Here is a 56,256-nt window from a genome sequence, read left to right as displayed (position 1 = left end):
TCGACGGTCGCCGAGGCCTATGACCGTCTTGCGGCCGATGGCGTCATTCGGTCCCGGCCGGGGTCTGGCTTCTACGTGGCCGGGGCCTTGCCGCCGTTGGTGCTTGCGGCGGTGGAGCCCCGCCAGGACCGGGCCATCGATCCGTTCTGGGTCTCGCGGCAGTCCCTCGATGCCGGCGCGGACTTCCTCAAGCCCGGCTGCGGCTGGCTGCCGGCTGACTGGATGCCCACCACCGCCCTGCGGCGCGCCCTGCGTGGCCTTGCCCGCGCGGACGATGCGGTGCTGACCGACTATGGCACCACCCGCGGATCGCTTGCCCTGCGCCAGATGCTCGCCCGCCAGTTCGCGGGCGAGGGAATCGATGTGGGGGTGGACCAGATCCAGCTGACCTCATCGGGGACCCGGGCCATCGATCTCGTCTGCCGCCTGTTCCTGCGACCCGGGGACACCGTGCTGGTGGATGATCCCTGCTATTTCAATTTCCAAGCGCTTCTGCGCGCCCATCAGGCGACCCTCGTGGGCGTGCCCTACACCCCAACGGGCCCCGATCCGGTTGCGTTTGCAGCGGCGCTGGCGAGCCATCGTCCCCGGCTCTACATCACCAATTCCGCGCTCCATAATCCCACCGGGGCAACGATGTCGCCGCAAACCGCCCATCGATTGCTGAATGCCGCGGCGGCGCATGATGTGACCATCATCGAGGACGATATCTTCGCGGATTTCGAGCCGGCGCCCTCGCCCCGTCTTGCGGCGCTCGATGGGCTGTCGCGGGTGATCCGGATCGGCAGCTTCTCCAAGGCACTTTCGGCGTCGGTGCGCTGCGGCTACATCGCCGCGCGTCCCGAGTGGATCGAGGGGTTGATCAACCTCCAGGTCGCCACCGAGTTCAGTGGCCCAAGCCCCATCGCCACCGAGCTGATCTCGTCCACCTTGCGCGATGGCGGCTATCGCAAGCATCTGGAGGCCCTGCGTCGGCGCTTGTCCGGGGCACGCCGGACCGCCGCGTCACGGCTGGACGCCTTGGGCATCCGGCCATGGATCCAACCGCGCGGCGGATTTTATCTGTGGTGCGCCTTGCCGGAGGGCTGTGACGCCGCCGCTGTGGCCCGTGCCGCGCTGCGCGAGAGCATCGTCCTGGCGCCCGGCAACGTGTTCAGCGTCTCGCAGACGGCGTCCGGCTTCATGCGCTTCAACGTGGCGCAGATGGAGGCTCCGATCGTCTTTACGGCTCTGGAGCGCGCGCTGACTGCGTCACGTTCGCTTTAAAGGCGGCATGCCTCATCCGAATGAGACACCGCCGGGCGCGGGGCGGTGTTCAAGGGCAGCGCATCCTGCGCCGCGCCCGCTCAGGACTGGGTGTTGGCGCTCCAGGTGGCGTGGTCCACGTCCGCATGGGCTTGCAGGCGCTCCACCACCGCGTCGAGATCGGCGCCCTCCACTTCGGTGCTGGTGAGGGTGGCGACGATTTCCACATGCTCCTCGCCCCGCTCCACCACCTCGATCTCGGCGATGGGATAGCTCGCCACCTCCAACTGAGCTTCCAGCAGGTCGCGCATCACGCCCGCATGCCCGACGGCGGTGGTGAGGCTGACCGCATAGGTCGCCTCCACGCTTTCCGCCTCGATGGGGATGCGGTTGATGGCATTGACCAGCGGCCGCAGCAGGGTGTTGCCGGCAATGACGAAGAAGGTAAGCAAGGCGGCTTCCGCCAGCCGGTCCACGCCCGCGCAGGCGCCTACGGCGGCCGAGCACCACAGGGTCGCGGCGGTGTTGAGGCCGCGGACGTTCAGCCCCTCCTTCATGATGACGCCGGCGCCGAGAAAGCCGATGCCGGAGACCACGTAGGAGATCACCCGCACCGCCTCCGCATCCCCGGCGAGGCCCTGGGCGAGATCGACGAAGCCCGCCGCACCCACCGCCACCAGGACGTTGGTGCGCAGGCCCGCGGTGCGCTGGCGATACTGCCGCTCGGCCCCGATCAGCGCGCCAAAGAGGAAGGCGGCCACATAACTGACGACGGTGTCGAGAAAGGGCAGGAGGTGGAAGGAAACGATGAACTTCATGCCGCCCGATAATCCCGCTGCGTGACCGGAAGATTACCGCCGGGCGCCGGCCTCCATGCCCCTTGCCGCGGCTTCTGGCAAGCGCGTGACCGTGGCCGCGAACAAAAAAGGGCGCCGCTTGCGCGACGCCCTTTCCTGCAAGCCCATTGTCATGAGCCTTTTCGACGTCGAAGAGACCTCAGAAGTCCATGCCGCCGCCCGGCATCTGGGGCGCAGAGCCGCCCTTCTTGGGCAGTTCGGCGATCAGGGCTTCGGTGGTGATCATGAGGCCGGCCACGGAGGCCGCATCCTGGAGCGCCGTGCGCACGACCTTGGTGGGGTCGATGATGCCCGAGGCAACCATGTCGACATATTCGCCGGTCTGGGCGTTGTAGCCGAAGTTGTAGACGTTGGACTCGAGGATCTTGCCGACCACCACGGAGCCGTCATCACCAGCGTTGGCGATGATCTGGCGGGCCGGGGTCTGGATGGCGCGACGGATGATCTCGATGCCGGTCTTCTGGTCGGGGTTTTCGGTCTTCAGGCCAACGAGCGCCTGGATCGAACGCAGCAGAGCCACGCCGCCGCCGGGGACGATGCCTTCTTCCACCGCAGCGCGGGTGGCATGGAGGGCGTCATCGACGCGATCCTTCTTTTCCTTGACTTCGATCTCGGTGGAGCCACCGACGCGGAGCACCGCGACGCCGCCGGCCAGCTTGGCCAGACGCTCCTGGAGCTTCTCGCGGTCGTAGTCCGAGGTGGTCTCCTCGATCTGCGCCTTGATCTGCGACACCCGCGCCTCGATATCGGCCTTTTCGCCCGAACCGTCGACGATGGTGGTGTTTTCCTTCTCGATGATCACCTTCTTGGCGCGGCCGAGCATGGACAGGTCCACGTTCTCGAGCTTGATGCCGAGGTCTTCCGAGATGGCCTGGCCGCCGGTCAGGATGGCGATATCCTGCAGCATCGCCTTGCGACGATCGCCGAAGCCGGGGGCCTTGACGGCTGCGACCTTGAGGCCGCCGCGCAGCTTATTGACCACCAGGGTGGCCAGAGCCTCGCCTTCCACGTCTTCGGCCACGATCACCAGGGGCTTGCCCGACTGGACGACCGCTTCGAGCACCGGCAGGAGTTCCTGCAGGTTCGAGAGCTTCTTCTCGTGGATGAGGATATAGGGGTCTTCGAACTCAACGCGCATCTTCTCGGCGTTGGTGACGAAGTAGGGCGACAGGTAGCCGCGGTCGAACTGCATGCCTTCGACCACTTCGAGCTCGGTCTCGGCGGTCTTGGCTTCCTCGACGGTGATGACACCCTCGTTGCCGACCCGCTCCATGGCTTCCGCCAGGAACTTGCCGATTTCGGCGTCGCCATTGGCGGAGATGGTGCCGACCTGGGCGATCTCGGCGTTCGAGGTCACCTTCTTGGACTTGGCGGCCAGGTCCTTGATGATGGCGTCCACGGCGAGGTCGATGCCGCGCTTCAGATCCATCGGGTTCATGCCGGCGGCAACCGCCTTGGAGCCTTCCTTGACGATCGCCTGGGCGAGCACGGTGGCGGTGGTGGTGCCATCGCCGGCCAGATCGTTGGTCTTGGAGGCAACTTCACGCACCAGCTGCGCGCCGAGGTTCTCGAACTTGTCTTCCAGTTCGATTTCCTTGGCGACGGTGACGCCGTCCTTGGTGATGCGCGGAGCGCCGAAGCTCTTCTCGATCACCACGTTGCGGCCCTTGGGGCCGAGAGTGACCTTTACGGCGTTGGCGAGAATGTCGACGCCGCGGAGCATCTTCTCACGCGCATCGCCGGCAAATTTAACTTCCTTGGCAGCCATGTGGCTCTTCCTTCAGTTATTTCGATGTTCACGAATGGAGCGCAGGGCGCGCGATCACGCGGCCTTCTTGGCTGCGGAAACGCCTTCGACAACGCCGAGGATGTCGCTCTCCTTCATGATGAGCAGATCCTGGCCGTCCACCTTCACTTCGGTGCCGGACCACTTGCCGAACAGCACGCGATCGCCAGCCTTCACGTCCAGAGCGACCAGATCGCCCTTGTCGTTCCGCACACCGGGGCCGACGGCGACGACTTCGCCTTCCTGCGGCTTTTCCTTGACGGTGTCGGGGATGATGATGCCGCCGGCAGTCTTCTGCTCAGCTTCGATGCGCTTCACGACCACGCGGTCGTGCAGAGGGCGGAAACCCATCGGGAACCTCCATTTTTGCTTGATTGAGCACCAGTCCATGGTGTCGGAGCCCGGATCATCACCGCCGTATAGACGTGCGCCATCCAAGCCCCTCCTGCCATCTAAGGGTCCATGGGGCCGGTCACAAGGGGAGGGAGATAAAAAATTGGCACTCTCGATAAGGGAGTGCCAAAGCGCCGGAAACGCCGGGACGGGACCAGGGCAGGAGTTGTTAGCAGTCGCGATCCATCGCTGCTAACGATCTGAATTTACTCAGATAAACCATTCTTTAGGCTTGCTCCGCGCAAGCTTGGTAGCCGACAATCCTTTTGACCGTTCCAAGGCTCATACGGAGGTGTCACTCATGGTGTCGTCCGATTTTGCCAAGCAGATGGCCGGCTACGGGCTCGTCACAGCCCACATTCTGTATCGTTTGCCAGATCATCCCAGTTTTCTCCAGAGCTATATCTGGCAGGAATACGATATATCGCCGCGCTTTCCGCAGCTGAACAAGTTTCTGGAGTTCTGGCAGCGGGAACTGGACGGTCCCTTGCATGAAGTGACGGTGGTTCATCAGAGCCTGATCAAGCCGGCGGAACTGCGGCATGTGGGCGGGGTGTTCCTGCTTCACTGAAACGCCTTGCGCAGTGTCGGGGCGGACTGTCATGCACAGGGCGCCCTGACACCGCCGCTTTATCGATGTTAAAGAAGGGCCGTCATGATCGAGGCCCCGTTGGACCATCGCACTCCCCGCACGTCTGAACTACTCGCCGCCGTCCTTGCCGCCCATACCGAGCCACGCGTGGCGGTGGGCGATCTCATTGATGCGCTCCGCAATCGTGCATTCGGCATTACGTTCCTGCTGTTCGGCATCCCCAACTGTCTGCCGATGCCGCCTGGCATCCCAGTCATTTGCGGCATCATCCTCGGCCTGATCGGCCTGCAGATGGCCTTGGGGCGCCAGGAGCTTTGGCTACCGCAGTCCATCGCCAAGCGCACGTTCTCGCGCTCCATCCTGGAGACCATCGTCAGCCGCTCCAGTTCCTGGATCCAATGGTTCGAGCGCTGGTCGCGGCCGCGCCTGGAGGTGTTCGCCGGCCCCACGGCCCGCCGGGTGGTGGGCGCCATGGTGGTGTTGCTGGGCTTCGTGCTGCTGCTGCCGATTCCTTTTCTGGGCAATCTGCCGCCCGGTATCGCGGTCTGTATTTTCGGGCTTGGGCTGGTGGAGCGCGACGGCGCGGTGATCCTGGCGGGCTTCTTTGCCACCGCCCTGGGAACGCTGATCACCGCCGGCATGACCTGGGCCATCTGGCAGGGCGCGATCGCCATCTTCTGAACCGGCTTTGCATCAGGCTTCCCTGACGCCGCAATCGTCCTTAAGAGGCGGGCCGCCGCACGTGCGGTGACGTTGAGGTTCCATGCGCGTTGACGCTTTCGATTTCCATCTGCCACCGGAGCAGATCGCGCTGCGGCCCGCCCAGCCGCGCGAAAGCGCCCGGCTGTTGATTGTGCAGCCCGGGGCTGCCGTCGAGTTGCGGGACGCTCATGTGGCGGATCTGCCCGGGTTCCTGCGCCCCGGCGACGCTGTGGTGGTGAATGACACCAAAGTGATCCCCGCCCGCCTGAACGGCACCCGTGCCCGCACCGGCGGCGTCACCGTTGCTTTTGAGGCGACCCTGATCCGCCGCCTGAGCGCCGATAGCTGGGCGGCATTCGCCAAGCCGGCCAAACGCTTGGCCCCGGGGGACCGGGTGCGCTTTGCCGGAGGCGGGCAGGGGGAAGATGGCCTGGAGGCCACCGTCACGGCGAAAACCGAGAGCGGCGAGGTCCATTTCGCCTTCGACCTGGCGGGACGCGATCTAGACGCTGCGATCGATGCCATCGGCCACATGCCGCTGCCGCCCTATATCGCCGCCCGACGGCCCGAGGATGCGCAGGACAGGGCCGACTACCAGCCGGTGTTCGCCCGCGTGGAAGGCTCCGTCGCCGCTCCCACGGCCAGTCTGCACTTCACGCCGGAGCTGCTGGCCCGCATCGCAGCGGTTGGCGTCGCCATCCACACGGTCACCTTGCATGTGGGCGCCGGCACCTTCCTGCCGGTGAAGGCCGAGGACACCGCCGACCATCGCATGCATGGCGAATGGGGCGAAGTCACCGCTGAAACCGCCGAGGCGCTGAATGCGGTTCGTGCCCGCGGCGGCCGGATCATCACCATCGGTTCCACCGCGACCCGCCTGATCGAGAGCGCCGCCGCGCCGGACGGGCGGATCGGCCCGTTCCTGGGCGAGACCGACATCTTCATGACGCCCGGCTACGCCTTCCGCGCCGTGGACGCCATCCTCACCAATTTCCACCTGCCCAAATCGACGTTGGTGATGCTGGTGGCCGCCTTTGTGGGGCACGAGGTGCAGAAGCGCGCCTATGCCCATGCCATCGCAGCCGGCTATCGCTTCTATTCCTATGGCGACGCCTGCCTGCTATTGCCCCCTTCCAGATGACTGACACATTCTCATTCCAGCTCCACGCCACCGATGGCGCCGCCCGTACGGGCCTCATCTCCACCCCCCGCGGGGAGATCCGTACCCCCGCCTTCATGCCGGTGGGCACAGCCGCCACGGTGAAGGGCATGTATCCCGAGCAGGTGCGCGCCACCGGCGCCGATGTCCTGCTGGGAAACACCTACCATCTGATGCTGCGCCCCGGCGCCGAGCGGGTGGCGGAACTGGGCGGCCTGCATCGCTTCATGAATTGGGAACGGCCGATCCTCACGGATTCCGGCGGATTCCAGGTCATGTCCCTGTCCGGCCTGCGCAAGCTGGACGAAAGCGGTGTCACGTTCCGCTCCCATGTAGACGGGGCCATGCATGAGATGAGCCCGGAGCGCTCGGTGGAGATCCAGGGGCTCTTGGGCGCCGACATCCAGATGCAGTTGGATGAATGCGTGCGCCTGCCCTGCACCGATGAGGAGGCCGAGCGCGCCATGCGCCTGTCGCTGCGCTGGGCGGAGCGCTCCAAGCGCGCGTTCGAGGCGCAGCCGAAGGGGCGGGCGCTGTTCGGCATCGTCCAGGGCGGCGCGGTGCCGCGCTTGCGGGTGGCCTCTGCCCAGGGCCTCGCGGATCTGGATTTTCCCGGTTATTCCATCGGCGGCCTTGCGGTTGGCGAGCCGCAGGAGGTCATGTTGGCCATGATCGAGACGGTGGAGCCGCATTTGCCGGCGGCAAAGCCGCGCTATCTCATGGGGGTCGGCACGCCGGACGATCTGGTGGAGGCGGTGTCCCGTGGCATCGACATGTTCGATTGTGTCATGCCCACCCGCTCCGGCCGCCATGCCCTGGCCTTCACCCGGTTCGGCAAGATCAATCTGAAGAACGCGCGTCATCAGAATGACCCGCGCCCCCTGGACGAGACCAGCGACTGCCCCGCACTGCGCGACTATTCCCGCGCCTATCTGCACCATCTCATCCGCTGCGAGGAGATGCTGGGCTCGATGCTGCTTACCTGGGCCAACCTGCATTATTATCAGGATTTGATGCGCGGCATGCGCGCGGCGATTGCCGCCGGCACCTTCGCGGACTTCAAGGCCGCCACGAAGGAGGGCTGGGCGCAGGGCGATATTCCGGCTCGGCCCTGACCCTGGCCTCACCGCAGACAAAAAGTTTCTCTTGAAGAAACTTTTTGTCTCTGCAATTGATCTGAAAGCCGTCGCATCGTCGCATGCGGTCTATATGTCTTGCGCCGGTCCTCCGTGCTGCACAGAACACCGCCCATGCTCCGCCGCCCACTTCGAAGGATCTCTCCGTGATCGAAACCAAGCCCATTGACGGAAAAGCCTTTGCCGCGGGCCTGCGTGCCCGCATCGCCGAACAGGTTGCGACGCTGGTGCGCGACCATGGCGTGACGCCGGGACTGGCGGTGGTTCTGGTGGGCGAAGACCCCGCCAGCCAGGTCTATGTGCGCAACAAGGCCGCCCAGACCGCCGAGGCGGGCATGGCCTCCTTCGAGCACAAATTGCCGGTGGAGACATCGGAAGCCGATCTCCTGGCGCTGGTGGCGAAATTGAACGCCGATCCCGCCGTCCACGGCATCCTGGTGCAATTGCCGCTGCCGGCGCACATGGATGCGAACAAGGTGATTGCGGCGCTCGATCCCGCCAAGGACGTGGATGGGTTCCATGTGGTCAATGCTGGCCGGCTCGCGGTCGGCCTCGAAGCCCTGGTGCCGTGTACGCCGCTGGGGTGCGTGATGCTGCTGAAGCACCATCTGGGGACGCTGGCAGGGCTTAAGGCGGTGGTGGTGGGGCGCTCCAACATCGTCGGCAAGCCGGCTGCGCAATTGCTGCTGCGTGAGGATTGCACGGTGACCATCGCCCATTCCCGCACCCGCGACCTTCCGGGCACCTGCCGGGAGGCCGATATCCTGATTGCCGCCGTGGGCCGCCCGGAAATGGTGCGTGGCGACTGGATCAAGCCGGGCGCGACGGTGATCGACGTCGGCATTAACCGGATCGCCAAGCCGGACGGAAAGACACGTCTCGTGGGCGATGTGGCCTATGACGAGGCCCAGGGGATCGCCGGCCTGATCACACCCGTGCCCGGCGGCGTTGGCCCCATGACCATCGCCTGTCTGTTGCAAAACACGCTCACCGCGGCGCGCCGCCAGGCCGGTCTTTAGACGCCGAGTTGGACGCGGTGCCGCAGGACGCCGCGTCGCGGCGTCCTTTTGCCCCAAGGTTCAGCGCGGCCCCGCGCTTGGAAACGCTCCAGGGAAGCCCATATTCTGAGCTGGACCATCGATCTGCCGGAAAGTGCAGAACGGCCCAGAAGGACCCGCTCATGAAATACGTTATGCTTGCAGTTCTCGCTCTGGCTGCCTCCACGGTCGCAGCCTCCGCTGATCCCGATGTGGCCAAGGGCGAGCAGTCCTTCAAAAAATGCCTGATCTGCCATGCGGTTGGCCCTGACGCCAAGCCGAAGGTCGGTCCCCCGCTCAACGGCATCGTCGGTGCGAAATGGGCGCATTACGACGGCTATTCCTATTCCGAGGACATCAAGGCCGGCGCAGCGGCCGGGAAGGTGTGGGATGCCGCGGCGCTCGACAGCTACCTCACAAACCCGAAAGTTCTGGTTCCCAAGGGCAAAATGGCCTTCGCCGGCATCAAGAACGAGGCCGAGCGCGCCGACCTGATTGCGTATTTGTCGCAGTTCAATGCGGACGGATCCAAGAAGTAGCGCCCCCGAACCGGAGGCTTCACCCATTCGGGTGATGCGCCCCTGGGCGTTCTGTGCAAGCTGTAGGTGCCGGTCAGGCGCGAGACCGCTAGGGGGCGGTCTTCGGGGCGGTGCTTTTGAGTGCCGCCCCCAGCTCCGCAGCCATTCCATGAATGATCCCGCTTCGGCGTTCCCCGCACCGGCCGCCCGCCCCAGAGGCCACAGGGGTCTTGTCTTGCGTCGCCCGCCGTGGTGAGGCTCCCGCATGGGAGTAAGCGATGCCTGATCATGATTTTCGCAGCCAGCGGCTGTTTGTTCCGCAGGATCTGGCGGAGGGCCAAGTCCTGGTGTTGGCCGCGGAGCAGGCCCATTACATCGCCAATGTGATCCGACTGCCCGTGGGCGGGGCACTGCTCCTGTTCAACGGCCGGGATGGCGAGTGGCAGGCCCGCCGCGTCGATGGCGGCAAGCGCGAGGTGCGCCTGGAAATCGGCGCCCAGACCCGTACGCAACCCGCGCCATTGACGCTCACCTATGCCTTCGCCCCGCTCAAGCATGCCCGCCTCGACTACATGGTTCAGAAAGCCGTGGAGATGGGGGCAGGGGTGCTGGCACCGGTGCTGACCCAGCATACCCAGGTGTCGCGGATCAATGGCGAGCGCATGATGGCCAATGCCATCGAGGCCGCCGAGCAATGCGGGATTCTCAGCGTCGCCGAGGTTCGCCAGCCGATGGCCTTGGCGGCCTTCCTGACGGCGCTTCCCCCTGGACACGCACTGGTCTTTTGCGATGAGGCAGCGCCATTGGCAGATCCGCTTCAGGCGCTCGCGCCGCTTGCCGGGCAGCCAATCACCCTGCTGATTGGCCCGGAGGGTGGCTTCTCGTCCGACGAGCGCAAGCTTCTGCTGCGGGATCCCCGTGTGGTGGCGATCGCCCTCGGACCCCGCATTCTTCGCGCCGATACGGCGGCCGTGGCCGCATTGGCGGTGGTGCAGGCGGTATGTGGGGACTGGCGGCAATAGTGCGAAGAAACGCGCGCCGTGCGAAAATGTTCCGCGCCGGTGTCCGCTTGTCTCTAAATAAGTGTTGATGAAATCGGTCCGCCTGATTTTCGTCTGTTCTGCCAGAGAGATGCGGTTTTGATTGGCATTGGTGAAAGTCCATAGGGCTGTCCTTGCCCCATTGCTGACCGATTTCCGCTCATCCTCGCGCAACCCGGCAGCAGCCCTCAGCGTTACCTGAGCACGGGGTCGTCGTCGGTCGGGAGGGTGGACATGTCAGGACAATATCGCTTCGGCATCGAAGAGGAGTTTTTCGTTGTCGACGCTGCCACCCATGCGGTCCAGCGCCGGATGCCCGCGGGGTTTTTCGAGCATTTGCGCGAGCAGCTCGGCGAGTCGGTGACGGTCGAGTTGCTCCAGTCTCAACTGGAAATCGCTACCGCACCGGCAACCGAGGTGGGGGACGCGCTTCAGGAACTGCGCGACCTGCGCTATCGGGCTGGTCGGGTTGCTGCCTCCCATGGTCTTGGCTTCATCGCTGCCGGAACGCATCCGACCGCGAACTGGGACAGCGTGCGCGCCACCAAGGCCAACCGCTATGATGGTCTGATGCAGGACTTGCAGATGATCGGCGAACGCAACATGGTGTGCGGCCTGCATGTGCATGTGGAACTGCCCGATCCGGACCAGCGTGTGGACGTGATGCGGCGCATCCTGCCCTATCTGCCGCACTTCATTGCTTTGGCCACGTCGTCCCCGTTCTGGGGCTCCAAACAGACCGGGCTGATGGGCTATCGCCTTGCGGCCTATGACGAACTCCCGCGCACGGGCCTGCCGGAGCTGTTCGAGGACAATGCTGCATACCAGCAATATGTGGACGCGCTGGTCGGGGCCAGGGCCATCACCGATTCCAGCTATGTCTGGTGGGCGATCCGCCCGTCACAGAAGCACCCGACCCTGGAACTGCGGGCGCCAGACGCCTGCACCCGGGTGGAAGACGCCGTGGCGATCGCCGCTTTGTATCGGTCGTTGGTCCGCTATCTGGTGCGCAATCCCGGCCATAACGCTGCCGTGGGCGGCGTTCACCGCGCCATTGCCGTTGAGAACAAATGGCGCGCCCAGCGCTACGGCATCCACGGATCGTTCGTGGATCTCGAGTCGCAACAGGCCATATCCGTCCGCGATGCGGTCGAGGCGCTGATTTCCCTGGTGGCGGATGATGCGGATGCCTTGGGATGCCTCGATGCCCTTTTGCATCTGCGCACCATCGCCGATGCGGGCACCAGTGCGGACATGCAACTGGCGGTGTTTCAGGAGGCACACCACCGCACCGGGAACAAAGGCGAGGCCTTGCAGGCGGTCCAGAACTGGCTCGCCCACACCACGCTGCAATAACGGCGGCGACCCCCAAGGATCGCCGCCGGCCTGTCAGAGCTTGAACGGCACCACGGTCTGGCGCTGTTCGCCCATGCCGTCGATGCCAAGGCGCATCACGTCGCCCGCCTTCAGGAACCGGGGCGGCTTGAAGCCGAGGCCCACGCCGGGCGGGGTGCCGGTGGTGATGATGTCACCGGGATCCAGGACCATGAACTGGCTGATGTAGGACACCAGGACCGCGACGCCGAAGATCATGGTCTTGGTGGAGCCGTTCTGGACCTTCTCACCGTTCACTTCCAGCCACATCCCGAGGTTGGTGGTGTCAGGAATCTCGTCGGTCGTGACCAAATAGGGTCCGAGCGGCCCGAAGGTTTCGCTGCCCTTACCCTTGGTCCACTGGCCGGCGCGCTCGATCTGGAAATGCCGTTCGGAGACGTCATTGCAGATGGTGTAACCGGCCACATGCTTCAGCGCATCGGCCTCGTCCACATAGCGGGCGCGGGCGCCGATGACGATGACCAGTTCCACCTCCCAATCGAGCTTCAGCGAGCCCTTGGGAATCATCACGTCGTCGTTCGGCCCGACCACGCAATTGGGGGCCTTGTTGAACAGGACTGGCTCTTCGGGAATGGGATTGTTGGTTTCAGCCGCGTGGTCGGCATAGTTCAGCCCGACGGCGATGAAATTGCCCGGCCGCGCCACGCACGAACCCAGGCGCACCCCTTCGGGGGCGAGGGGCAGGCTGGTGGGATCGATGGCCGCAATGCGCGCCAGTCCCGCCGGGGTCAACACCTCTCCCGCAATGTCCGGGACATGAGCGGAGAGATCGCGAATCTTCCCGCTTGAATCGATTAGACCCGGCTTTTCGTGGCCGGCGGCGCCGAAGCGGACGAGCTTCATGGACTTCTCTCCCTGGGAATTATGCCGCAGTAGCCTTCGGCCCCTGCGGGTGGGGCAAGCTGGCGCGGGCGGGCGAAATGGTCAATGGTGCATGGGCTTGCCGTCGCGCCGGGCGCATCGCGGCAGGTGCGTTCGATCCTGCCGTTCGCAGTTGCGTCATAAAATGGATACACGACTCCGGCTAAGTCCGGCATCATGCTATCCGATAGCATATCCGGACGAGGCCATCCGCGTGAGCGACAGCCCTGAAGAACGCCGGTTCCGCGCTTTGTTCATCTCCGATGTCCATCTTGGGACAAAGGGATGTCAGGCGGATCTATTTATTGATTTTCTCAAGTACCATGATGCCGACACGATCTATCTGGTCGGCGACATCGTGGACGGGTGGCGGCTGCGCTCGTCGTGGTACTGGCCGCAGAAGCACAATGACGTGGTCCAGAAGCTGCTCCGCAAGGGCCGCAAGGGCGCGCGCATCGTGTATCTGCCGGGCAATCACGACGAGTTCCTGCGCGACTATTACGGCACGCATTTCGGCGGCATCGAGGTGGTGGAAACCGCCATCCATGAAGCTGCCGACGGCAAGAAATATCTCGTCATCCACGGCGACGTGTTCGACGTGGTGGTGCGACATGCCAAGTGGTTGGCATTCCTCGGGGATGGCGCTTATTCGCTGGCCCTGACGGTCAACACCTACGTCAACCTCGTGCGCCGCAAGCTTGGTCTCACCTATTGGTCGCTCAGCCAATGGGCCAAGCTGAAGGTGAAGAACGCCGTCAATTATATCGGCAAGTTCGAAGAAGCGGTGGCGGACGAAGCCAAGCGCCACAAGGTGGACGGTGTGGTTTGCGGCCATATCCACCATGCGGTGATCCACGATCAATTCGGTGTCCGCTACGTCAATTGTGGCGACTGGGTGGAAAGCTGTACCGCCGTGGCCGAGATGGACGACGGACGGCTTGAGATCATCTATTGGGCCAAGCAGGTGCGGGCGGCGGAGCAGGGCACGCCGGCCATCGAGGGAGCGCGCGCGGCGGCCTGATGCGGGTTTTGGTGGCGACGGATGCCTGGCATCCGCAAATCAATGGCGTCGTGCGCTCCCTGGAGCACACGGCGCGGGAAGCGGCCAATCTGGGCGCGGAGCTGGAATTCCTGACGCCGCAAGGCTTTAGGACCATTCCGCTGCCGTCCTATGGCGAGATCCGGCTGTCGCTGGCGACGCCGGGCATGATCATGCGGCGGATCGAAGCCATCAAGCCGGACTTCGTCCATGTGGCCACCGAGGGGCCCATCGGCATCCTGGTGCGGCGCGCCTGCATCGCGTCAAAACGCACGTTTACGACGTCATACCACACGAAGTTCCCCGAATATTTGTCCGCGCGGATGCCTGTTCCCGAGCGTGTGACATATGCGTGGCTGCGCAGCTTCCACAATGCCGGCGGCGGGGTGATGGTCTCCACCAATACCCTGGAGCGCGACCTCGACCAGCGCGGCTTCAAGCGCCTGATGCGCTGGACCCGGGGCGTGGACGCCGAGCTGTTCCGACCGCGCCCGGAGGCCAAGCTCGATCTTCCCGGCCCGATCTTCCTGTTCGTGGGGCGGGTGGCGGTGGAGAAGAATATCGAGGCCTTCCTGGCCCTGGACCTGCCGGGGTCCAAAGTGGTGGTGGGCGGCGGGCCGGCCCTGGCCAGCCTGAAGGCGCGCTACCCCGATGCCCATTTTCTCGGTCCCCTGGAGGGGGAGGCGCTGGCCACCGTCTATGCCGCCAGCAATGTGTTCGTCTTCCCCAGCCGCACCGACACCTATGGTATCGTGCTGCTGGAGGCGCTGGCCTCCGGGGTTCCCGTGGCGGCCTATCCGGTGACCGGTCCGCTGGATGTGATCGGCGAGGAGAATGGCGTGGTGGGGGTGCTCGACGAGGATCTGCGCACCGCCTGCCTCAAGGCGCTGGACCTCTCCCCCAAGGCGGCGCGGGACTTTGCGTTGCGCCACTCCTGGCGGGAAAGCGCGCGGCAGTTCCTGGACAATGTGCTGATCGCCCATGACATCGGCCCGATCGCGCGACGGTATCGCCTGTTGCGCCGGCCTCGGATAATGTCGCGGGCATGAACGCGCAGACCCCCTCGATTCCCACCGCCGCCGATGTGGATGCCGCTGCCGAACGCCTGAAGGGCGTGGCCGTGCGCACCCCGTTGGTATTCTCCCCCATCCTCAGCGAGCTGACCGGTGGGCGCATCTTCATCAAGCCGGAGACGCTTCAGCGCACCGGCTCGTTCAAGTTCCGCGGTGCCTATAACCGCATGGTGCAGATCGCGCCGGAGCAACGGGCGGCGGGCGTCGTGGCCTGCTCCTCGGGCAACCATGCCCAGGGGGTCGCCGCCGCGGCCAAGCTGCTGGGCATGCCTGCGATCATCGTCATGCCCAACGATGCGCCAGCCCTGAAGCGCGCGCGGACCATCGCCCTCGGCGCCGAAGTGGTGGGCTACGACCGGGTCACGGAAGACCGGGACGCCATAGCCGCCGCCATTGCCGCGCGCAACGGCGCCATCCTGGTGCCCCCTTATGACGATCCCCACGTGATCGCCGGGCAGGGCACCGTCGGCCGTGAGATCGTGGAAGACCTGGTGGCGCTCGGCCTGGATCTGGATGTGGTTTCCGCCAATGCCTCCGGCGGCGGCCTCATGGCCGGCATCTCGCTGGCGGTGAAAGCGCGCTTCCCCAACGCCCAGCCCATCGTCGCCGAGCCGGCGGACTTCGACGACCATGCCCGCTCGTTCGTCAGCGGCGTGCGCGAGCGCAATGCCGCCCCCTCCGGCTCGTTCTGCGATGCGCTGCTGGCACCGACTCCGGGGGCGATCACCTTCGAGGTCAACCGCCTGCTGACCGGCGGGGCCGTCTCCGCCAGCGATGCGGAAGTGGCCGCGGCGGTCGCGTTCGCCTTCCTGGAATTGAAGCTGGTGGTCGAGCCCGGCGGCGCGGTGGCGCTGGCGGCCCTGCTGCAGGGACGGATTGCGGCCAAGGACAAGACCGTGGTGATCGTCCTGTCCGGCGGCAATGTGGAGCCCGAGACCTATCTGGCCTGCCTGAAGACCCTGTGATCCGGCTTGTCGGCGGGGCGCTCGCGCCCCGCCCTGACGGACCACTGGCCCGTCCGGCGCCTTGAGGGGACGGTGCCGCCCGTTGAACCGGGCCGCACCGCGTACCTCAGCGGCCGATGGCCGGTCCCGCGGAAAAGTCCGTGGCCGAAATGATCTGTTTCAGCACGCTGAGCTCCTCGCCGCTGGTCGGCGTGGTTTGCGTGACGAAATCGAACACTTTCCCGTCCTTCAACCCGTAGTTGGCGATGCGGGTGACGCGGCGGTCCTTGCCGAAATAGACCGCAAGAACGCGCTGGTCCGTCACCTCGGGCTTGAGGAACGCCACCCGCTTTTCGGTCTGCGAGATGTAATAGAAGGTATCGCCGCTCACGGTGGAGACCGTGGAGGGGGTTCCCAGCACCAGAAGCGCCTGCTCCTGGCTGGAGCCGACCGGCACCTGTTCAAGGGCGCCTTCACTCAGCACATAGCCCCTCTGGTAGGTGCGCACGATGCCGCTGACGCTGGTGCCACTGCCACCGGGGATGTTTGCGCATCCCGCCAGCGTCGTCGCGGCCAAAGCCAGAGCCAAAGCTGCGCGGGGGCGGCGCGCCGCCCCGTGGCTGAAGGCAAACCTTTTTGCAGACCGTCCTGGTGCCACGCTGTTCCCCTCGGTTCCAGCCACTGCCCTGGAGCCTTATCCGATCAGGTGTACCAACCTGATCGGATAAGGCTCCATTGAATTGATAGAGAACGTTCGACCCATCCGGTTGCGACGCAATCCGATCGTAACGTGCCCTTGCGAATCGCCCTGGTGCTTCCCCCGGCGGCCCGCGCATCCGTCGTCCTTATCACGTCGCGCCAGCGAGGCACCCTTGCCAGGGCGCCCGTCGCAGGCTACGCCGCTGGTCGATCCCCGCGTCAGGTATCACGGCCGACGCACAGACCCGCAAAACATCATGCTGAAACTGTTCCGTCGATCAAAGACGCGCGAGACCATTGAGCGGCTGTATGGCGCGATCGTGGCGCAGGCGCGGCAGCCGGCGTTCTACACCGAGTTCTCCGTGCCGGATACGGTGGAAGGGCGGTTGGAATTGCTCATGCTGCACATCTTTCTGGTCTGCCGTCGCCTCAAGGGCGAGGCCGAGGAGGGGCGTGCCGTCTCCCAGGAGGTGTTCGACGCCTTCCTCGACGACATGGATCGCACCATGCGGGAGATGGGGATTGGCGACTTGTCCGTCCCCAAGAAGATGAAGAAGATCGGCCAGGGCTTCTATGATCGTACCGCCGCTTATGACGCGGCGCTGGCAAAGCCCGGCGAGGATTTGTCTGAGGCCTTGGCCCGGAACATCTTCGCCCGCTATGAAGGGGCATCTGCCCCGCAGGGGGCGCCCGTGGCGACCGACGCGCTGGCCGCCTATGTCAGGGCGACGGCGGCAGCCCTTGCTACAACACCTACCGCGGATTTCGCGCGCGGTGAGGTGACGTTTCCCGCGTTGTTCGCCGAGGAGAAGTGAGGCCGTGTCTGACCTGCCTTATTCCCATGTGATTTCCGTGGCGGATCTTCCCGCCCACGGGCTGGATCTGAAGTTCGCGCCGGGGCCCGAGATTTGGGCCGCGCTGGCGCGGCATTTGAATGTGCCCCAGGTTGATGCCCTGACCGCCCATCTGCATGTGGCGCCCGAGCGCTCCGATGGCGCCCATGTCACCGGGGAGGTACGCGGGCGCGTCAGCCAGATCTCCGTGGTGTCGCTGGAATCGTTCGAGACCGATGTGGTGGAGCCCGTGGACGTGCGATTCGCCTCGGCGGAGACCATCGCCCGCATCATCGCCAATGCCCCCGAGGACAGCGATATCGATCCGCCCGATCTCATTGTGGATGGTGGGATCGATCTTGGCCTGCTGATCACCGAATTCCTGGCGCTGGGCCTTGATCCCTATCCCCGCAAGCCGGGTGAGGTGTTCGAGCCCTACGAAGAGAGCGTGGAAACAGACGCGCCGGTGTCGCCTTTTGCCGCTCTGGCGCGGCTGAAGGATCCCACTTGAGACCCGTGCGCAGTTGCGATGGCGCGGTGAGCGGCTATTGTCCGGCGGCCGACGCGAACATCATCCCGCGCATGGCGTATCCGGGACCGAAGGGCTGATGACCGTACCTGTTCGTATTGCCATCGACGCCATGGGCGGAGACCACGGGCCGGAGACCATCCTGGCCGGCGTGGAAGTCGCGCGCGTGCGCCATCCGGACACGGCCTTCGTGCTGTTCGGCGACGAGGCCCGGCTGCGTCCGATCCTGGAGAAGTATCCCGCTTTGGCCGCGTCCGCCCGCATCGTCCACACAGATGTGGTGGTGGGCATGGACGACAAGCCCAGCCAGGCCCTGCGCCGTGGGCGCTATCGCTCGTCCATGTGGCGGGCCATCGATGCGGTGAAGGTCAACGAGGCCGACGCGGCGGTATCGGCGGGCAATACCGGCGCCCTGATGGCCATGGCCAAGGTCAACCTGCGCACCATGCCCGGCATCGGGCGTCCGGCCATTGCCGCCATCTGGCCGACGCTGCGGGGCGAGAGCATCGTCCTGGATGTGGGCGCGTCCATCGGCGCCACCGCGCAGAGCCTGATTGAAATGGCGATCATGGGATCGGCCATGGCGCGCACGGTGTTCGACATCGAGCACCCCACCGTCGGCCTGCTCAATGTGGGCGTGGAAGAGATCAAGGGCGTCGAAGAGGTCAAGGAAGCCGGGCGCATCCTGCGCGAGGAGGGCGTGCCGGACGTGCGCTACTTCGGCTTCGTGGAAGGCAACGACATCGGCGCCGGTACGGTGGACGTGGTTGTGACGGAGGGCTTCTCCGGCAATATCGCCCTCAAGACCGCGGAAGGCACCGCCAAGCAGCTTGCCGCCTACCTGCGCGCCGCCATGGGCCGGACGCTGCGGGCGAGGCTCGGATATCTGCTGGCGCGAGATGCGTTCGCGGTTCTGCGGCAGAAAATGGATCCGCGCCGGTCCAACGGCGGCGTCTTCCTCGGCCTCAACGGCGTGGTGATCAAAAGTCACGGCGGCGCCGATGCGGAGGGCTTCGCGGCGGCGGTGGATCTGGGCTACGACATGGTGCGCCACCGTCTCCTGGCGCGCATTCAAACCAGCATCGTCAGCCGGCCCGCGTCCGTTGCGACCATCGGGGCCGAGGCGGCGGAAGCGGAAGGGCAATCGTGAGCGGTATGAAGTCTGTGGTTCGAGGCGTGGGGTCTTATCTTCCGCAGAAGGTCCTCACCAATGCCGAACTGGCGCAATTGGTCGATACGTCGGACGAGTGGATCGTCCAGCGCACCGGCATCCGTGAGCGTCACATCGCGGCGGAGGGAGAGTTCACCTCGCACCTCGGGCTGAAGGCGGCCCAGGCGGCGCTGGCTGATGCCGGTCTCACCGCGGCCGACATCGATCTCATCGTGCTGGCCACTTCGACCCCGGACCAGACCTTTCCCGCCACTTCGGTGGTGATTCAGAACGAGCTGGGCATCACCCGCGGGGCGGCATTCGACCTTCAGGCGGTCTGCTCGGGCTTCGTGTTCGCGCTCTCTACCGCCGATGCCCATCTGAAGACCGGCAGCTTCAAGCGGGCCCTGGTGATCGGCGCGGAGACCTTCTCGCGCATCCTGGACTGGACCGACCGCGGGACCTGCGTGCTGTTCGGCGACGGCGCCGGCGCCGTGGTGCTGGAAGCGGTGCCTGAGGCCGAGGCGGGTGGGCGCGGCATATTGACCTCGCATCTGCGTTCCGACGGACGCCACCGCGCAAAATTGTTTGTGGATGGCGGTCCGTCCTCCACCCAGACCGTCGGCCATCTGCGGATGGAGGGGCGGGAGGTGTTCAAGCATGCGGTGGGCATGATCACCGACGTGATCACCGATGCCTTCGCCGCCACGGGCGAGTCCGCGGAAAGCATCGACTGGTTCGTTCCGCATCAGGCAAACCGACGCATTATCGACGCCAGCGCGCAGAAATTGGGCATTTCTCCCGCAAAAGTTGTGACAACCGTAGAGTTGCATGGCAATACCTCTGCCGCCTCAATTCCGCTGGCGCTGGATGTGGCGCGGCGGGATGGGCGGATCCAGCGCGGCGATCTGGTGCTGCTGGAGGCCATGGGCGGCGGCTTCACCTGGGGTTCCGCGCTTCTGCGTTGGTAAATAAAGCATAAAGGGCGTTGACCGTGCTGACCCCGAATGGCTAGGGTCACATATTGGTGTCCTCTAGGGGCCGGGAAGACACATGGCTGGACGGACCGTGACGCGTGCCGATCTGTGTGAGGCGGTCTACCAGCAGGTAGGCTTGTCGCGCACCGAGTCCGCAGCGCTGGTGGAAATGGTACTGCGCGAAATCGCCGATTGTCTGGCGACGGGTGAAACCGTCAAGCTGTCGTCATTCGGATCGTTTGTCGTCCGCAGCAAAGGTGAGCGGGTTGGGCGCAACCCCAAGACCGGCGAGGAGGTTCCCATCGAGCCCCGCCGGGTGATGGTGTTCAAGCCGTCCAGCATCTTGAAGAATCGCATCAACGGGCGCACAGGGAAGGTCGCAGAACGCGATTGAAGGAGCCGTAAGGCGTGGTTGACGCGAGGCATCTCGACAAGTCTCCAGACGCCTTCCGCACCATCAGCGAGGTGGCAGACGATCTTGAGCTGCCCCAGCACGTCCTGCGGTTCTGGGAAACCCGATTTACCCACATCCGCCCGGTCAAACGGGCCGGGGGCCGGCGCTATTACCGTCCCGACGACGTGGAACTGCTGCGCGGCATCCGCCATCTGCTGTACAGCGAAGGCTACACCATAAAGGGCGTGCAGAAGATCCTCAAGGATCAGGGCGTGCGCCATGTCCAGGCCATCGGCTATGACGATGGCGAGCCCGTCGCCGCCGCCCCCGAGCGACCCGCTGCGCCGCCGTCGCCGCCCGCGAGTGAAGACGGCGGGGGCTTCGGTGGGCTGCTCGGCCTGTTGCCCCGCCGCCGCCCTCGGGCGGAGAGCGACGATCACGCCCGCGCCCAGCCGGCCTTCGATGAGCCGCCGCTGCCGTTTCCCGATTTCGCCAGCTTCACGCCCCGCACCGAGGACGTGCCCGAGCCCCGCCGCCCGGCGCCGCGCGCGAGCGAGAGCCCGGGGCGCGCGGCCGCGGCCAAGCCGGCACCGTCCCGGCCCGCCGCCCCCGCCACACGGGCCGAGCCGGTGTTCCGAACCGCGGAGCGTGACGACGATCCCTACGCGCCGGAGGCGGCTCGGCACGATCCCTCGTTCGAGGCCATCCCGCGCCGTCCGGTCGCCGCGCCGCCGCAGCGGCCCAGCCGCGGCCCGGCGTCGCGCCTGCCGGAGCCCCCGGCGGCGCGCGAGCTGGAAGACCCGTTGCTGCCGTTCTTCGACGACGAATTGCCGCCCGCCGAGCAGATTTCCGAACCGCTGGATGCCCGCATCCGGCGCATGAAGGACGCCGCACCGCCCGCACCGCCGCCGCTGCCCGGTCCGCCGGAAGAATATATCCCAGCGCGCGCCCGCAAGCGTCCAGCCGCCGCGCCCGAGACGCCGCGCGCGCGCGATGATCTGGACGACGAACTGGCCGGTCAAGGCGACCTCTATGGGGATGACGATTCCATCTGGCAGCGGCCGGTGCGCGGCGCGCCGTCGGCCATGGACCATGATGACTTCCCCGATGACGACCGCTTCGCGCCGCCCCGTGCCCCCCGGCCGCGCAACACCGGAGATGACGACCCGTATCGGAGCCGCGAGGCCGAACCTTATATGGACGCTCCCCGCGCCGCGCCGCCGCGACCGGCGCGGGATGAGGGGGCGTTTTCGCCATCGCGTGAGCACAGCTCGTCGGGGCAGCCAGCGACATATGGCGCGGTTGCCGGTGCGGCCGGTCGTGCACGGCCGGAATGGTCCGCGCCCGAGCGCGGTTTCCCTGATCCGGCCCCCGTCCCGCCGGTGATGGGGCAGCGCACGGCGCGCGATCCCTTCTTTGACCCGCCGCCGCCGGTCCAGGCGCCCCTGGTGGCGCCGCCGCGGCTGGGCCCGTTTCTGGGGCCCATGGAGGAATACGATCCCGATGAGCCGGAGTCGCACGCCTCCTATCGCGCCGGCTTGGAAGACCGGCGCGCGGCCGAGCGCCGGTTGGCGCGGGAGACGGGGCAGGGTGGCCGGCAGTTTGATGACCGACCCGCGCCGCGCGAGCCGTGGAATGATGCCGGGCGCGCCGCAGATGAGCGGGCCTATGGGCGCGCGAGCCAGCGCGACCCTCGGTCCCGCGCCCGGGACACCTGGCCGGACGACGAGGGGGACGATCAGGGGGCACGCCGCATGTCGCGCGGTGCAAGCGAAGGCTGGCGCGAGCAGCCTGAGGATTATATGCCGCCGGAGCCGCATCGTCCGGGGCCGCCCGAGCAGTATCTCCCGCCGCATCTGCGCTCGGAACCGCGCATGACCGGCGCGCCGGTGCCGCCGGCGCCGCTTCTGTCGCGCGATGATATCAGCCGCCTTCAGGCAGCACTCTATGAACTCTCGGAATGCCGCCGTCTGATGGGGGCGGTGCTGGCGGAAGAGAGCGACGATTCCGGCGCGGACTGAGCCGTTTTCCGTTCCCTCAGAAAAGCGTCCCTCCCCCGTAGACATGGGTCCGCCGGGCAACGGGCTCGTGGGGCGCTTGACAGCGACTGTGCCGGCCTAGCGTCGGCGTGTTTGCCGCCAGGACGCTTTGCACTGTCTCGCCGCGCCCCCCGCGCCTGCTGACAGGGGTCATCACGCGGATGGCTATGTTCGCGGCCGGGCGCGGATCAGGGTCGGGCACCGATCTGGCGCGTTGCCATGGCCGGAAGGCGGCGGCGGAAGGGGAACCAACCGCCGCTCGCATCGTTGACGGGGTAGCGATGCCATGGACATCAGCAACGCCCCGGATCAGTGCTGGACCTCAGTCGACGACGGCCAGGGCGACCTTGGTCAGCCCGCTGCCGTGAAAGCCCAGTTCTGAGGCTGCGGCGCGGGAGACATCGATGATGCGTCCGCGGACAAACGGGCCACGGTCATTGATGCGGACGACGATTTCGCGTCCGTTCTTGAGGTTGGTGACGCGAACCTTCGTACCGAAGGGAAGCGAGCGATGGGCTGCCGTCAGGGCATTGGGGTTGAAACGCTCGCCACTGGCTGTGCCACGCCCCTGCCAATAGTAGGACGCGACGCCGGTCTGTTTGGGTTCCGCCGCAGCGGGTGTCCCGAGACCGGCCATTGTCAGTGCTAGCGAACCAAGCAGAAATCCCTTTCGGATCTCCATTCCCGCAACCTCCATGATTGTTGATGGAGATCGGCCAATGGCCACCTAATGCGGCGAGAATGTCACCCGCTAGGGGCGAGACAAGGATGAACTCAACCTGGGAGGTATGGTGCGACGGAATGGCCGCACTTATCCCCAGGCCTGTGACAGAAGTGTCACGCCTTTATCTTGACGGATTTTTGCGATTCTCGCGCCCGTGAGGCGGGGCTGTGGGCCTATTCCATTGGGCCGGCGATGCGGGTCGAAAGCAACTCGCCTTCACGCTCAAGCACCGGATAGGCGGTACCGCTGACCAAATGCGCATTGATGCGTTTCAGATCCCGCATGACGTCGAGATGCAAGGTGCTGGTCTCGGCCGACGCGACCTGCCCGGCGCGCATGCGGTCGAAATGGCTTTGCGTCGCTTTCGTCTCCAGGTCGCGGAACACCGCTTTTTCTGCGGCAAGCTGGCGGGCGGTTTCCGCATCATTGGTCATGAAGAGGGCGCCGGCTGTACGCAAATTGGCGATCACCCGATCGATCATGGTGGCGATGTCGGCCTGCCCGTCGGCGGAGAAGGCAAGGCCGCGCTTCAGACGCTTGGCCGCCAGCGGCAGCAGCGAATTATCCAGAACATCGCCCGCATGTTCCATGTTGGTGGCAAAGGCAAGGATCTCCGCCAGGCGGCGATGATCGTCGGCGCTGAGCGTCTCGGGGTCCAGCTGCATCAAATAGGCCTGGATGGCGGAGTTCAGCCGATCGAGCACGTCATCGAGGCGCTGGGCCTCGGTGACGCGGGCACGGTTGTCCTTCTCCAGCGCATCGCGGGTGCAGGAGAGCATGGTTTCCAGGATGTCCGCCAGCCGCAGCGCCTCCCGCGCGGCATTGCCGAGGGCGACCACGGGCGTGCTGGAGGCGAGGGAGTCCAGATAGAGGGGACGCGCCGGATCGCTTTCGAGAATTTTCACCGGGAACAGGGTGCGCAGCAGATCCGCGAACGGCTTCAGCACCGGCAGGAACAGGACCGCGAGCACGAGATTGAACAGGGTATGAAAGTCGGCGACGGCACGGGCCGCGTTCGGCTCGAACTCCAGCAGCAGCCGGGAGAGGGGATCGAGCAGCGCCAACGCCAGGACCGTGCCCACCAAGCGGTTCAAGACGTTGCCGAACGGCAGCCGGCGGGAGGCGGGATCGGCGGCGGAACTGGCTTCCAGCAGCGGGTTGAGCGCGCTGCCCAGATTGGCGCCGATGACCAAAGCGAGCGCGGCCTCCGGCGCAACCACCCCCTTGGCGGCCAGCGACATGGCCAGCAGCACGATGGCCACGCTGGAATGGGCAACCCAGGTGAGCACAGCCGCCACCGCGACCGCCACCAAGGGCTCCGTCGAGACCGCCCCCATGAGCATGCGCAGGCTCGGCGCGTCCTCATAGGGCGTAATGAGTTCGATCAGTTGGTGCAGCGACAGCAGCATCAGGCCGAGCCCGATGGCCACCTTGCCCACATCGCGCGGGGTGGGGCTGGCGGCGCGGCGGTACATCATGACGCCGATGAGGATCAGAGCGGGCGACAAAGGCGAGATGTCGAACGACAGCACCTGCACCACCAAAGTGGTACCCACATTGGCGCCCAGCATCACCGCCAGCGCTGGGACGAGGTCCACCAGCCCCGTGGCCGCGAATCCCGCCACCATCAGGCCGGTGGCGGTGCTGCTCTGAAGCACGGCGGTGACGCCGAGCCCGGCGAGAAAGGCGTGGAACCGGGTCTTCAGGGCGCCGGCGAGGAACGTCCGCAGGCGCGGGCCGAAGGCGCTTTGCACGCCGCTCTGCACCATATGGGTGCCCCATAAGAGCAGGGCGATGCAGCCGGCAAGGTCCAGGAGAGTCACAGGAAAGGTCACGCGCGCGCTCCCGGTGTCCGCCACCGGCGCGGAACATGGCATGGGGGCATGGCACGTCAAGCCAAAGCTGTGAGCCGGGGAAAAGTCGGATTATGGCTTGTCGGCTGAGAAGTGATGGTCTAACAGTCCGCCTCAAGTCGGAGCGTAGCGCAGCCCGGTTAGCGCACTAGTCTGGGGGACTAGGGGTCGGAGGTTCAAATCCTCTCGCTCCGACCATTTCTGCCCCACCGGCATTTCCCCACCATATCTCCATATCCCGCGGATCAGATGCCTTGAGCCGGGTGGTTGCCACCCCGTGCGGTCGGCGATTGATTGGGCGCGCTGTCGAACGTTCGCGCACCTAAGGCTGGGCCAGGTGTCCTCAGGGCTGCGGGCGACGCAGCCCGACCCGCCATCCCAATTCGGAACTGATGGCCGCGGTCACGGCTGTCACTCGCTCCGCCAGGGCCGCCATGCGCGCATCGTCCATGTAGTGCGAGGCGCTGGAGACGCTGATGGCGCCCACGGTCTGGCCGACCGCGTCGCGGATGGGCGCCGCCACGCAGCGCACCCGCGGCTCGTTCTCTTCCAGGTCGAAGGCGTAGCCCCACTGCGCATAGCCGCGCATGCGGCCGAGCCACGGGGCGCGCTCATGGTCGCGATTCGGCCCCAGAGCGGTGCCGATGGCGAAGAACCGCTCCCAGAGAGCTTCGTCTCCATCCAGAATCAGCGCCTTGCCGAGACCGGTGGACCAGACCGGGTGCCGCTCGCCCACCTTGGATGAAATCTCGAATCGGCGGCGGCCGGGGATCTTGTCGAGATAAAGCGCCCAGTCGCCCTCGAGCACGCCGAGATGCACCGTGTCCTCGGTCTCCAGCGCCAATTGGTCGAGATAGGGCCGGGCCACCCGCGTCAGCGGACGCTGGGTGCCGGCCTGCGCGCCCAGCTGGATCAGCTTCGGGCCGAGCGAATAGCCCTCGCCGGGCGCAAACCGCAGATAGCCGCGCGCCACCAGACCGCTGGCCAGACGATGGGCGGTGCTGCGGGTCAGGCCCACCGTTTTCGCCAAGCGCATCAGGTCTATGGGGCCGTCGCCCGCCGCTTCGATCACATCTAGCGCCCGCATCACCGCCTGGCTGCCGGCGGGCGGCGTCGCGGCGTCTTCGGGTGGCTCAACAGCCGTTTTGTTTGTCGAAGCTCCAAGCTCGGCCATGCGGATTGACTCCCCCCAAAGGCTTCAATATCAGATCATCCTACATAATAAGATGAAGTACCACAATATGGTACTCGCTCCTGCAGACTTCAAGCACCTGAGGAAATGCCATGGTGGACAATCCGACCCTTGACCGGGCGATCGCGCGCACGCGCCGGCGTCTCGTACCCTTCCTGCTGCTCATGTATGTGCTGTCGTTCCTCGACCGCGCCAACATCGGCTTTGCCAAGGACGCCTTCCAGGCGGCCACCGGTGTGTCCGCCGCCGCCTATGCCCTCGGGGCCGGCTTGTTCTTCCTGACCTATGCGGCGTTCGAGATCCCCAGCAACCTGATCATGCATCGGGTCGGGGCCAAGATCTGGATGTGCCGGATCATGGTCACCTGGGGCCTGGTCTCCGCCGCCACGATGTTCGTGACCGGCGAGAATTCCTTCTACGCCATCCGCCTGCTGCTCGGCGCGGCGGAGGCCGGCTTCTTCCCCGGCGTGATCTTGTACGTGACCTATTGGTTCCCTCAGGCCAAGCGCGGCCAGATCCTCGGTCTGTTCTATTTCGGCGCGCCCTTGTCCTTCATTCTCGGCGCCCCGCTCAGCGGCCTGCTGCTGGAATTCCACGGCGCGTTCGGCCTTGAGGGCTGGCAGTGGATGTTCCTGATCGAAGGCCTCCTGGCCAGCGTGGTCGGCATCTGGGCCTATTGGTATCTGGACGACAAGCCGCAGGATGCCCGCTGGATGCCCGCCGACGAGCGCAAGGCCCTGGCCGATGCCATCGCCGCCGAGCAGAAGGCCAAGGAAGGCGCGGGCCACGTCGGCCTCAAGGCAGCCTTCGCCAATCCGCGCATCCTGCATTTCGTGCTGATCTATTTCCTGATCCAGATGAGCGTCTATGGCGTCATCTTCTACCTGCCGACGCAGGTGGCCGCCCTCCTGGGCAAGAAGGTCGGGCTGGAAGTGGGCCTCGTCACTGCGATCCCGTGGATCTGCGCCATGGCCGCCACATTCTTCCTGCCGCGCCTGGCGGACCAGACCGGCGCGCACCGCATGCTTGCGGCGGCTACCCTGGCGGTATCCGGCCTCGGCATCGCCGTGTCTGCCGGCAGCGGCCCGGCCATCGCCCTGGTGGCGCTGTGCTTCGCGGCCGCCGGCTTCATCGCCGTGCAGCCCATGTTCTGGACCTTCCCCACCCGCTATCTGGGTGGCGTCGCGGCGGCGGCGGGCATCGCCTTCATCAATGCGCTGGGCGCATTGGGCGGCTTCGTCGCCCCGAACGTCAAGAACTGGGCCGACGCTTCCTTCGGCGCCCCCACCGGCCTTTATGTGCTGGCCGGCACCACCTTCATCGGCGTGATCGCCATCATCGCGCTCGGCAAGGCGCGTAACCCTGCGGCTAGCGTCCCAACCGGCGCCGCATCGACCCCCAAAGCGCGAGGAGCCCGTTCATGACTGTCCCTACCATTCGTGAAGTCCGCGCCTTCGTGGTGCGCGGCGGCGGCGGCGATTATCACGACCAGACCGGCACCCACTGGATCGACGATCACATCGCCACCCCCATGTCCAGGTATCCGGCCTATCGCGAGAGCCGCCGCACCTTCGGCATCAACGTGCTCGGCACGCTGGTGGTGGAAGTGGAGGCCTCCGACGGCACCGTCGGCTTTGCCGTGACCACCGGCGGCGAGCCCGCCGCCTGGATCGTGGAGAACCATCTCGCCCGCTTCATCGAGGGCGCCAAGGTCACCGACATCGAATTGATGTGGGACCAGATGTATCGCTCCACCCTGTTCTATGGCCGCAAGGGCCTGGTGGTGAACACCATCTCCGGCGTCGATCTGGCGCTATGGGACCTCCTGGCCAAGTGGCGCAAGGAGCCGGTGTTCCATTTGCTGGGCGGCGCGGTGCGCGACGAACTCCAGTTCTATGCCACCGGCGCCCGGCCGGACCTGGCCAAGGAAATGGGCTTCATCGGCGGCAAGATGGCCCTGCACCATGGCCCGGCGGAAGGCGAGGAGGGGCTGAACAAGAACCTCCAGATCCTCGCCGACATGCGCGACAAGGTCGGCCCCGACTTCTGGCTGATGCAGGATTGCTGGATGGCGCTGGACGTCAACTACGCCACCCGCTTCGCCACCGAAGCCTGGCATGAGATGGGCCTGAAGTGGATCGAGGAGGCGTTGCCGCCGGACGATTACTGGGGCTATGCCGAGCTCAAGCGCGACGTGCCCAAGGGCATGCTTGTGACCACCGGCGAACATGAGGCCACCCGCTGGGGCTTCAAGATGCTGCTGGAGATGGAATGCTGCGACATCATCCAGCCGGACGTGGGTTGGTGCGGCGGCATCACCGAGCTGATCAAGATCTCGGCGCTCGCCGACGCCAAGGGCGCGCTGGTGGTGCCCCATGGTTCCAGCGTCTACAGCTACCACTTCGTCATCACCCGGCATAACAGCCCGTTCGCCGAATTCCTGATGATGCATCCGGTGCCCGACCAGGTGGTGCCGATGTTCACGCCGCTGCTGCTGGACGAGCCGGTGCCGGTCAATGGCCGCCTCAAGCTGCCCGAGACTCCCGGTTTCGGCGTGCGCCTGAACCCGGAGTGCAAGCTCCACCGTCCCTATACGCACTGACCGGAAGGCACTGTCATGAAACTCCTGCGCTTTGGCCCTGCGGGCCAGGAACGCCCCGGCCTGCTGGCCGATGACGGCACCATCCGCGATCTGTCCGGCGTCATCTCCGACATCACCGGTGCCGTGCTTGCCCCCGAAAGCCTCGCCAAGCTGGCGGCGCTCGATGTGGCCAGCCTGCCGGTGGTGGAAGGCACCCCGCGCTATGGCGCGCCGGTGGCCGGCGTGCCGAAGTTCATCGCCATCGGCCTGAACTTTTCCGACCATGCGGCGGAATCCAACCTGCCGATCCCGGCCGAGCCCGTCGTGTTCATGAAGGCCACCTCCTGCATCCAGGGGCCGAATGACGACGTGGTCATTCCGAAGGGCTCCACCAAGACCGACTGGGAAGTGGAGCTGGGCATCGTCATCGGAACCCGCGCCTCCTACGTGGAAGAGGCGGACGCCCTCGATCATGTGGCCGGCTACGTCTGCATCAACGACGTGTCGGAGCGCGAGTATCAGATCGAGCGCGGCGGCACCTGGGACAAGGGCAAGGGCTGCGACACCTTCGGCCCCATCGGCCCCTGGCTGGTGACCAAGGACGAAGTGGGCGACGTGCAGCAACTCGGCATGTGGCTCGACGTCAATGGCAAGCGCATGCAGACCGGCAGCACCGCCACCATGATCTTCGATGTGAAGGTCATCGTCAGCTACCTGTCGCGCTTCATGACCCTGATGCCCGGCGACATCATCACCACCGGCACCCCTCCGGGCGTCAGCCTGGGCATGAAGCCGGTGCCGGTCTATCTCAAAGCCGGCGACGTCATGACGCTGGGCATCGACAAGCTCGGCCAGCAGAAGCAGACCTGCGTCGCCTGGGAGAAGAAGTGATGGTTGATACGACACGCTTTTCCGGCCGCGTCGCGGTCGTCACCGGCGGCGCGGCGGGCATCGGCCTCTCCGTTGCCACCCGCATCGTCGCCGAAGGCGGCAAGGTGGCGATCTGGGATCGCGATCCCGCCGCCATCGCTGCCGCCACCACCACACTGGGCGCCAACAGCCTCGGCGTGCCGCTGGACGTGTCCGATTGGGACTCGGTCGACGCGGCGGCCAAGGCCACGGTCGCAGCCTTCGGCGGCATCGACATTCTGGTAGCCAGCGCCGGCATCACCGGCCCCAACACCAACACCTGGTCCTACCCGGTGGAGGAGTGGCGCAAGGTGATCGACGTGAACCTGAACGGCGTCTTCTACTGCGACAAGGCCGTGGTGCCTTACATGCTGGAGAAGGACTACGGGCGCATCGTCAACATCGCCTCCATCGCCGGCAAGGAAGGCAACCCCAATGCCCCGGCCTATAGCGCCTCGAAGGCCGGCGTGATCGGCCTCACCAAGTCGCTCGGCAAGGAACTGGCCAAGAACAAGATCACCGTGAACTGCGTCACCCCCGCGGCGGTGCGCACGGCGATCTTCGATCAGATGACCCAGGCCCATATCGACTTCATGCTGTCCAAGATCCCCATGGGGCGCTTCGGCCAGATCGAGGAAGTGGGCGCGCTGATCTGCTGGCTGGCCTCGGAGGAATGTTCCTTCACCACCGGCGGCGTGTTCGACGTGTCCGGCGGCCGCGCCACCTACTGAGCATTTGGCTCTCCCACCGGTGCTGCTCCGCGGCACCGGTCCTCATGTATCGCGCCCGACGCCGCGGTGGCGTGCAGAATTCTTCTCACCATGCGCGCACCCCCATATCCCGTGCTTGCCTTCAGTGGGGGGAGGGTCGAAAAGCCGGGCGAGATGGTGGCGGCTCGGCTGCTTCCTGCCCCAAAACTCCCCTGTTTCATGGAAGGGCCAGTCGATGGCGCCCGTCACCTCAATTGCGGACCTGCGCAGCATCGCGCAGCGGCGGATTCCCCGGGCGATCTTCGAGTATGCGGATCGCGGTTCCTATAGCGAGAGCACCCTGCGCGACAACAGCGCCGCTTTGGCCGCGCTCAAGCTGCGCCAGCGGGTGATGATCGATGTGTCCGAGCGCAATCTGGCCACCACCATGATCGGCCAGCCGGTGACCATGCCGGTGGCCATCGCCCCCACCGGACTGACCGGCCTGTTTCACGCCGACGGGGAAATTCTCGGCGCCCGCGCCGCCCAGGCGTTCGGTGTGCCGTTCACGCTCAGCACCATGTCCATCTGCTCCATTGAGGACGTGGCGGGCGCGGTGGGCAAGCCGTTCTGGTTCCAGCTCTACGTGATGCGCGACCGCGGCTTCTCCAAATCGCTGGTGGAGCGCGCCATCGCCGCCAAGTGCTCGGCGCTGGTGCTCACCCTCGACCTTCAGATCCAGGGGCAGCGTCACCGCGACATCAAGAATGGGCTCAGCGTGCCGCCGAAGCTCACCCTCGCCAACATGCTCGACGTGGCGACCAAGCCCGCCTGGGCGCTCAAGGTGCTGCGCGGCAAGCGCCGCACCTTCGGCAATCTGGCCGAGCGCGTGCCGGGGGCGGACAGCCTCTCCACCTTGTCGCAATGGATCGCCGGGCAGTTCGACCCATCGCTGTCGTGGAATGATGTGGCCTGGATCCGCAGCCTGTGGCCCGGCAAGCTCATCCTCAAGGGCATTTTGGACCTTGAGGACGCCAAGATCGCCGCCGACACCGGCGCCGATGCCATCGTGGTCTCGAACCATGGCGGCCGGCAATTGGATGGCGCGCCGGCGTCCATCACCGTGCTGCCGGCCATTGCCGAGGCGGTGGGCCACAAGACCGAGATCATGTTCGACGGCGGCATCCGCTCGGGCCAGGACGTGCTCAAGGCCATCGCTCTCGGCGCCAAGAGCTGCATGATCGGCAAATCCTGGCTTTACGGCCTCGCGGCGGGCGGGGAGGAGGGGGTGCTCCAGACCCTCGACATCATCCGCCGCGAGATGGATGTGAGCATGGCGCTCACCGGCACGCGCGACATCCGCGCCGTGGATCGCTCGATCCTCTACCCGAGCGCGTGATCGGCGGCGGCTGGGGTGATCTCAGCCGGGCTCGCATCCCGCGCCGCCGCGGTTCCGGCTGCTTCGCGCCGATCGGACCGGGCCATGGCGAGCGCCGCCGCCAGGGCTTCCTCAATGGAGGTGGCGCCGGCATCGCCGGCCTCCTCCAGGGCGCTGCGCGCGACGCGATCCTCCGAAAGGCCCCAGGCCCCCAGGAGGATCGGCACATTCGGCAGGCGCCGCCGCAGCCGGCGCGCCGAATAGCGCAGGTGTGCCGCGCTGCCCCCATCCAGCGAGGACACCACGATCAAGGCCAACTCCGGATGGTCGAGGGTCGCCAGATTGGTGCGCTGAAGCCGCTCGGGCCCCTCCACCCGGGTGGTCAATCCGTATGCAGTGAACACCAGCGAAAGCAGCAATGCGGCTGCCTCGTCTAGGCCCGAACTTGCGCTGATGCACAGGACCGGCGTCGGTGCGGCCCAGGCGGCGGGCAGGGTGCTGCGATCCAGCCGCGCGTAGGTTCGGCGCTGCGGTGCGGTGGTCGCCGGCTCCATGTCGCCGGAACCTTGGCGGGTTGCGGGGGGCACCGCCTCGTCGCCGGGCGCGAGATTGTCCACCAATTCGCCAACGCTGACGCGGATCCGTTCGATGCGCTCCACATCCAGCGCCCCGCGCGTGGCATCGCGCTGTGCCAGCCGCAAGGCGGGCAACGCCACCTCGTCCACATAGGCCAGCAACGGCTGCTGCTTGAGATATTCCTCCGCCTTGGTGGTGGCCTCGATGGGATCTCCCGCCAGCATGCGCTGGTAGAACAATTCCGGCGCGCTCAATGGCGGGCGATCACCGAACATGACGTCGAGGAATTCCAGCTGATCCACATGGCGGCCCAGCACCACCAGGCACAGGGTCAGTGGCGTGGCCAGCACGAGGCCGATGGGTCCCCACAGCCAGGTCCAGAAAGTGGCGGAAGCGATGACCGCCACCGGCGACAGCCCGGTGCTGCGGCCATAGAGCAAGGGCTCGATGATGTGGCCGACCAACGGCTCGATCACCACGAACAGCGCCACCGTGGAGACCACCATGGCCCAGCCGGGATCCACCGCCAGGGCCAAGGCCGAGGGCAGCACCGCGGCGATGATCGCGCCGATATAGGGCACAAAGCGCAGCACCGCCGCGAGCAGGCCCCACAGGATCGCGCTGGGCACGCCGATGAGCCACAGGCCGAGACCGATCACCGCGCCAAAGCTGGCATTGAGCACCACCTGGGTCAGCAGGAAGCGCGAGAGCCGGCCGCCCGCGTCATCCAAGGCCGCCGTGGTGCGCTGGATGTCATGGGCACCGGCGAGGCGGATGAACCGGTTCCGCAGGTCTTCCCGCTGCAGCAGGATGAAGATCAGGAAGATGAAAATGATGCCCGTGGTGGCCAAAGGGTGGATCAGGGGCGAGATCACCGATCCCAGCATCCCCAGGGTGCCTGGCTCCGGCTGGCGGATTTCCACCGGGATCGGCTTCTGCACCGCAACGCCTGCCGGCAAGGCATTGGTCTGCGCCGGCTGTGGCCGGTCCAATTCCGTGGAGAGATCCTGGAGCATGTTGGCCACCCGCTCCATGCTGCCCGAGCCGGCGGTGGCGCCCTTGAAGGAGCGGATCTTCTCTTGCAGGTTGGCCTGATAGCGGGGCAGGTCGATGGCCAGTTCGGCAATCTGGCTGGCGACCACCGCGCCCAGCGTGGCGAGGCCGAGGAACGTTACCAGCACCACCGTCACCACGGAGAGCGTGCGCGGAAGCCGGATCCGGCGCAGCACCCGCAGCACCGGCGACAACACGAAACTCAGAAGGATGGCCAGGGCCACCGGCACGAACACCTCGCGACCGAAGAACAGCACCGCAATGATCGCAATGGCCGCGATCAGTTCCAGCACCCGTCCCTCCCGGGAGGCAGGTCTCGTCATGCGGGCGAGGCCCGGATCGTTGAACATAAGGGTGTCCTGGGCCAGCGGGGGAAGCGCGGATCGTGCCTGATCCCTGGCAGCACGGCAGCGCTCATGCCGGCACCAACGCTGCCGCGCCGCGAAGGTTGCGGGCCGTAAGAGGCAAAGTTTCCCCAGCGCCACGCCCGCGTGGGATGCCGGAGCCATCCCGCTGCGTCGCGGCTCTTGGTGAATCTGCCCTGCCCGCGCTAAGGGTCGATGCTGCGGTCGCCCGCGGCGCTATGCGAGTCTCCCCATGACCCTCACATTTACGATCCTTGGCTGTGGTTCTTCCGGCGGGGTGCCGCGGGTGGGGCAGGGGTGGGGCGACTGCGATCCGTCCGAGCCACGCAATCGCCGCCGCCGGTGCTCGCTGCTGGTGCAGCGGCATGGACCGGGCGGCACCACCACCGTCCTGGTGGACACCTCCCCGGACCTGCGCGAGCAGTTGCTCGATGCGGATGTGACCGACATCCAGGCCGTGCTGTTCACCCATTCCCATGCCGACCACACCCATGGGATCGATGATCTGCGCCCCCTGGCCATCCTCCACCGTCGGCGTCTGGACATCTATACGGACGAGGACACCTCCGCCGCCTTGCACGCCCGCTTCGGCTATTGTTTTGAAACGCCGCCGGGCAGCGGCTACCCCCCCATCTTGACGGAACACCGGTTCCGGGAGGGGAGGGAGGTCAGCATCTCGGGGCCGGGCGGGGAGATCGTCGCCCTGCCGTTCCGCCAGCACCATGGCGACATCGATGCCTTCGGATTCCGATTCGGCAACGTGGCCTATGCGAGCGATGTGAACGGATTTCCCGCCAATTCCCTGACATATCTCAAGAATCTGGACGTACTGATTCTTGATGCACTACGTGACAAACCGCATCCATCTCACTTCAGCCTGGCGGAAGCGCTGGCCCATATTGCGATCCTTCAGCCCCATCGTGCGGTATTGACAAACCTTCATACCGATCTCGACTACGGCCGCCTCGTCCGAGAGTTGCCGGACGGTATCATTCCGGCCTTTGACGGCATGACTTTTGATGCCTGAGGGCGATTCATCGGTTGCAAATCACCGCACAAGCCTATGATTAATAAAGATAATTAACCATATCTGAAGTGGCGCTTGAGGCTGGCATCCTCACCTGTTCCCTTATCGAACCCCTGACGCTGCTTATGCCTTAGCGGTGGCTTATTCCCTCAAACCTTGGCGTGGCATTGGCCACCAACGACTTCTCCGAGAGGGGTTGGCGCGGCTGCTCTGGCGGCCTAATCCAGCCAGTCAGACATGCCCAGTCGGATATGCTGAGCGGCCGCCTCCGGCTCCGGGCCGACGTTCCGCTGCTTGCTGCCGTGTCCACCGTTGTCTCGAGAACGCTGGCTTGGCCGCAGGCGGCCGGCGATCTCAGCCCGCAGACCATGCTGGCCTTCGCCAGCGACTCAATGCCATTCACGGTCTCGAAGCCGCGCTGGCGGCGGATGTTTGGTGTTCGGTGCGGGGATTTCAGGCCATCTCGGCGATGCAGTGGAGGTGAGCGTCCTCCGGCCAACGGCCCCCAACACCAATCAGAGCGCGGTCAACGGCACGTGGGCGTCGATCTCAGTTCCAGTCCCATCAAGTGCCGGGTTCCGGGTACCGCCACAAGTTGCGCTGAAATTAAGTTCCATAATATATCTTCTACGTATTATGGATTGGGCGCGAAAAGGCTGCCGGATGATTGGGCTTGGCATGTCCGCGAATTCACAATGCCGGCTGCGCTGGCAGTCGCCCTCGCCCCAAGTCGAGGTCTCGCCCCGCCCGGCCCTGGCGCTGCTCCGCGTCGGGGGACGGATCCTGGTTGAGATGCCGTGGCCGGGCTTAGTCTCAGCTCGGCTTCATAGGCCGTAGTAGCCGCGGTACCAGTCCACGAAGGCCGGGACGCCGATGCTGACCGGCGTGGCCGGCCGATAGTCCACCAGGGCTTCCAGCAGGGCTGACGAGGCGTAGGTGCGCGGCACGTCGCCCGGCTGCATCGGCAGCATGCGGCGGATGGCGGGCCGGCCGACGGCCGCCTCCACGGTATCGACGAAGTCCAGCAGGCCTACCGGCTCGCCACCGGCGATGTTGACAATGCGGAATGGCGCCACGGCGGAAAGGGAATCCAGGCCTTCCGGCCCAACGGCCTGTCCCTGGCATGGAATCACCGGGATCAGCCGCGTGACAGCCTCCACCAGATCATCCACATACGTGAAATCCCGCGACATCTGACCCTGGCCGTAAATGTCGATGGGCTGGCCCGCCAGGGTGCCGGCGACGAATTTGAACAGCGCCATGTCCGGCCGGCCCCAGGGACCGTAGACGGTGAAAAAGCGGAATGCCGTGGTCGGCACGCCGAACAAATGGGCATAGGAATGCGCCATGACTTCCATGGACTTCTTGGTGGCCGTGTAGAGCGTCATCGGCTCGTCGGTGCGGTCGTTTTCCGCAAACGGGATCTTGGTATTGGCCCCATAGACCGAACTGGTGGAGGCCAGCAGCAAATGCGTGGGCTTCAGGCGGCGTGCCAGTTCCAGCACGTTCCACGAGCCATTCAGATTGGCATCCACATAGGCCTTGGGGTTTTCCAGGCTGTAGCGCACGCCCGCCTGGGCGGCGAGGTGGATGATCACGTCCGGCTGGGCCAGGTCGGCGGCCTGGGCGAGGGCATCGGCATCCTCAAGCATGCCGATCACCGCGGTGAATTGATTCGACCGTTCCAGGATCGCGTGGCGCGCCCGCTTCAGCGAGACATCATAATAAGGCGTGAGGCCATCGAAGCCGACCACCACATGTCCCTCTTCCAGCAGGCGACGGGCCAAATGGAAGCCGATGAAGCCGGCCGTGCCGGTTACCAGGAAACGCATATTTCACCGCAAAGCGCCAAGAGAGCGGCTGTCGTGCCGCCCTGCCCCCAAAGATGTGACGCGAGATTGCGCAAGTTGTAAGGCATTCCGGTAGGGGGTGTCAGAGCCCGTGCCGATGTTGGCTGCCGCGATCAAACTCGCCCCGTCCAACGCTCTCATAGGCGAACCCCAGCGCCGCAATCTCATCGGGGCGATAGATGTTGCGCAGGTCCACCAGGATCGGCTGCGCCATCACCTCGCGGAGCCGCGTGAAATCCAGCGCGCGGAAGGCATCCCACTCGGTAATGATCACCAGGCAATCCGCCCCCTCGGCAGCCTCATAGGCCCCGGTTGCATAGTGAACGGCGGCGGGCAGCACCTTGCGCGCCTCCTCCATGCCTTCGGGGTCGTAGGCCTGGATCTTCATGCCCTTGTCCAGCAAGGCGTTGATGATGGAGATAGCCGGGCTTTCGCGCATGTCGTCGGTATTGGGTTTGAAGGTGAGGCCGAGCACCGCGGCGGTCTTGCCGCGCACGTCGCCGCCCAGCACGCTGGTCACCTTGCGGGCCATGGCCAGCTTGCGCACGTCGTTAACTGCGACCACGGTTTCCACGATGCGCAACGGCGTCCCGGCCTCCTGGGCGGTGCGGGTCAGCGCCAGCGTGTCTTTTGGGAAGCAGGAGCCGCCGTAACCGGGGCCGGCGTGCAGGAATTTCGAGCCGATGCGGTTGTCGAGGCCGATGCCGCGCGCCACGTCCTGCACGTTTGCGCCCACCTGCTCGCACAGGTCGGCAATCTCGTTGATGAAGGTGATCTTCACCGCCAGGAAGGCGTTGCCGGCATATTTGATCAGCTCAGATGTGCGTCGGCCGGTGAAGACCATGGGCAGGCTGTTCAGCGCCAGCGGGCGATAAAGCGCGGTCATCACGTCGCGCGCCTTGGGATCATCGGTGCCGACCACGATGCGGTCAGGCCGCTTGAAATCCTCGATGGCGGCGCCTTCGCGCAGGAATTCGGGGTTGGAGACCACGGAGATCTGCGCGTCCGGGCGGGCTTCGCGGATCACCCGTTCCACCTCGTCGCCGGTGCCCACCGGCACCGTGGATTTGGTGACGACCACCGTATAGCCCTCGGCGGCTGCGGCGATCTCGCGTGCGGCGGCATAGACATAGGACAGGTCCGCATGGCCGTCGCCGCGCCGCGACGGCGTGCCCACGGCGATGAACACGGCGTCGGCCTCGCGCACCGCCTGGGTCAGGTCGGTGGCGAAATCCAGCCGGCCGGCGGCGCGATTGCGCGCCACCAGATCGTCCAGGCCCGGCTCGAAGATCGGGATCTCGCCGCGCTCCAGCATGGCGATCTTGCCGGCGTCCTTGTCGACGCAGGTCACATGGTGCCCGAAGTCGGCGAAGCAGGCGCCGGACACCAGACCCACATACCCCGTGCCAATCATTGCGACGCGCATGGCGTTCCCACCCTCTTCGCCGGACCTCAGTCACCCGGAGGCGCTATCTCGCACTTCGACGTGAGAAAATGAAGACACTTCCGCCGCCGGGCGGTCCATGGCAGGAGGCTTTGCATTCGCTTTCGCTCCCAAGTCGCTCCAGACGCAGGGGCAGCCGCGTCACTTCTCCCAGTCCGAGGCCCCATGGCGTTCGATCTCACCTGCGTCGCATTGCTCGTGGAGGGCGGTGCCGGCTACCCGCCGCGCCTGTTCGCGGCGATTCGGCATCCGGTGGTGTGGGCCGGATGGCTGATTTCCGCCCTCGATCACCGGCTGAACCGGGACGCCCTGCCCGCCTCCCGCCGCCGGGCTTATGGCATCCTGGCCGTGGCGATCCTGCTGGCCTGCGCCATGGTGCCTGCCGGTCTGCTGGAGGGCGCATTGCGCGCCCTGCCCTTCGGCGTGGTGCTGGCCGGCATCGTCGGCAGCAGCCTCATTGCCCAACGCTCGCTTTATACCCACGTGGCCGCAGTGGCACAGGCGCTGGAACAGGATGGCCTGGAGGCCGGTCGGGTGGCGGTGTCCCATATCGTCGGGCGCGATCCCCAGAGCCTGGATGTGGCCGGCGTGACCCGTGGCGCCATCGAAAGCCTGGCGGAGAACTTCTCCGATGGCATCGTCGCGCCCACCTTCTGGATGCTGGTCGCAGGCCTCGCGGGTGGGGCCGGCTACAAGGCGCTGAATACCGCCGACAGCATGATCGGCCACCGCACCCCGCGCCACGAGGCGTTCGGCTGGGCCGCGGCGCGGCTGGATGATCTGGTCAATCTGCCGGCCTCGCGGCTGTCCGGACTGCTGATCGTGGTGGCCGCCGCCATGATGCCGGGGGCGTCGCCGCAGAATGCGTGGCGAGCCATTTGGCGGGATGCGCGGCATCACCGCTCGCCCAATGCGGGCTGGCCGGAAGCGGCCATGGCCGGGGCGCTGGGCATTTCCATCGCTGGCCCGCGCTCATACGGCGGCGTGCAGGCCAATGCCGCCTACATGGGCGACGGGCGCCGGGCGATCGATGCCGCCGACATCCGCGCCGCCTTGCGGCTCTATCTGTGGGCGGATGGGCTCATGGTGGCATTGATCCTGGCCGGTACGCTGGCGATCATCGCGCGAGGCTGAGCAGGCGGTCGAGATCGATGTGCGCGGCCAGATGGGCGGCGAGGGCATCCAGGGTCGCGTCCACCTGGTGCTCATAGGACACCTGCACCGGCCCGGCCCCGAGCAGTTCGAGCAAAGCGGCGCGCTGGGCATCGTCCGCGAACAGCCCATGGACATAAGTGCCCATGATGCGACTGTCCGCCGAGACGGCTCCCTCGCAGGTGCCATCGGAGAAGCGGGCGAACGGCCGCACCCGGTCCGGCCCCTCGGTGGCGCCGATATGCATCTCGTAGCCGGCAAATGACCTGCCGAGTTTCGATGTGCCAGCGACGGCCACCAACCGCTTGTCGCCGGTCATGACCGTGTCCACGCGCAGCAATCCGAGCCCCTCGACGGTGCCGGCTGGGCCTTCGGCGCCTTCGGGATCGGCGAGGGAATCGCCCAGCATCTGGTAGCCGCCGCAGACGCCGATCACCCGCCCGCCGCGGCGCGCAAAGGCAAGAATGTCGTGGTGCAGGCCGCCGCGCTTCAGGGCAGCCAGATCGGCGATGGTGGCCTTCGACCCCAGCAGCAACACGAGGTCGGTGTCAGGCGGCAGCGCATCGTCCGGCCGAAGGCGCCGGAGATCTAGAGCCGGCTCTGCATCCAGCGGATCCAGATCGTCGAAATTGGCGATGTGCGGCAGGATCGGCACGGCGATCCGCACCTTGGCGTCGGGCTTGGGGGCTTGTGGGCCGGCGAGGCCGAGGGCGTCTTCCGCCGGCAGCCGGCTGGCGGCCGCGAAATAGGGCACCAGCCCCAACGGTGCCCAGCCGGTATGTTGCGCAATCAAGCTCATTCCGTCAGCGAACAGGCTGGGGTCGCCGCGGAATTTGTTGACCAGGAAGCCCCGCACCATGGCCGCGTCCTGCGCCTCCAGCACCACCTTGGTGCCCACCAGGCTGGCGATGACGCCGCCGCGATCGATGTCGCCGATCAGCACCACCGGCACGCCCGCCGCACGGGCAAAGCCCATGTTGGCGATGTCGTTGGCGCGCAGATTGACTTCCGAGGCAGAGCCGGCACCTTCCACCAGGATCAGATCCGCTTCCGCTTTCAGATGCGCGAAGCTCTCCAGCACCGCCGGCATCAGCCCGGCCTTCATCTGCTGATAGGCGCTGGCCTTGGCGGTGCCCACCACCCAGCCCTGCACCACCACCTGCGCGCCGACCTCGCTTTGCGGCTTCAGCAGCACCGGGTTCATGTGCACGCTCAACGGCACCCGCGCCGCCCGCGCCTGAAGCGCCTGGGCACGGCCGATCTCGCCGCCATCCGCTGTGACGGCGGCATTGTTGGACATGTTCTGCGGCTTGAACGGACGCACCCGCAGGCCACGGTCGGCAAACGCCCGTGCCAGCCCCGCCACCAGCAGCGATTTGCCCACGTCGGAGCCGGTGCCCTGGAACATCAATGCGCGGGCGGGAGGCAACGCCATGAGCTAGAACTCGATTCCCGCCTGCGCCTTCACGCCGGCAGCGAAATGGTGCTTCACCAGGGTCATTTCCGTCACCAGATCGGCGGCGGCCAGCATCTGCGGCTTCGCATTGCGGCCCGTGACCACCACATGCAAGGCGGGACGACGGGCCTGCAGGGCGGCGACCACCTCGTCCAGATCCAGATATTCGTAGCGCAAAGCGATGTTCAATTCGTCCAGTACCACCAGCGACAGGCGCTCATCGGCCATCAGCTCTCGCGCCTTGTCGAAGGCGCGGCCGGCGGCGGCCATGTCGCGGGCCAGATCCTGGGTCTCCCAGGTGAAGCCCTCGCCCATGGTGTGCCATTGCACGCGCTCGCCGAATGCCGCGAAGGCATCCTTCTCACCGGTGTGCCAGGCGCCCTTGATGAATTGCACCACGCCGACGCTGCGGCCATAGCCCAGCATGCGCAAGGCGAGCCCGAATGCCGCCGTGCTCTTGCCCTTGCCGGGACCGGTGTGGACGATGAGCAGGCCCTTTTCCACGGTCTTGCCGGCCACCTCGGCATCCTGCACCACCTTCCGTTTGGCCATTTTGGCCCGGTGGCGATCGGCGGAGCGCGGGTCGATGGGCTCGCTCACATTGGGCTCGGTCATGGGGCGTCCTTCACAATCATGGGGAGCCCGGCCACCACGAACACCACCCGCTGCGCCTGCGCGGCGAGGGATTGGTTCAGGCGACCGGCCGCATCCCGGAACCGACGGGCCAGCGCATTGTCGGGGACAATGCCGAGCCCCACTTCATTGGCCACCAGCACCACCGGAGCAGCGCGGCGGGCCAGCGCGGCGCGAAGCTGCGCGCCTTCGGCGGCGAGATCATGGTCAGCCAGCAAATGGTTGGTGAGCCAGAGCGTCAGGCAATCTACCAGAATGGGCAGGTCCGCAGGCAGCTCATCCAGGGTCGCGGCGAGCGCCAGAGGCGCATCGAACGTCTGCCAGCCAGCGCCCCGCCGACTCCGGTGCAGGGCGATGCGCTCGGTCATCTCGTCATCGTACGCCTGGGCGGTGGCGATATAGCCCCAAGGGGCCGGCATCTGCTCCAGCAGCCCCTCCGCATAGGTGCTCTTGCCCGAGCGCGCGCCGCCCAACACCAAGGTCACGCCCATTGGGTGCTCCCCTCCCTAACGGGAGACATCCCGGCGCCTGTCGTGGCTGGCTGCAGCGTTCCGGTCATCGGCTGGCCCATTCCTCCCGGCCCGCCGGCACCGGCGCACGGGCGCCGCGGCGATGGAGACTGCGGCCCGTCATAGGACAGTGCCTGCCGCGCGGCAACGCACCGCGCCTTCGGTGGCACCACCAGTGGTGGCAGACGACGCCTCGGCGCGGAAATGCCCAAGAAAATCCCCCGCTGCGACAGAGCTCACGGCTGCGTCGGGCGGAAAGGCGGTATATGTGCATTGCGGTACAGCTGGCCCGACAGACTCGGCGCCACCCGCATCAGAATGAGTCCGGAGCCTGCGCCATGCCCAACGCCCTCACCCTCGACTGGCTTGCGCGCCTGGTCGCCTTCGACACCACCAGCCGCAACTCGAACCTGCCCCTCGTCGCAGCGGTGGAAGCGTTCCTGACCGCGCATGGCATCCCCTTCGACCATGTGGAAGATGTGGAGCAGGGCAAGGCCAGCATCCTGGCCACCATCGGCCCGCGCGACGTGCCGGGCATCGTCCTTTCCGGCCACACCGACACCGTGCCCGTGGACGGTCAGGACTGGACCTCCGACCCCTTCACCCTCACCGAGCGGGGGGACGGACGCCTGTTTGCCCGCGGCACCTGCGACATGAAGGGCTTCCTCGCCGTGTGCCTGGGCATGGTGGAGGAGATGCAGGCCCAGCCTCTCGCCAAGCCCATCCACCTTGCCTTCTCCTATGATGAGGAAGTGGGCTGCGTCGGCGTGCGGCCGCTGATCGACCATATGGTGGAACACGGCTATCGCCCCGAAGCCTGCATCGTCGGCGAACCCACGAGCATGCAGGTGGTGATCGGCCACAAGGGCAAGCGCAGCTGGGCCACCACGGTAACCGGCGTCGGCGGCCATTCCTCCCGCGCGCCGGAATTGGTCAATGCGGTTGAGGCGGGCGCCCGCCTTGCGGTCAAGGTGGCGGATCTCGGCGTGCGCCTGGCCCAGAGCGGCCGGCGGGACGATCTCTATGACGTGCCGCACAGCACTGCCCATGTGGGCGTGTTCCACGGCGGCACTGCGCTCAACATCGTGCCCGATCAGGCGAGCCTGGACTGGGAAATCCGCGGCCTGCCAGAGGACGACATCGACGCGCTGGTGGCCGAAGTCGTGGCCTATGCCCATGACGAGCTGGAGCCGGCCATGCAGGCCAAGGCCCCCGGCACCGGGTTCGAATTCAAGCTCAAGAGCGCCTTCCCCGGCCTCTCCACCGCCGCCGATGCGCCGGTGACGGCGCTGGCCAAGCATTTCGCCGGCCGCAACGATCACGCCAAGGTGGCCTATGGCACCGAGGCGGGATTGTTCGTGGAAATCGGCGGCATTCCCACCGTGGTGTGCGGGCCGGGCTCCATCGTCCAGGCGCATCAGGCCGACGAATATGTGGACATCAGCCAGCTGGAGGCCTGCGAAGCCTTCATCCGCCGCGTCATCGCCTACTGCGCCGCCTGAAGCTGCTGATTGCTGAGGTCCGGCAATCGCCGGACCTCAGATGGCTCAAGAGGAGCTGCGCGCCTTAGCTGCGGGCCTTGGCCACCAGGCTGGAGGTGGATTGCCCCGCCACCAGGGACACCAGCACCAGTTCGCCGCCATGGGCGGTGACCACGTCGGCCCCCACCACCTCGTGCGGCGCATAGTCCGCCCCCTTGACCAACACATCCGGCAGCAGCGCGGTGATGGTCTCCAGCGGGGTGTCCTCATCGAACAGCACCACCAGATCCACACAGCGCAGGGCGCCCATGACCCGCGCACGGGCAATTTCGTCCTGCAACGGGCGGGTCGGCCCCTTCAGGCGCTGCACCGAGGCATCGGTGTTCAGCGCCACCACCAGCCGGTCGCCATGCCGCGCCGCCTGCTCCAGCAGGCTCACATGGCCGGGATGCAGCAGATCAAAGCAACCATTGGTGAACACCACGCGGGTGCCGTTGGCCCGCCAGGCGGCGACGATCCGCGCCGCATCCGCGCGAGAGACCAAAGCGCCGGGATGCTCCACCCGCGCCGCCGAGCGCTCCAGCGCCGCACGCAGTTCCGCGCGGGTCACCACCGCCGTGCCGAGCTTGGCCACGGCCAACGCGGCGGCCGCGTTGGCGATGCCCACGCTCGCCTCCAGGCTCTGGCCGCCGGCCAGGGAGACGGCGAGCGCGGCGAGCGCGGTGTCGCCGGCGCCGGAGACATCGAACACCTCGCGGGCTTCGGCAGGCACATGCAGCACGTGCCCATTCTGCCGCCACAGGGTCATGCCTTTTTCCGCCCGCGTCACCAGCACATCGCCGCCGAACTGACGGCCCGCCGCTTCCGCCGCTTTGGCCGCATCCGCGTCGGTCTCGTCGGGCAGGCCGGTGGCTTCCGCCAGTTCGCGACGGTTTGGTGTCACCAGGCTGGCGCCCGCATAGGCTTCGAAGGTGCGGCGCTTGGGATCGACGATCACCGGCACACCTTTGGCCTTGGCCGCGGCCATGACCGCGGCGATCACCGCGTCACTGAGCACGCCCTTGGCATAATCGGACAGCACCACCACCGCGCTGCGGGCGATTGCGGCTTCGGCGGCGGCAATCAGCGCCACTTCTATATCGGCGCCGGGCGGGCGGGTCTGTTCCGCATCGATGCGGACGATCTGCTGCCGGCCGCTCATGACGCGGGTCTTAGTGATGGTCGGTCGCGCCGGATCGGTGACCACCGTATCAAGGGCAATGCCGGGGTAGAGGGCCAGTGCGCCGCTCAATTCCTCCGCAGCGGCATCCGCGCCCACCAAGCCGACCAGCACCACCGGGGCACCCAGCGCCGCCGCATTAGCCGCCACGTTGGCGGCGCCGCCCGGCACGATCCGGTCGGCGCCATGCACCAGAACCGGCACCGGAGCTTCGGGAGAGATGCGCGATACCGAACCGACGATATAGCGATCCACCATCAGGTCGCCGATGACGGCGATGGTTCCCGGCTGGGTTTCAGCAAGCATGAAGGTCTCCCGGTCCCGTGCTCACGCACCGGCCGTATTGCTGCCCCGCAGATGCTGCGTGACATATTGGGACACGCCCTCCTCCAGGGAGGTGAACGGGCGCGCATAGCCCGCGGCGCGCAGCTTGGTCATATCCGCCTCGGTGAAATACTGGTAGGCGCCGCGCAGCGTCTCAGGCATGTCCACATAGGTGATCTGCGGCGGCAGCCCAGCGGCGGCGAACACCGCGTTGGCGAGATCCTCGAAGCTGCGCGCCTCGCCGGTGCCCACATTGAAAATGCCCGACACCGTGGGCGTCTCCAGCAGCCAGCGCACCACGTTCACGCAGTCGGCCACATAGAGGAAGTCGCGCAGCTGCCCGCCATCGGTGTAGTCGGGGTGGTGCGACTTGAACAAGGTCACCGCCTCCCCCGCCGCGGCGATGGGATAGATCTTATGGATTACCGAGCGCATGTCGCCCTTGTGGGTCTCGCCGGGGCCATAAACGTTGAAGAAGCGAAGCCCCGCCCATTGCGGCGGGGTGGGCCGGCCGGCGGCCACATCCGCCACGAAGCGGCGGTCGGCCATCAGCTTGGACCAGCCATAGGCATTGAGCGGCGCGAGGCGGGCCAGGGCCTCGGGGGCCTCGTCATCGCGGAAGCCATGGCTGCCATCGCCATAGGTAGCGCCGGATGAGGCATAGATGAAGCGGATCCCCTTGCGGGCGCATTGCTCCCACAGATCCAGGGTCGGCCGCACGTTGCGGGCCAGGATCCTGTCGCCGTCGCGCTCGGTGGTGGCGGAAATGGCGCCCATGTGGATCACCGCGCCGATCCGCCCGCCTTCGCGCTCGACGAAATCCCCGATGGCTTCGGGGCGCAGCACATAGTCCAGCAGAATGTCGGAGATGTTGCGCCACTTCGGCCCGGTCTCCAGCCAATCGGCCACCACCACGCGCCACCCCTCGGCGGCGAACGCCCGCGCCATGTTGGAGCCGATGAAGCCCGCGCCCCCCGTCACCAGGAGTGTGTCGCGGGTAACAGGTGCGGACCGGGTCATCGTTACGACCTCTCAGAGAATCAGCGCTCCTTATCCATGCCGGCTCATAGCTTGTCCATGGCATCCGCATGGCCATATCGGATGAGACTGACGGCCCGCCAGGCATCGCGAGCCTTGAAGTCCAGCAGGCAGGGCGGCCCCTCGACCGTATCCGGGGCGATGCGGCAACGCTGACGCTCGCATGGCGCGCAGGGGCGCATGGATTTCAGCTCCAGCACCTTGGGGCCGAACAGGCCGGTCAGGTGGGGATTGGTCGGCCCATAGAGTCCGACGGTGGGCACGCCCAGTGCCGCCGCCAGATGCCCGAGCCCGGTATCCACCGTGACCACCGCCTCCGCGCCCGCCAGCAGCGGGGCAATGCGGTCGAGACCGAGGGGCGGCGCCAGTTCCACGCCGGGCAGGTCCGCCGCAATGGCCGCCGCCCGCGCCTCCTCCGCCGCGCCCTGGGCGAACACCAGCACCCGCCGCCCGGCCCTGTCCGCCCGCATCGCCAGTTCGCGCCAGTGCCGCACGGTCCAGGTCTTGGTGGGCCACGTGGTGCCGTGCAGGAACACCCAATAGGGCGGGCCCGGCGGAGCGGATCCGGTGGGCACCAGACCAGCATCCTCCGGCAGGCCGTCGAGGGAATATCCCAGCGCGGCGGCAAACAGGCGGCGAATGCGCACCGCCATATGCTCGGTCTCGGGCAGATGGTGGCGCGCACTATAGGCGAGGCTCGCCATGCCCTCCCGCGCGGTAGCGCGGTCGAAGCCGTGGCGCCGGCCCCGGGCGGTGAGCGCGACCACCGCGCTTTTCATCAGCCCCTGGGCATCGATCACCAGATCATAGGCTTCGCTGCGCAGCGCGGCGCGCACCGCGCCAGCCTCGCCGCTGCGCCACGCGGCGCGGGGCGCCTTCTTCAGGCGGCGCAGGGGCACGGGGATGACGCGGCGCACGCCGGGATGAAGCGCCACCAGCGGCACGAACGCCTCCTCCACCGCCCAGTCCAGGGTCAGGCCGGGGACGGCGCGCAGCGCATCGGTGACGGCGGGAAAGGTGTGCACCACATCCCCAAGGGATGAGAGCTTCACCACCAGAACCTTGGGGCCGGCTTCGGTCATGGGCGGCTCACGCGGCAGACGATGCTCATGCCTGCACGGCCATGGCGGCGGCCAGCACCTCTTGCGGCGGGATGGATTCCAGGCAGGCCAAGGTCCCCAGCGGGCATTCGCGCTTGTGGCAGGGCCGGCATGACAGCTCCCGCGACACCGTGGCCGAGCGCGGCCCGGTGGGCGGGGTCATCTTCTCGGAACTGGCGCCATAGAGCACCACCAGCGGGCGATCCAAAGCGCCGGCCACATGCATCAGGCCGGAATCGTTGGAGATGACCACATCACTGGTGGCGATGATGGCTGCGGCCTGCACCAGATTGGTGCGCCCCACCAGATTGTCCACCGGCACGCCGGACACGGCGACGATCTCGTCTGCCAGGGGCGCATCCTTCGGGCCGCCGAGCACCCGCACCCGATAGCCGGCCGCATGGGCCTGCGCCGCCAGCAGCGCAAACTTCCGCGCCGGCCAGCGCTTGGCGGGGCCATATTCGGCGCCGGGGCACAGGGCCATGATCGGCCCCTCCCCGGCCAAGGGAAAGGCCTGCGCCACGGCCAGGCGCTCCGCCTCGGGAAGCTGCAGGATGGGGCGGGCCGAAGGGGGCGCCTCCCCAAGAGGCGCCCCCAGCGCCACGAAGCGGTCAATGGTGCGTGCGGTCTTGCGCGCCGCGTCCGGGCGGGCATCGGTCAGCAGGATGCTGCGGCCCTCGGCGGCATAGCCCACCCGCTCGGGAATACCGGCGGCAAAGGGGGCGATGGCGGCCTTGAACGCCCGCGGCAAAATGATGGCCTTGCCATATCCCTCCCCGCGCAAGGCGCGCCCGGCGTGCCAGCGCGCCATCAGGCCCAGTTCGCCATGGCCGAGACCGAGGGGCAGTGTCCGGCGCACGCCAGGGATCAGTTTCGCGATGGGCAGCGCCGCGGGCGGCGCCAGGACGTCCACCGGACGACTGGGCTCGCGATCGCGCAAAGCGGCCACAAGGCTTGCCGCCATCACCATGTCGCCGACCCAGGACGGGCCGACCAGGAGAATGGGGGAATAGGTACCGATGGCACGCATGAACCACTCGCTGAGCACGGCCGCCGGGCAGAGCGCTGCCGGATCTCCGGCACCGAGCCGAAGCGCAGAACGGAAGGTCGTGCGGATGCAGGGTCTTCGCAAGAGCCGCTGGGCGCGTCAAGGCGGGCCGGACCGTGGCTGCGGGGCCGGCCATGAAAAAAGGGCTCCGGAAACCGGAGCCCTTTTTCCTGAAAGGAGAGGAAAGCGCGGAAATCAGGCCGCGGTGCGGAAGGTCTTCTCGACGCCGCTCTTGATCGGCTCGGAGGTCTCCGTGGCGATCTTCTGGGCCAGGGACGACAGTTCCTTGGCCTGCTCAGACAGCGTCTCGAACTGCGACTTCAGGTGGCTGCTGGACAGTTCCACCGCCTCGGCGGGGGTCTTGGCCGCAAGCACGGTCGCGAAGAATTCGAACGCGGTGTTCACATTGGTGCGCAGGATTTCCAGGGACTTCAGATTGTACTCGGCCACGCCCTTCGACGCGGTGGAGTAGCTGCCTTCCAGCAGATCGGAGGTCTGCTCGGCGGCGGTCTTCATCTTCTCGAAGTTGCCGCGATAGCCCTGCACGCTCTTTTCCGCCATCTCGCGGAACGCGGCCGGAACTTCCATGGACGAGAACGCGCTGGTGGCGGACTTGAACTGATCCTGGAACGCTTTGACGAACTGGTCAGACATGGAAATCCCTCGATGCGCTGGCGTGGACAAAAACATGTCGCGAAGCGTTGGGACACGCATCGCCCATGCCGCGACATTCGCCGCGGATTTCGAGACATTATAGCGCAGTGCAGTGCAATACGCAAAATTATTTTGCGCCGCACAATCGCCAGGCGATGCGCGACGCAATCGGATGCCGCACTGTGATCAGTAGGTGCGGTTGGAGTCGTAGGTATTCTCCGCCGCCTGCACGACGCTCTCTCCGGCCGCCTTGGCATCGGCCGCAGCGGTCTGCGCCTGCTGGGCCGCCAGGGTGCCGAGCGCCTTGACCCGTTCGGCCAGTGCGCGGGTATGCTCATCGAGGGTGCGCACCGTGGTTTCCCCCAGCGAGCGGGCATCGCTGCCCAGGGCCGCCGCCTGCTCGGACACCGACTGCATCTGGCGGGTGAGGAATTCCGTCTGCAGCGTCAGGACTTCCTGCGGGCTTTTGGCCTGCACCAGCTTGTTCATGAAATCGAAGCTGGCGTTGAAGTTCGACTCCACGAGACCCAGCGTCTTCTGCCGCAGGGTGCGAAGGCCGGTGCGGACCTCCTCCAGGCGACCTTCGGAGTCACCCACCGCATCGCGGGCGGTATCAAACAAGGTGTCGAAGGCCTGGCGGGCTTGGGCCACATTTTTTTCCGCGATGGCGCGCAACTCCGCGGGCAATTCCAGATCGGGACCGAATTTCGAGGTCATGCTGGCTACTCCTCGGGACAGGGGAAGGGCCAGAACGGCACCAACCCAAGGCAATTTAGGCCTTTTTGGCCTATGTTCCGCAATATGAAACATTTTCACGACGCGGATACGATTGGCGCCATGTTAATCTTTCTTCGGCACGTTGGCCGTGTAGAAATTGCCGCTCCACTCGGAGCGCGCATGTCGCGGACTTCCAGCGATCCATCGAGGCAATGACCGAGCCGACGCACCGTATGCCGCCGCACCAGGAGGCGCTGTTCGCGCCTCTGCGGCGGGACGATCTGCCGTCCTTCCTGGTGGTCCTGCCCGATATGCTGATCCTGGCGGCCACCCCCGCCTGCACCGCACTGGGCATCGAGGCCGGTTCGCCCGCGCCGCTCGGAGTGAAGATCGTCGCCAAGCGTGTCGGCATGTCACTGCGCCATGCCCCGCGCCTGGAGCGGGTGCGCCTTCCCTACAGTTTCGTGCCGAAAGCCTTCGCCTGCATCGCCGTGCAGGCGCCCGCCGGCCATCTGGTGGTGTTTGCCGATCCGTTGGCCCTTGCCACCGGCGCCACGGCGGCGAAGGCCCTGCCGGGCCTGACGCGCCTTCCCACCGTTACCACGCCAGCCTCCAGCGCCCGCAGCGCGGCCCGGTCCGTGCGCTTCACCTGGGAAGCGGATGAGGCAGGGCGGCTTCAGCGCCTCTCCCCCCATGCGGTGGAGGTGCTGGGCAGCGCGCTGGATCAGTGGCTGGGTCGGGATTTTGATGAACTGGCCGAGGACGGCCTGCTGGTGGATGGCGCGCCCATGCGCGCTGCCTTGCGCAGCGGCGGGAGCTTCTTCGGCCTCACGCTTTTGAGCGGGGCGCGTCCGCCCCGCCGCATCGAATTCGGCGGCGTCCCTCTGTTTGACGCCGCTCGGCGCCGGCTTGGCACCCGCGGCTTCGGCTTGATCTGGGGCGATGGGGATGGCGCGGCTCGTCCCCGCCAGACCGCGGATCGGGCGCCAGCGCCTGCGGAGCCGGCAGAGACCCAGGGCTTTAATGTGGTTCCCCTGCGCGGCGGTGCGTTGAGCGCACGGGAACGCTCCGCATTTCACGAAATCGCCCGGACACTGACCGAGGCGATCGAGGAATGGCCCAAGCCTCCGGCCGCCTTGGCACCGCCCGAGGGCAGCCGAGACGAGGCTCCTGGCCAGATGGAGCCGCCTGCGTCCCCCATGACTGCCGCGTCCAACGCCGCCGCGAGCACCACTTCGGCTCCTGGAGGCGTTCCGATGCCGCAGCCCCAGCCAGAGGCTGCGGACAATGCGGCGGCTGCACCGTCTCCGTCCCCGTCGCCGGCGTCGGGCCAAGCCACCGACGGTCTGGGCGAGGAACATCTGCTGGACCGGCTGCCGATCGGCATCGTGGTGCAGCAGGGCGGCGTCACCGTGCGCGCGAACAAGACCCTGCTCGGCTGGCTGGGCCTCAAGGACACCGCGGACTTCATCGCCTCCGGCGGGCTGTCGCCGCGCCTGGTGCGGGACGGGCGAACCGGGGGCCTGGATCTGGAATCGCTGGACGGGGATCGCCTTCCCGTCGAGGTTCGGCTGGTGTCATCGCCCTGGAACGGCCGACCGGCGCTGGTGCATGTGATCCGCACCATCGAAGGGGCCGTGACGCCCTCGCAGCCCGCCGGCCCTGAGGTGGTCCCCGGCCCCGCCCCCGCTGCTCCGGCGCCCGTGCCATCCGTCTCGCCTCAGGCGGCAAAGGCGGAGACGGCGGCCCTGGTGCGCGCCGAACGCGTCGCAGCGCGAAGGCAGGCCCTGGACTTCATTCCCTTTCCGGTGCTGCTGCTGGATCGCAACGGCACGGTCGAGACTGCGAATGCCGCTGCCGTCGACGTGGCAGGCTTTGCCGCGGAGGATGTGGAGGATGAGCCCTTCACCCTTCTGTTGGGGCAGGACAGCCATCTGACCGCGGTGGCCATGCTGGACCGGGCGTGCGCCAGCCCTGAAATGGGGGTCCAGGAAGCTCACCTCACGTTGCGCCATCGCGCGGGCGCCCGCATTCCGGTGGAGGCCGCGCTGGCGCCGACGGGCGAGGCCGGCCGTCGCTTCTGCCTGGTGATGCGGCCGATCTCGGACCAGCCGGCCGCGGTCGATCCCGGCACCGACGGTCTCCCCGCCGCCTCCATTTCGGAGGAATCCGCAGCCCGGCTTGACGGTTTGGTGCGGCGGATCTCCCATGACTTGCGTGAGCCTCTGACCACCGTTCTCGCATTTGTCGACAGCGTGAAGCTCGGCATCTTCGGCCCGGTGGGCAATGCCCGCTACACCCGGCAGGCCGAGACCGCCGGCGCCGCCGGCGAGATCTTGCTGGCGGCGCTCAGTGATCTCGACGGCATGACACTGATGCCGTCCGCCACGCCCGACCGCATCCTGCTTGCGCCGGTCATCGAGGAAGCGCTCGGCCATTGCGCCGCGGCCGCCCAGCGGCGCCGGGTGCTGCTGCGCTCCTCCCTGGCCGAGCATCTGGCCGCCCCTTGCGATGCCGCAGGGCTCGCCCGCCTGTTGCGCCTGCTGCTCGAGGAAGCCCTGCGTGCGACCCCGGCGGATGGTCAGGTGATCGTCACCCTCGCCGCGGATGCCCAAGACGCATCCCGCGCGGTCGTCCAGATCCGCGACGGCGGCCCGGCGCTCGGGGAAGACGAGATCAACCAAGCGCTGGATCTCTCGCGGTCGGCGTCTACGTCGGATCGATTTAGCCGCGCCGGCCGGCCGTTCCGCATGGCGCACCTGGCGTTGCTGGCCCGTGCCCTGGGAGGCACGCTCTCGCTCGGGCGGGGCCTGGACGTCGGGATGCTGGCGCGGCTGGAACTGCCCCGCTAACCAGCAGCGGCGGACCCGTGCCGCGCGCCGGTGGCTTTACACCAGCAGGATTCGAAGCGTCCGTCGTCATCCGCCGTTGTTGTGCTCGATGCCATCCCGGGTCGCGATCGCCGCGGCGCCGTGTATTCACATGACCCGATGCCAACGCAGAATGGAACATATCAAAAGAAGCGGTTCCACTTCAAAAACGAACATTACGATGCCGTGTGCCACACCCGGCGCCATTGACGGGCACCGGCCCGATCTGCCAGAAATAGACAGTAATGAGGTTCTTTAGAAGCAATCTAATCTAGCGATCACCGGGCCACACCATGATTGTCTGCTCATGCAACGTCTTTTCCGACACCCAGGTGCGCGACGCCCTGGCGGCGACGGAAGGCGTGACCTCGCCGGGGCAGGTGTATCGGTGCCTGGGATGCTCGCCCCAGTGCGGGCGGTGCGCGCGGACCATCAAGGCCATTCTGGATCAGGTCCAGGCCAATGCCTGCGCCGCCTGTCCGGCGGTGTGCCCCGCCGCCAATCTATCCACACGCATGCTCGCAGCGGAGTGACCGAGGCCCTCGCGGGGCTCGCGGGGGGCGCTTGTGTTGCGATCAGTTTAGAACTAGTCTAAGTGCAGTTCCAGAGTTGGCGGATGGCGGCCACAGGCTGTCTCAGGGAGACCCACATGAAGGGCGATCAGAAAGTTATCGAGTACCTCAATCGGGGACTGCGCTCGGAGCTGACGGCGATCAATCAGTACTGGCTGCATTACCGCATGCTCGACAATTGGGGCTACAAGGTTCTCGCCAAGAAGTGGCGCGCCGAATCCATCGAGGAAATGGTGCACGCCGACAAGTTCGTTGATCGCATCATCTTCCTCGACGGTTTCCCCAATCTCCAGGTGCTGGACCCGCTGCGGATCGGCCAGGACGTGAAGGAAATCCTCGAAGCCGATCTGGCTGCCGAGCAGGAAGCGCGGTCGCTCTATCAGGAAGCTGCCGCTTATTGCCATTCGGTCAAGGACTTCCCCACCCGCGACCTGTTCGAAGAGCTGATGACCGACGAGGAAGGCCATATCGACTTCCTGGAGACTCAGCTCGATCTCGTGGACAAGCTGGGCGTGCAGCTCTATGCGCAGCACCACATCGGCGAGATGGACGAACACTGAGGCGTCTGCCTCCGGCACCCGAAAAGCCCGGCCGGTGCCGGGCTTTTTTTATGGCGCAGCCGCAGCTCTTTGTACTTGTTCCAACCTATTGAGATCACACCGTGTTTCGTTGACGCTGCCATTGCCTGCCGCTACGGGAATGCCACACGCTGAGGCTGCATGCCGAGGCTGAAGCTTCCAGGGAGACGCCAATGTCCCGTTCAACGAGCCGCCGGCTCTTCCTTGCGGCCTGCGCGGCCGCCACCGTTCTGTCGCTGCCGGCCTCCGCCGAGCAATTGGTGAATGTCTACACCACCCGTGAGCCGGCGCTGGCCGCTCCCCTGTTCGAGGCCTTCACCAAGGCCACGGGCATCACCGTCAACAGCGTGTTCGTCAAGGACGGCCTCGCCGAGCGCGTGAAGGCCGAGGGGGCAGCTTCCCCCGCCGACGTCCTCATGACCGTGGACGTGGGCAATCTGCTGGACGTGGTGGATGCGGGCGTGACCCAGCCGGTGGACAGTGCGGTGCTCTCCGCCGCCATCCCGGCCAATCTGCGCGATCCGGCCGGAAACTGGTTTGCGCTCTCCCTGCGCGCCCGACTGATCTACGCCGCCAAGGACCAGCCCAAGCTCACCAGCTTCCAATATGAGGAGCTTGCCGATCCCAAGTGGAAGGGCAAGATCTGCATCCGCTCGGGCCAGCACCCCTACAATATCGGCCTGACCGCCGCCTATCTCGTGCACTATGGCGACGCCAAGACCGAAGCCTGGCTGCGGGGCCTGAAGGCCAACCTCGCCCGCAAGGCCACCGGCGGCGACCGCGAAGGCGCCCGCGACGTGCTCGGCGGCATCTGCGACATCGCCGTGGGCAATTCCTATTATGTGGGCCTGATGCGTTCCGGCCAGGGCGGACCGGACCAGAAGAAGTGGGGCGATGGCATCGAGGTGCTTCTGCCCACCTTCGTCGGCGGCGGCACCCATGTGAACGTCTCCGGCGCCGCGGTGGCGAAGAATTCGCCGAACAAGGCCAATGCGGTGAAGCTGCTGGAGTTCGCGGTCTCGCCGGAGATGCAGGCGGTCTATGCCAAGCAGAACATGGAATATCCGGTGCTGGCCAGCGCCACTGTCGATCCCATCATCGCCGCGCTCGGCCCGCTGAAGGTTGACCCCATCTCGCTGGTGGATATTGCCAAGGCCCGCAAGAAGGCCAGCGAGCTGATGGACAAGGTCGGCTTCGATAACTGATCCATCCCGCGCGTGACCGATCTCGCCCTGCTGCCCACAGTGACCCGCCCCGCGCGTTCAACGCGGCGGCGGGGCGGGATCTTGTTGGCGGCAGCGGGGCTGGTGGCCGCCTTGGTGCTGCTGCCGATCGCGGCATTGATCGAGATTGCCGCGCAAGGCTCCGGCGATCTATGGCCGCATCTGCTGGAAAATGTCCTGCCCGTGGCCCTGCAGCAGACCTTGGTGCTGCTGCTGGGCGTGGGCGTGGTGACCACCGCCATTGCGGTGCCCTGCGCCTGGCTGGTGTCCACCTGCGCCTTCCCCGGACGGCGGCTGCTGGAATGGGCCTTGCTGCTGCCCCTGGCGGTGCCCAGCTATATTGTCGCTTATTGCTATCTGGATGTGCTGCATCCCCTGGGCCCGGTGCAGAGCGCCGTCCGCTTGCTGCTGGGCATTTCCAGCCCGCGCGGCCTGCAGTTTCCGGACCTGCGCTCCACCGGCGGCTGCATCTTCGTCCTCAGCGTCGTGCTCTACCCCTATGTCTATCTCTCGGCGCGGGCGAGCTTCCTGGTGCAGTCGGCGGCAGCGCTGGAAGTGGCGCGCACGCTGGGCGCCGGGCGGTGGCGGACCTTCGTGCAGATCGCCTTGCCCTTGGCCCGCCCGGCCATCGTCGCCGGCGTGACCCTGGCGCTGCTGGAGACCCTGGGCGATATCGGCGCCTCCGAGTTTCTCGGCATGCGCACCCTTACCGTCTCCATCTATACCACCTGGGTCAATCGCTCGAACCTGCCCGGCGCGGCGCAGATCGCGCTGGTCATGCTGATTCTGGTGCTGGTGCTCATTGTGGCGGAACGCGCCGCACGGCGGAGCCGGCGCTATGTGGCCACCGGCTCCACCCGGCCACAGGCGCCGTTGCAGCTCACGGGCGGCGCGGCCGCGGGGGCCATCGCGCTGTGCGCGGTGCCGGTTCTGCTGGGATTCGGGGTGCCGATGCTGCACCTCGCGTCGGCGGCGGTGCAGCGCATCCAATTCTCCGGCGTCTCCCTTTCCATCCTCACGGAGGCGCGCAACAGCGCGCTGCTGGCGCTGGCCGGCACCGCCGTTGCGCTGGGCCTGGGCCTGGTGGTGGCGGTGGCGCAGCGGTTGAACCGGGGACAATGGGCCACCGCCTTCGCCCGGGTGGGGAGCCTGGGCTATGCGGTGCCGGGCACCGTGCTCGCCATCGGCCTGCTCACGCCCCTGGCCGGCTTCGACAATCTGGTGGACCAACTGGCCCGGCAGACGGCGGGCATATCCACTGGCCTGTTGATTTCCGGCTCCGGCGGCGCGCTGGTGATTGCTTATGCCATCCGCTTCCTCACCATTCCCATCGGCGGGTTGGAGGCGGGCTATGCCAAGCTCTCCTCGCATCTGGACATGGCGTCCCGCAGCCTGGGCTGCTCCGAACCGGCCACGGTGCGGCGCATCCATCTGCCGCTGCTGCGCCCGGCCTTGGCCACGGCGGCGCTGATCGTGTTCGTGGACGGGATGAAGGAACTGCCCGCCACCTTGCTGCTGCGGCCGCTGGGGGTGGAAACGCTGTCCACCCACATCTATGCGGAAGCCGCGCGCAGCACCTATGAGGACGGCGCTCTGGCGGCGCTGCTCATCGTGCTGGTGGGTCTGTTGCCGGTGATCCTGCT

50 protein-coding genes, 1 tRNA gene and 1 pseudogene (1 of these 52 only partly in view) are annotated in these 56,256 nt (G+C 66.5%); 32 read left to right on the top strand and 20 right to left on the bottom strand.

Features of this window, described 5'->3' with window-relative positions; translation table 11 throughout:
- Positions 1 to 1,266 carry the 3' portion of a PLP-dependent aminotransferase family protein gene (locus AAG816_RS19005; protein ID WP_341991246.1) on the top strand. Its footprint begins 135 nt before the window's first position, so only the last 1,266 of its 1,401 coding nucleotides appear in the window; its start codon lies beyond the left edge, outside the window; its stop codon occupies positions 1,264 to 1,266.
- An 80-nt stretch (positions 1,267 to 1,346) separates the two neighbouring features.
- Here the strand turns inward: AAG816_RS19005 and AAG816_RS19000 are convergent, their stop codons facing one another.
- The 3 genes from AAG816_RS19000 to groES all read right to left on the bottom strand — a co-directional run bounded on the left by AAG816_RS19000 (position 1,347) and on the right by groES (position 4,239).
- Positions 1,347 to 2,063, bottom strand: a complete 717-nt coding sequence (locus tag AAG816_RS19000; RefSeq protein WP_341991245.1) for an MgtC/SapB family protein — start codon at positions 2,061 to 2,063, stop codon at positions 1,347 to 1,349.
- A 178-nt stretch (positions 2,064 to 2,241) separates the two neighbouring features.
- Positions 2,242 to 3,870: a chaperonin GroEL gene (groL, locus tag AAG816_RS18995; protein WP_341991244.1), complete on the bottom strand. Its 1,629-nt coding sequence runs from the start codon at positions 3,868 to 3,870 to the stop codon at positions 2,242 to 2,244.
- 54 nt (positions 3,871 to 3,924) lie between these two features.
- Positions 3,925 to 4,239 carry a co-chaperone GroES gene (groES, locus tag AAG816_RS18990; RefSeq protein ID WP_341991252.1) on the bottom strand — a complete coding sequence of 105 codons (315 nt, stop codon included), beginning with the start codon at positions 4,237 to 4,239 and terminating at the stop codon, positions 3,925 to 3,927.
- 343 nt (positions 4,240 to 4,582) lie between these two features.
- On the opposite strand from groES, the gene AAG816_RS18985 reads away from it, so the two are divergent.
- The 8 genes from AAG816_RS18985 (at position 4,583) to AAG816_RS18950 (ending at position 11,821) form a co-directional block, all read left to right on the top strand.
- The gene (locus tag AAG816_RS18985) at positions 4,583 to 4,852 is read left to right on the top strand and encodes an usg protein (protein ID WP_341991243.1); all 270 of its coding nucleotides are present in this window, start codon (positions 4,583 to 4,585) and stop codon (positions 4,850 to 4,852) included.
- Between the two features lie 84 nt (positions 4,853 to 4,936).
- A complete protein-coding gene (locus tag AAG816_RS18980) occupies positions 4,937 to 5,554 on the top strand; it encodes an exopolysaccharide biosynthesis protein (protein WP_341991242.1) in 618 nt (205 codons plus the stop codon).
- An 82-nt stretch (positions 5,555 to 5,636) separates the two neighbouring features.
- The gene (queA, locus tag AAG816_RS18975) at positions 5,637 to 6,716 is read left to right on the top strand and encodes a tRNA preQ1(34) S-adenosylmethionine ribosyltransferase-isomerase QueA (RefSeq protein WP_341991241.1); all 1,080 of its coding nucleotides are present in this window, start codon (positions 5,637 to 5,639) and stop codon (positions 6,714 to 6,716) included.
- Positions 6,713 to 7,849 (top strand): tRNA guanosine(34) transglycosylase Tgt, encoded by a 1,137-nt coding sequence (gene tgt, locus AAG816_RS18970; protein WP_341991240.1) that lies wholly within the window; start codon positions 6,713 to 6,715, stop codon positions 7,847 to 7,849. Before queA ends, tgt begins: the two co-directional genes overlap by 4 nt.
- 167 nt (positions 7,850 to 8,016) lie before the next feature.
- Positions 8,017 to 8,889 carry a bifunctional methylenetetrahydrofolate dehydrogenase/methenyltetrahydrofolate cyclohydrolase FolD gene (gene folD, locus AAG816_RS18965; protein WP_341991239.1) on the top strand — a complete coding sequence of 291 codons (873 nt, stop codon included), beginning with the start codon at positions 8,017 to 8,019 and terminating at the stop codon, positions 8,887 to 8,889.
- Positions 8,890 to 9,050: 161 nt separating this feature from the next.
- A complete protein-coding gene (locus AAG816_RS18960) occupies positions 9,051 to 9,446 on the top strand; it encodes a cytochrome c family protein (RefSeq protein ID WP_341991238.1) in 396 nt (131 codons plus the stop codon).
- 257 nt (positions 9,447 to 9,703) lie between these two features.
- A complete protein-coding gene (locus tag AAG816_RS18955) occupies positions 9,704 to 10,447 on the top strand; it encodes a 16S rRNA (uracil(1498)-N(3))-methyltransferase (RefSeq protein ID WP_341991237.1) in 744 nt (247 codons plus the stop codon).
- A gap of 252 nt (positions 10,448 to 10,699) precedes the next feature.
- Entirely contained in the window at positions 10,700 to 11,821 is a 1,122-nt protein-coding gene (locus tag AAG816_RS18950) for a carboxylate-amine ligase (RefSeq protein WP_341991236.1), read from the top strand.
- Positions 11,822 to 11,854: 33 nt separating this feature from the next.
- Here the strand turns inward: AAG816_RS18950 and AAG816_RS18945 are convergent, their stop codons facing one another.
- Positions 11,855 to 12,703, bottom strand: a complete 849-nt coding sequence (locus AAG816_RS18945; protein ID WP_341991235.1) for a fumarylacetoacetate hydrolase family protein — start codon at positions 12,701 to 12,703, stop codon at positions 11,855 to 11,857.
- Between the two features lie 232 nt (positions 12,704 to 12,935).
- Here AAG816_RS18945 and AAG816_RS18940 point away from each other — a divergent pair, with 232 nt between their 5' ends.
- The 3 genes from AAG816_RS18940 to AAG816_RS18930 are packed head-to-tail and all read left to right on the top strand — an operon-like array spanning position 12,936 to position 15,798.
- Positions 12,936 to 13,742, top strand: coding sequence for a UDP-2,3-diacylglucosamine diphosphatase (locus tag AAG816_RS18940; protein WP_341991234.1), 807 nt, complete (start codon positions 12,936 to 12,938; stop codon positions 13,740 to 13,742).
- Complete coding sequence (locus AAG816_RS18935) at positions 13,742 to 14,809, top strand: glycosyltransferase family 1 protein (protein ID WP_341991233.1); 1,068 nt, start codon at positions 13,742 to 13,744, stop codon at positions 14,807 to 14,809. Before AAG816_RS18940 ends, AAG816_RS18935 begins: the two co-directional genes overlap by 1 nt.
- Positions 14,806 to 15,798, top strand: a complete 993-nt coding sequence (locus AAG816_RS18930; RefSeq protein ID WP_341991232.1) for a threonine/serine dehydratase — start codon at positions 14,806 to 14,808, stop codon at positions 15,796 to 15,798. The genes AAG816_RS18935 and AAG816_RS18930 overlap by 4 nt, the downstream gene beginning before the upstream one ends.
- Positions 15,799 to 15,904: 106 nt before the next feature.
- Here AAG816_RS18930 and AAG816_RS18925 read toward each other — a convergent pair whose 3' ends face one another.
- Positions 15,905 to 16,321 (bottom strand): outer membrane protein assembly factor BamE, encoded by a 417-nt coding sequence (locus AAG816_RS18925; protein WP_341991251.1) that lies wholly within the window; start codon positions 16,319 to 16,321, stop codon positions 15,905 to 15,907.
- 412 nt (positions 16,322 to 16,733) lie between these two features.
- Between AAG816_RS18925 and AAG816_RS18920 the strand changes: the two genes are divergently transcribed.
- The 6 genes and pseudogenes from AAG816_RS18920 to AAG816_RS18895 all read left to right on the top strand — a co-directional run.
- Positions 16,734 to 17,291, top strand: a complete 558-nt coding sequence (locus AAG816_RS18920) for a ubiquinol-cytochrome C chaperone family protein (RefSeq protein ID WP_341991231.1) — start codon at positions 16,734 to 16,736, stop codon at positions 17,289 to 17,291.
- Between the two features lie 4 nt (positions 17,292 to 17,295).
- A complete protein-coding gene (locus AAG816_RS18915) occupies positions 17,296 to 17,820 on the top strand; it encodes a DUF177 domain-containing protein (RefSeq protein WP_341991230.1) in 525 nt (174 codons plus the stop codon).
- A gap of 97 nt (positions 17,821 to 17,917) precedes the next feature.
- Positions 17,918 to 18,988, top strand: coding sequence for a phosphate acyltransferase PlsX (gene plsX / locus AAG816_RS18910; RefSeq protein ID WP_341991229.1), 1,071 nt, complete (start codon positions 17,918 to 17,920; stop codon positions 18,986 to 18,988).
- Positions 18,985 to 19,959, top strand: coding sequence for a beta-ketoacyl-ACP synthase III (locus AAG816_RS18905; protein WP_341991228.1), 975 nt, complete (start codon positions 18,985 to 18,987; stop codon positions 19,957 to 19,959). Before plsX ends, AAG816_RS18905 begins: the two co-directional genes overlap by 4 nt.
- A gap of 82 nt (positions 19,960 to 20,041) precedes the next feature.
- A complete protein-coding gene (locus AAG816_RS18900) occupies positions 20,042 to 20,359 on the top strand; it encodes an integration host factor subunit alpha (protein WP_341991227.1) in 318 nt (105 codons plus the stop codon).
- 14 nt (positions 20,360 to 20,373) lie between these two features.
- Positions 20,374 to 20,646 (top strand): annotated as a pseudogene (locus tag AAG816_RS18895) (MerR family transcriptional regulator); the annotation flags it as partial.
- A 2,074-nt stretch (positions 20,647 to 22,720) separates the two neighbouring features.
- Here the strand turns inward: AAG816_RS18895 and AAG816_RS18890 are convergent.
- Together AAG816_RS18890 and AAG816_RS18885 are read right to left on the bottom strand one after the other, a co-directional pair.
- On the bottom strand, positions 22,721 to 23,080 hold the full coding sequence (locus AAG816_RS18890; RefSeq protein ID WP_341991226.1) for a septal ring lytic transglycosylase RlpA family protein: 360 nt from the start codon (positions 23,078 to 23,080) through the stop codon (positions 22,721 to 22,723).
- Positions 23,081 to 23,295: 215 nt separating this feature from the next.
- Positions 23,296 to 24,957, bottom strand: coding sequence for a Na/Pi cotransporter family protein (locus AAG816_RS18885; RefSeq protein ID WP_341991225.1), 1,662 nt, complete (start codon positions 24,955 to 24,957; stop codon positions 23,296 to 23,298).
- 138 nt (positions 24,958 to 25,095) lie between these two features.
- Here AAG816_RS18885 and AAG816_RS18880 point away from each other — a divergent pair.
- Positions 25,096 to 25,173 (top strand) — tRNA-Pro (locus tag AAG816_RS18880).
- A 145-nt stretch (positions 25,174 to 25,318) separates the two neighbouring features.
- Here AAG816_RS18880 and AAG816_RS18875 read toward each other — a convergent pair.
- Positions 25,319 to 26,149 (bottom strand): IclR family transcriptional regulator, encoded by an 831-nt coding sequence (locus AAG816_RS18875; protein WP_341991224.1) that lies wholly within the window; start codon positions 26,147 to 26,149, stop codon positions 25,319 to 25,321.
- Between the two features lie 110 nt (positions 26,150 to 26,259).
- Here AAG816_RS18875 and AAG816_RS18870 point away from each other — a divergent pair, with 110 nt between their 5' ends.
- The 5 genes from AAG816_RS18870 (at position 26,260) to AAG816_RS18850 (ending at position 31,745) form a co-directional block, all read left to right on the top strand.
- Positions 26,260 to 27,591, top strand: coding sequence for an MFS transporter (locus AAG816_RS18870; RefSeq protein WP_341991223.1), 1,332 nt, complete (start codon positions 26,260 to 26,262; stop codon positions 27,589 to 27,591).
- The gene (gene rhmD / locus AAG816_RS18865; protein WP_341991222.1) at positions 27,588 to 28,769 is read left to right on the top strand and encodes an L-rhamnonate dehydratase; all 1,182 of its coding nucleotides are present in this window, start codon (positions 27,588 to 27,590) and stop codon (positions 28,767 to 28,769) included. The genes AAG816_RS18870 and rhmD overlap by 4 nt, the downstream gene beginning before the upstream one ends.
- A gap of 15 nt (positions 28,770 to 28,784) precedes the next feature.
- The gene (locus tag AAG816_RS18860; RefSeq protein ID WP_341991221.1) at positions 28,785 to 29,639 is read left to right on the top strand and encodes a fumarylacetoacetate hydrolase family protein; all 855 of its coding nucleotides are present in this window, start codon (positions 28,785 to 28,787) and stop codon (positions 29,637 to 29,639) included.
- Positions 29,639 to 30,388, top strand: a complete 750-nt coding sequence (locus AAG816_RS18855; protein WP_341991220.1) for an SDR family NAD(P)-dependent oxidoreductase — start codon at positions 29,639 to 29,641, stop codon at positions 30,386 to 30,388. The genes AAG816_RS18860 and AAG816_RS18855 overlap by 1 nt, the downstream gene beginning before the upstream one ends.
- Positions 30,389 to 30,602: 214 nt before the next feature.
- Positions 30,603 to 31,745 carry an alpha-hydroxy acid oxidase gene (locus AAG816_RS18850; protein ID WP_341991219.1) on the top strand — a complete coding sequence of 381 codons (1,143 nt, stop codon included), beginning with the start codon at positions 30,603 to 30,605 and terminating at the stop codon, positions 31,743 to 31,745.
- On the opposite strand, the gene AAG816_RS18845 is transcribed toward AAG816_RS18850, so the two are convergent.
- Positions 31,730 to 33,703 carry an AI-2E family transporter gene (locus AAG816_RS18845; protein WP_341991218.1) on the bottom strand — a complete coding sequence of 658 codons (1,974 nt, stop codon included), beginning with the start codon at positions 33,701 to 33,703 and terminating at the stop codon, positions 31,730 to 31,732. The genes AAG816_RS18850 and AAG816_RS18845 overlap by 16 nt on opposite strands.
- A gap of 247 nt (positions 33,704 to 33,950) precedes the next feature.
- Here AAG816_RS18845 and AAG816_RS18840 point away from each other — a divergent pair, with 247 nt between their 5' ends.
- Complete coding sequence (locus AAG816_RS18840) at positions 33,951 to 34,745, top strand: MBL fold metallo-hydrolase (protein ID WP_341991217.1); 795 nt, start codon at positions 33,951 to 33,953, stop codon at positions 34,743 to 34,745.
- 824 nt (positions 34,746 to 35,569) lie between these two features.
- On the opposite strand, the gene AAG816_RS18835 is transcribed toward AAG816_RS18840, so the two are convergent.
- Positions 35,570 to 36,577 carry an NAD-dependent epimerase/dehydratase family protein gene (locus AAG816_RS18835; protein WP_341991216.1) on the bottom strand — a complete coding sequence of 336 codons (1,008 nt, stop codon included), beginning with the start codon at positions 36,575 to 36,577 and terminating at the stop codon, positions 35,570 to 35,572.
- Between the two features lie 100 nt (positions 36,578 to 36,677).
- Positions 36,678 to 38,021, bottom strand: a complete 1,344-nt coding sequence (locus tag AAG816_RS18830; RefSeq protein ID WP_341991215.1) for a UDP-glucose/GDP-mannose dehydrogenase family protein — start codon at positions 38,019 to 38,021, stop codon at positions 36,678 to 36,680.
- A 183-nt stretch (positions 38,022 to 38,204) separates the two neighbouring features.
- On the opposite strand from AAG816_RS18830, the gene cbiB reads away from it, so the two are divergent.
- Entirely contained in the window at positions 38,205 to 39,173 is a 969-nt protein-coding gene (cbiB, locus tag AAG816_RS18825; RefSeq protein WP_341991214.1) for an adenosylcobinamide-phosphate synthase CbiB, read from the top strand.
- Here cbiB and AAG816_RS18820 read toward each other — a convergent pair.
- Genes AAG816_RS18820 through cobU form a run of 3 tightly spaced genes read right to left on the bottom strand, consistent with a single transcriptional unit; the run spans position 39,157 to position 41,771 of the window.
- Positions 39,157 to 40,599 (bottom strand): cobyric acid synthase, encoded by a 1,443-nt coding sequence (locus AAG816_RS18820; RefSeq protein WP_341991250.1) that lies wholly within the window; start codon positions 40,597 to 40,599, stop codon positions 39,157 to 39,159. The genes cbiB and AAG816_RS18820 overlap by 17 nt on opposite strands.
- A gap of 30 nt (positions 40,600 to 40,629) precedes the next feature.
- Entirely contained in the window at positions 40,630 to 41,262 is a 633-nt protein-coding gene (gene cobO / locus AAG816_RS18815; protein WP_341991213.1) for a cob(I)yrinic acid a,c-diamide adenosyltransferase, read from the bottom strand.
- Entirely contained in the window at positions 41,259 to 41,771 is a 513-nt protein-coding gene (gene cobU / locus AAG816_RS18810; RefSeq protein ID WP_341991212.1) for a bifunctional adenosylcobinamide kinase/adenosylcobinamide-phosphate guanylyltransferase, read from the bottom strand. Before cobU ends, cobO begins: the two co-directional genes overlap by 4 nt.
- A 356-nt stretch (positions 41,772 to 42,127) precedes the next feature.
- On the opposite strand from cobU, the gene argE reads away from it, so the two are divergent.
- The gene (argE, locus tag AAG816_RS18805) at positions 42,128 to 43,291 is read left to right on the top strand and encodes an acetylornithine deacetylase (protein ID WP_341991211.1); all 1,164 of its coding nucleotides are present in this window, start codon (positions 42,128 to 42,130) and stop codon (positions 43,289 to 43,291) included.
- Between the two features lie 64 nt (positions 43,292 to 43,355).
- Here argE and rfaE1 read toward each other — a convergent pair whose 3' ends face one another.
- From rfaE1 to AAG816_RS18775, 6 genes are all read right to left on the bottom strand, one after another.
- Positions 43,356 to 44,795, bottom strand: a complete 1,440-nt coding sequence (rfaE1, locus tag AAG816_RS18800; protein WP_341991210.1) for a D-glycero-beta-D-manno-heptose-7-phosphate kinase — start codon at positions 44,793 to 44,795, stop codon at positions 43,356 to 43,358.
- A gap of 21 nt (positions 44,796 to 44,816) precedes the next feature.
- Entirely contained in the window at positions 44,817 to 45,833 is a 1,017-nt protein-coding gene (gene rfaD, locus AAG816_RS18795) for an ADP-glyceromanno-heptose 6-epimerase (RefSeq protein WP_341991209.1), read from the bottom strand.
- Between the two features lie 44 nt (positions 45,834 to 45,877).
- On the bottom strand, positions 45,878 to 46,933 hold the full coding sequence (gene waaC / locus AAG816_RS18790) for a lipopolysaccharide heptosyltransferase I (protein ID WP_341991208.1): 1,056 nt from the start codon (positions 46,931 to 46,933) through the stop codon (positions 45,878 to 45,880).
- A gap of 25 nt (positions 46,934 to 46,958) precedes the next feature.
- On the bottom strand, positions 46,959 to 47,981 hold the full coding sequence (gene waaF, locus AAG816_RS18785; RefSeq protein ID WP_341991207.1) for a lipopolysaccharide heptosyltransferase II: 1,023 nt from the start codon (positions 47,979 to 47,981) through the stop codon (positions 46,959 to 46,961).
- A 213-nt stretch (positions 47,982 to 48,194) separates the two neighbouring features.
- Positions 48,195 to 48,653 carry a phasin gene (locus tag AAG816_RS18780; RefSeq protein WP_341991206.1) on the bottom strand — a complete coding sequence of 153 codons (459 nt, stop codon included), beginning with the start codon at positions 48,651 to 48,653 and terminating at the stop codon, positions 48,195 to 48,197.
- Positions 48,654 to 48,839: 186 nt separating this feature from the next.
- Positions 48,840 to 49,370: a phasin family protein gene (locus tag AAG816_RS18775; protein WP_341991205.1), complete on the bottom strand. Its 531-nt coding sequence runs from the start codon at positions 49,368 to 49,370 to the stop codon at positions 48,840 to 48,842.
- Between the two features lie 212 nt (positions 49,371 to 49,582).
- Between AAG816_RS18775 and AAG816_RS18770 the strand changes: the two genes are divergently transcribed.
- The 5 genes from AAG816_RS18770 to AAG816_RS18750 form a co-directional block, all read left to right on the top strand.
- On the top strand, positions 49,583 to 52,222 hold the full coding sequence (locus AAG816_RS18770) for a PAS domain-containing protein (protein ID WP_341991204.1): 2,640 nt from the start codon (positions 49,583 to 49,585) through the stop codon (positions 52,220 to 52,222).
- Positions 52,223 to 52,533: 311 nt separating this feature from the next.
- Positions 52,534 to 52,773, top strand: a complete 240-nt coding sequence (locus AAG816_RS18765; protein WP_341991203.1) for a (2Fe-2S)-binding protein — start codon at positions 52,534 to 52,536, stop codon at positions 52,771 to 52,773.
- A gap of 116 nt (positions 52,774 to 52,889) precedes the next feature.
- Positions 52,890 to 53,372 carry a bacterioferritin gene (gene bfr / locus AAG816_RS18760; RefSeq protein WP_341991202.1) on the top strand — a complete coding sequence of 161 codons (483 nt, stop codon included), beginning with the start codon at positions 52,890 to 52,892 and terminating at the stop codon, positions 53,370 to 53,372.
- A 191-nt stretch (positions 53,373 to 53,563) separates the two neighbouring features.
- Complete coding sequence (locus AAG816_RS18755; protein WP_341991201.1) at positions 53,564 to 54,595, top strand: extracellular solute-binding protein; 1,032 nt, start codon at positions 53,564 to 53,566, stop codon at positions 54,593 to 54,595.
- 12 nt (positions 54,596 to 54,607) lie between these two features.
- A partial coding sequence (locus AAG816_RS18750; RefSeq protein WP_341991200.1) for an iron ABC transporter permease occupies positions 54,608 to 56,256 on the top strand: 1,649 nt, incomplete at its 3' end.

This window comes from Azorhizobium sp. AG788, from assembly GCF_943371865.1.
GTDB lineage: Bacteria > Pseudomonadota > Alphaproteobacteria > Rhizobiales > Xanthobacteraceae > Azorhizobium.
This window is presented reverse-complemented; position numbering and strand designations above follow the sequence as displayed.

What these genes read in the sequence shown, in the direction of transcription:
- AAG816_RS19000 (WP_341991245.1), bottom strand. Translation starts at nt 2,063, where the DNA reads ATGAAGTTCATCGTTTCCTTCCACCTCCTGCCCTTTCTCGACACCGTC.
- groL (WP_341991244.1), bottom strand. Translation starts at nt 3,870, where the DNA reads ATGGCTGCCAAGGAAGTTAAATTTGCCGGCGATGCGCGTGAGAAGATG.
- groES (WP_341991252.1), bottom strand. Translation starts at nt 4,239, where the DNA reads ATGGGTTTCCGCCCTCTGCACGACCGCGTGGTCGTGAAGCGCATCGAA.
- AAG816_RS18985 (WP_341991243.1), top strand. Translation starts at nt 4,583, where the DNA reads ATGGTGTCGTCCGATTTTGCCAAGCAGATGGCCGGCTACGGGCTCGTC.
- AAG816_RS18980 (WP_341991242.1), top strand. Translation starts at nt 4,937, where the DNA reads ATGATCGAGGCCCCGTTGGACCATCGCACTCCCCGCACGTCTGAACTA.
- queA (WP_341991241.1), top strand. Translation starts at nt 5,637, where the DNA reads ATGCGCGTTGACGCTTTCGATTTCCATCTGCCACCGGAGCAGATCGCG.
- tgt (WP_341991240.1), top strand. Translation starts at nt 6,713, where the DNA reads ATGACTGACACATTCTCATTCCAGCTCCACGCCACCGATGGCGCCGCC.
- AAG816_RS18960 (WP_341991238.1), top strand. Translation starts at nt 9,051, where the DNA reads ATGAAATACGTTATGCTTGCAGTTCTCGCTCTGGCTGCCTCCACGGTC.
- AAG816_RS18955 (WP_341991237.1), top strand. Translation starts at nt 9,704, where the DNA reads ATGCCTGATCATGATTTTCGCAGCCAGCGGCTGTTTGTTCCGCAGGAT.
- AAG816_RS18950 (WP_341991236.1), top strand. Translation starts at nt 10,700, where the DNA reads ATGTCAGGACAATATCGCTTCGGCATCGAAGAGGAGTTTTTCGTTGTC.
- AAG816_RS18945 (WP_341991235.1), bottom strand. Translation starts at nt 12,703, where the DNA reads ATGAAGCTCGTCCGCTTCGGCGCCGCCGGCCACGAAAAGCCGGGTCTA.
- AAG816_RS18935 (WP_341991233.1), top strand. Translation starts at nt 13,742, where the DNA reads ATGCGGGTTTTGGTGGCGACGGATGCCTGGCATCCGCAAATCAATGGC.
- AAG816_RS18930 (WP_341991232.1), top strand. Translation starts at nt 14,806, where the DNA reads ATGAACGCGCAGACCCCCTCGATTCCCACCGCCGCCGATGTGGATGCC.
- AAG816_RS18920 (WP_341991231.1), top strand. Translation starts at nt 16,734, where the DNA reads ATGCTGAAACTGTTCCGTCGATCAAAGACGCGCGAGACCATTGAGCGG.
- plsX (WP_341991229.1), top strand. Translation starts at nt 17,918, where the DNA reads ATGACCGTACCTGTTCGTATTGCCATCGACGCCATGGGCGGAGACCAC.
- AAG816_RS18900 (WP_341991227.1), top strand. Translation starts at nt 20,042, where the DNA reads ATGGCTGGACGGACCGTGACGCGTGCCGATCTGTGTGAGGCGGTCTAC.
- AAG816_RS18890 (WP_341991226.1), bottom strand. Translation starts at nt 23,080, where the DNA reads ATGGAGATCCGAAAGGGATTTCTGCTTGGTTCGCTAGCACTGACAATG.
- AAG816_RS18875 (WP_341991224.1), bottom strand. Translation starts at nt 26,149, where the DNA reads ATGGCCGAGCTTGGAGCTTCGACAAACAAAACGGCTGTTGAGCCACCC.
- AAG816_RS18870 (WP_341991223.1), top strand. Translation starts at nt 26,260, where the DNA reads ATGGTGGACAATCCGACCCTTGACCGGGCGATCGCGCGCACGCGCCGG.
- rhmD (WP_341991222.1), top strand. Translation starts at nt 27,588, where the DNA reads ATGACTGTCCCTACCATTCGTGAAGTCCGCGCCTTCGTGGTGCGCGGC.
- AAG816_RS18860 (WP_341991221.1), top strand. Translation starts at nt 28,785, where the DNA reads ATGAAACTCCTGCGCTTTGGCCCTGCGGGCCAGGAACGCCCCGGCCTG.
- AAG816_RS18855 (WP_341991220.1), top strand. Translation starts at nt 29,639, where the DNA reads ATGGTTGATACGACACGCTTTTCCGGCCGCGTCGCGGTCGTCACCGGC.
- AAG816_RS18850 (WP_341991219.1), top strand. Translation starts at nt 30,603, where the DNA reads ATGGCGCCCGTCACCTCAATTGCGGACCTGCGCAGCATCGCGCAGCGG.
- AAG816_RS18845 (WP_341991218.1), bottom strand. Translation starts at nt 33,703, where the DNA reads ATGTTCAACGATCCGGGCCTCGCCCGCATGACGAGACCTGCCTCCCGG.
- AAG816_RS18840 (WP_341991217.1), top strand. Translation starts at nt 33,951, where the DNA reads ATGACCCTCACATTTACGATCCTTGGCTGTGGTTCTTCCGGCGGGGTG.
- AAG816_RS18835 (WP_341991216.1), bottom strand. Translation starts at nt 36,577, where the DNA reads ATGCGTTTCCTGGTAACCGGCACGGCCGGCTTCATCGGCTTCCATTTG.
- AAG816_RS18830 (WP_341991215.1), bottom strand. Translation starts at nt 38,021, where the DNA reads ATGCGCGTCGCAATGATTGGCACGGGGTATGTGGGTCTGGTGTCCGGC.
- cbiB (WP_341991214.1), top strand. Translation starts at nt 38,205, where the DNA reads ATGGCGTTCGATCTCACCTGCGTCGCATTGCTCGTGGAGGGCGGTGCC.
- AAG816_RS18820 (WP_341991250.1), bottom strand. Translation starts at nt 40,599, where the DNA reads ATGTTCCAGGGCACCGGCTCCGACGTGGGCAAATCGCTGCTGGTGGCG.
- cobO (WP_341991213.1), bottom strand. Translation starts at nt 41,262, where the DNA reads ATGACCGAGCCCAATGTGAGCGAGCCCATCGACCCGCGCTCCGCCGAT.
- cobU (WP_341991212.1), bottom strand. Translation starts at nt 41,771, where the DNA reads ATGGGCGTGACCTTGGTGTTGGGCGGCGCGCGCTCGGGCAAGAGCACC.
- argE (WP_341991211.1), top strand. Translation starts at nt 42,128, where the DNA reads ATGCCCAACGCCCTCACCCTCGACTGGCTTGCGCGCCTGGTCGCCTTC.
- rfaE1 (WP_341991210.1), bottom strand. Translation starts at nt 44,795, where the DNA reads ATGCTTGCTGAAACCCAGCCGGGAACCATCGCCGTCATCGGCGACCTG.
- rfaD (WP_341991209.1), bottom strand. Translation starts at nt 45,833, where the DNA reads ATGACCCGGTCCGCACCTGTTACCCGCGACACACTCCTGGTGACGGGG.
- waaC (WP_341991208.1), bottom strand. Translation starts at nt 46,933, where the DNA reads ATGACCGAAGCCGGCCCCAAGGTTCTGGTGGTGAAGCTCTCATCCCTT.
- waaF (WP_341991207.1), bottom strand. Translation starts at nt 47,981, where the DNA reads ATGCGTGCCATCGGTACCTATTCCCCCATTCTCCTGGTCGGCCCGTCC.
- AAG816_RS18780 (WP_341991206.1), bottom strand. Translation starts at nt 48,653, where the DNA reads ATGTCTGACCAGTTCGTCAAAGCGTTCCAGGATCAGTTCAAGTCCGCC.
- AAG816_RS18775 (WP_341991205.1), bottom strand. Translation starts at nt 49,370, where the DNA reads ATGACCTCGAAATTCGGTCCCGATCTGGAATTGCCCGCGGAGTTGCGC.
- AAG816_RS18770 (WP_341991204.1), top strand. Translation starts at nt 49,583, where the DNA reads ATGACCGAGCCGACGCACCGTATGCCGCCGCACCAGGAGGCGCTGTTC.
- AAG816_RS18765 (WP_341991203.1), top strand. Translation starts at nt 52,534, where the DNA reads ATGATTGTCTGCTCATGCAACGTCTTTTCCGACACCCAGGTGCGCGAC.
- bfr (WP_341991202.1), top strand. Translation starts at nt 52,890, where the DNA reads ATGAAGGGCGATCAGAAAGTTATCGAGTACCTCAATCGGGGACTGCGC.
- AAG816_RS18755 (WP_341991201.1), top strand. Translation starts at nt 53,564, where the DNA reads ATGTCCCGTTCAACGAGCCGCCGGCTCTTCCTTGCGGCCTGCGCGGCC.